Here is a 57,016-nt window from a genome sequence, read left to right as displayed (position 1 = left end):
CGAGCATCTGGTCACCGTCATTTCCCCCAGGTTGAAGGGCGCGCCCGTGCCGCCTGCGCGGCCCCGCACCATCACCGCCCCGGTTTCCGGCGCGCGCGCCAGGCTGTGGGGCGGCAGTTCCCCCAGCAGATGCGCAAGCATCCCGGGGTCCGAGCGGGCAACCAGCCCCATCCATTCGCGGCGATCAGTCATGGTCATCTGGACATCTTTCGAAGTTGTCGAAATATCTATACAACTAGACAAGTCATAACCGGTTTGACCCGGTTGTCGCAAGCGCGATGGTGTGAATTTTTGGTGACGGTCCGGGGCGCATCCGCAGCATTTGCCAGGGTTCCATCGGCGGATTTCCGATCAAGTCATCCCCATGCAAGCAAAACGAGCAAAATGTGGTTGCCCAATCTCCCGATGGGTGAGAAACTTATCGAACATTAACTGATTCAGATTGGATCTGATATGGTCGCCGTACTGATCGGCGTCCTGGGTGTTATAGCGTTTGTTGTTGATTGGTATTTACCCGGCGACGCCTCCGCCGCATTCTTGTGGGCGTGTTTAGTTGTCGCAACCATCGCGGTCTATATTACTGCGGTGCTATGGTGGGGAAGATTCCCTGCCGAACACAATGATATCTCGCGCAAATCCACTTTGCCGCCAGATTATACGCCCAATACGGGCCTGCCACTTTGGCAAAACACAGCCAGCACGCGGACCGTCTCGTTCCGGTAATCGCGCGCATCGCCTTGCACTTGGCCGCCGTCAGGCGGCTGGAGAATCCCCGGCTTCATGCTAAGGGGTGGGGGTTCTTGCAGGGAAAGGTGGCGCGATGGCCAAGATGATCCATTCCATGATCCGCGTGATGGAGGAGGAACGCTCGCTGGCGTTCTACAAGGCCGCCTTCGGGCTTGAGCCCGTCGAGCGGCTGGATTTCGAAACCTTCACGCTGATCTATCTGGCCAATGGCGAAAGCACGTTCGAGCTGGAGCTGACGGTCAACAAGGACCGTACCGAGCCCTATGATCTGGGGAATGGCTACGGCCATCTGGCCGTCTCGGTCGAGGATGTGGCGGCCGAACATGCCCGTCTGACCGCGCTTGGGCTTCAGCCCCGCAAGCTGGTGGATTTCGCGCCGGGGGGCGAGGTGATCGCCACGTTCTTCTTCATCAAGGACCCCGACGGCTATGAGATCGAGGTGCTTCAGCGCGCCGGTCGCTATCTGTAAGCGAAAGGGGCCCGCCACTGGCAGGCCCCGGCACCATCATTTCTGAAACAGCGCGCCATACTGGTCGCGCAGCAGGTTTTTCTGCACCTTGCCCATGGTGTTGCGAGGCAGTTCCTCGACAAAGATCACGCGCTTGGGCTGCTTGAAGCGGGCCAGCCGCTCGGCCAGCGGCGCAAGGATGTCTGCCTCGGTTAGCGCGACCTTGCCAGTCGGCACGACGACCGCTGCCACCGCCTCGCCGAAGTCGCTGTGCGGCAGGCCGATCACGGCGGATTCGTTGACGCCGGTGATGGCGTCGATCTCGGTCTCGACCTCTTTGGGATAGATGTTGTAGCCGCCCGAGATGATCAGGTCCTTGCCGCGTCCGACGATATGGACATAGCCCTTGTCGTCGACCATCCCCAGATCGCCGGTGATGAAATAGCCGTTCTCGCGCAGTTCCGCGGCGGTCTTTTCGGGCATCTGCCAATAGCCGCAGAAGACGTTGGGGCCACGCACCTCGATCATGCCGATCTCGCCATCGGGCAGCGGCGCGCCGGTTTCAGGGTCGGTGACGATCACCTCGACCCCCGGCAGGGGCTGGCCGACGGTGCCCGCGATCCGTTCCCCCTCATAGGGGTTCGAGGTGCTCATATTGGTCTCGGTCATGCCATAGCGTTCCAGGATCGCATGCCCGGTGCGCGCCTGCCATTCGCGATGCGTTTCCGCCAGAAGCGGCGCCGAGCCCGAGATGAAGAGCCGCATATGCGAGGTCACCTGTGGGTCAAGCCGGGGCGATTCCAGCAGCCGCACATAGAAGGTCGGCACGCCCATCAGCACGGTCGCGCGCGGCATCACGTCCAGAATGCGGTCGGCGTCGAACTTCGGCAGGAAGATCATCGAGGCGCCCGCAAGGAAGGTCAGGTTGGTCGCGACGAAAAGGCCATGCGTGTGGAAGATCGGCAGCGCATGGATCAGCACGTCGCTGGCCGAATAGCGCCAGGCATCCTGCAGCGCGACGGCGTTCGAATAGAGGTTCTCATGCGACAGCATCGCGCCCTTGGAACGCCCCGTCGTCCCCGAGGTGTAAAGCAGCGCGGCCAGATCCGCGCCCGCCCGCTCGACGGTCTCGAACCCTTCCGGCGCAGCTTCGGCGGCGGTCATCAGGCTGCCCTGACCATCGGCGTCCAGCGTCAGGATCTTGGCATTGCTGGCCCGCGCCGCAACCTCCAGTGACGCCTGCCGGGCCGGGTCGCAGACAAAGACCGCGGGTCGGGCGTCGCCCAGAAAATACTCGATCTCGGCCGGGGTATAGCCGGTGTTGAGCGGCAGGAAGACCGCCCCCGCGCGCACCGTTGCCAGATAAAGAATGATCGCCTCGACCGATTTCTCGATCTGCACGGCCACCCGGTCGCCCGGCGCGACGCCCTGCGCCACCAGCGCATTCGCCATCTGGCCCGAGCGGGCGATCAGGTCGCTATAGGTGATCTGCGCGCCGGATGCGGTCTCAATGGCCGTGCGGGACGGATCGGGCGTCTGCTGGATGAGGCGGGAAAAGAGGTTCGAGTTCATGTCGGGCACCGTGGCTTGAAGGTCATCAGGATTTGGGGGCGGCGGGCGGCAGGGATTTGCGCACCTCGGGCGAGGCGGCAACATGCCCACGTTCGGCCAGCGCCTCATGGTTCTTTTCGATCTCTTTGAGATCATACAGGTAGTTCACCATCAGGCCATGCGATTGCCGCAGCCCGTTGGCGGATTGATCGCCCAGGAAATCCAGCCGCTCCAGCCGCGCGCCATTGCCCAAATGGAAGCGGGCGACGGGGTCGACGGGGCGACCGCGCTTGTCCTTGGCCTGCAGGAAATAGGCGGCGGCCAGCGGCAGCAGCACCTCGCGCAGGGCTTCGACCTGTGCCTCGTCCTTGTGCCAGCCGGGGGTGTCCAGATGCGCCAGCACCTCGCGCGTCTCGGGCGTGATCAGGGTCGTCTCGGCATTCTCGCGCTCGGCCTTCAGCCATGCGGCGAAGCCCGGCACCGGCGACAGGGTCACGAAGGTCTTGATGTTGGGCAGTTCGGCCTTCAGATCCTCGACCACCTGCTTGATCAGGAAGTTGCCGAAGGACACCCCCGCCAAGCCGCGCTGCGTGTTCGAGATCGAATAGAAAACCGCCGTCGTTGCCTCGGATGCCGGAATCGGTTGGCGGTCCAGATCCAGAAGCGGGCCGACCTTGTCGGGAATCTCGCGGGTCAGCGCCACCTCGACGAAGATCAGCGGCTCATCGGCCAGCTGCGGGTGGAAGAAGCCGTAACAGCGCCGGTCCGTCGGCTCCAGCCGGTTGCGCAGATCGTCCCAGTTCTGGATCGCGTGCACGGCCTCATAGCGGATGATTTTCTCCAGAATGCTGGCCGAGGTGTTCCAGTCAATATGGCGCAGCACCAGAAAACCCCGGTTGAACCATGAGGAAAACAGATGCGCGAAATCGGCATCCACCCGGCGCAGGTCGGGGTTGCCCTTCAGATGGCGCAACAGTTCCTCGCGCATGTCGACCAGCGTGGCAGTGCCGCCCTGCGCCTGATTGAGGCGGCGCAGCAGCTCTTGCCGGCGCGGTTCGGCCAGCTGGTGCAGCGACTCGATGGCCTCTTCGCTGGGCTCATCGCTGCCCATCGCGCGGATGGCCTTGATGACCGCCTCGCGATCGGCGCCGAAACGGGTGGCGAGTGTCCGAAGGAATTCAAGCCGCGCCTCGGGCGGGGCGGCGTCGAAGGCCAGCACAAGCGCCTGCGCCAGCGCCACCCCCGAGGCCTCGCCCCGCCGCGACAGCAGCCGCTCGGCCAGTTCGGCCAGATCGGGCGTGGCCTCCTTCGGGTCGGGACGGCGGCGCAGAAGCGAGCGTCCCCGCTCGGTCAAGGTGTCCAGCAGATCGCCCAGAAAGGCGGTGCGGCTGGTCGGCTCGGTTCGCAATGTCTTGGTCACGTCACGCTCCTGCAAAAGGTCGGTTTCAGGTGGGCGCTGCCGGGATCAACCCGGCAGAACCACGAAGATAAGCCACAGGACGGGCGGCGCGATCAGCGTCACCAGCGCGCCATAGCCCAGCAGCCTGCGGAAGAAGGCCTGCCGGTCGACGCCCTGCGCATTGGCCAGCACCAAGGCCCCGTTGGTCGAGAAGGGGCTGACATCGACGATGGTCGAGGCGACCGCCATGCCCGCGATGAAGCCGATGGCGCTGACCCCGGTGCCCGCCTGAAGGAAGGGCACGGCCAGCGGGATCAGCGAGCCCAGCACCGCCACCGAAGAGGCGAAGGCCGAGACGACCGCACCGATATAGAACAGCAGCAATGCCGCCAGCAGCGGCGAGGCCAGGCCCGCCACGCTGTCGCCGACGAAATCGATGGTGCCCATATGCTCCATCACCGAAACATAGGTGCTGACACCGGTGATCAACATGATCTCGGGCCAGGCGACCTGCGCCATCGCGCGTTTTTGCAGCGTGGGCGACCAGAGCGACAGCACCAGACCGATGGTCAGTGAGATGAAGCCGATGTCCTGCTTGAAGGCCAGCACCAGCACCGCCAGCGCCGCCAGACCCGCCAGCGTGGCGATCTGATAGGGCGTGCCGTCCTGCGGCTCGGGCGCGGTCGGGTCGGCCAGAAGGCTGTTCGGCTCGCCACTCGCCTCATCGGCGATGCGGCGGGTCAGGGCCTCGGCCTCGCTGTCGCCGAAGATCTGCGGGCCGGTGGCGGGGCGCGCAATCTCAAGATGCGGGACATTGACCGGGGTGATCTCGGCGCTGCCCGCGCGCAGCAGCCTGCGCCCGCCCAGCACCATGAACAGGATCAGCGCCACCGCGAAGTTCACGAAGAAGCTGGCGGCGAAAGTCGTCATCGGGCTGAGCGGCAGCCCGGCCTGGCTGACCACGCCATTGGTGATGCCGCCATAGATGCTGATGGGCGAAAAGCCCCCGGCTTGCGCGCCATGCACCACCATCAGACCCATCAGCATGGGTGAGATGTGATAGCGGAAAGCAAAGCCCAGGGCGATGGGCGCGATGATCGCGACCGCGCCGGGGCTGACCGCGCCGACCGAGGTCAGCAGGGCCGAGATGCCGAACATGATCCACGGGATCGCCGCGATCCGGCCCTTCACCGCGCGCACGGCCAGCCGCACCAGCCAGTCGATGGTGCCGTTGTTCTGCGCCAGCGCAAACAGCCAGGTGATGCCCGCCAGCGTCAGGAACAGCCCGCCGGGAAAGAAGTCGATGATCTCGGACGCCTTCATGCCGACCAGCAGCGTGCCGATCAGGAATGCGCCCACGAAGGCCAGAACGCCCATATTGATGGGCCAGACGGTCGCGATGACGAACAGCCCGGCCAGCAGATAGATGGATATCAGATGATGTGACACGAATTTCCTCCCTCCATGATCGGGCCGATGGCCGCAACTCATGTTCTCCCTGTGATGATTGTGCGGGGAAAGCATGATATATACAACAGAAATTACGTTGGATATTTCAGTGCCTTGCTGATAACCTGAAGGGCAGGGGTTTCTGAGACAGGTGCGATATCATCATGGCGCTCTCGAATACCGAGCGAATCAGGACGGCGCTGGAAAACGCCATCGTCGACGGCCAGTTCCGGCCGGGCGCGCGGCTGGACCCCGAGGCGCTGGCGGCCCAGTTCCAATGCTCGCGCACCCCCATCCGCGAGGCGTTGCAGCAGCTTGAGACCTCGGGTCTGGTGCGCGTGCAGCCCAAGCGCGGCACTTTCGTGTCGGAATGGTCGGTCGATGAGCTGGCCGAGCGCTTCGAGGTCATGGCCGAGGTCGAGGCGAGCTGCGCCCGCTTGGCCGCGCGCCGCATATCCGAGCCCGAGATCGCGCAGCTGCAGGCCGCGCACCGCGATTGCCGCCGCCATGCCGAAGCGGGCGAGATCGACCTCTATTACGCCAGCAATTCCGAATTTCATCACTGCATCTACCGCGCCACGCATAACGCCTTTCTGGCGCAGGAGGCGTCACGGCTGCATGCGATGCTGCAGCCCTATCGGCGGATGCAGTTGCAGGTGCGCAACCGTCTGGGCCGCTCCTTCGCCGAACATGACGAGATTGTCGCCGCCATCGAGGCGGGCGACGGCGAACGCGCGGCCAGGGCGGTGCGCGATCATGTCGTCATTCAGGGCGACCGTTTCCACGATCTGGTCGCCGCCCTGCGCAGCGCACCCGATGCGGGCGGGCAGGGGGACGGTTAGCGCCCCGCCTCAGCGCAGTTGCGGCTTATAGGGCGAGTTCAGCTTGAACAGCTTTTCCGTCGACATCCGCCATTGATGCAGATGGCTCATGCACTTTTCGACATCGCTGCGCTTGCCGGTCACGCGAATCGTGCCGGGAATGACTTCCTCGGCGGGAAGCGGCTTCAACTGGTCCAGAGCTTCGGCCGTTTCCTCACGACTGGGGTCACGGTCGTCGGAATAGACGAGGACGAAGTTTTCGTTGCGTTTTCTTTGGGCAGTCATCAGTCGCACCCCTATTCGATCAACCCAGCCCCTTCATATTCCTTGCCGAATCCGATCGGCCGGGCATGTTCATTTGCCATTCGTATAATGTCATCCGACCGCTGCTGGTTGCGTTCGGCCGACAAAATCTCGGGGTTTTGCGACAGCAGCCGGGCAAACAGCCCCAGAACGGCGGGGCAGGCCATCGATGTGCCGTCCATTACCCCAAGGGAACGGGCGTTCACCCAAGATATAATGCCGACGCCCGGTCCAATAAAGTCTAGTTCCGGGCCAATATTGCTGAAACCCGCAAAGAAGCGGTCTCCGACGGGGGCGGGACGGGCCGCGACATTGCGCGCGGTGATCGCGCCCTCGGGCCAGCTGTCCAGAATACCCCCCGCCGACACCGCCACCACGACCGAGGACCGCGCGGGGTACGAGACCGGCGACATATAGTCATTCCCCGAGGCCGCAATGCAGACGACGCCCATGGCGCGCGCGCGCCGCGTCTCGCGCGAGATCGAGATCGGCTCGGAAGTCTGGCCAAGGCTCATGTTGATGATGTCGCAGCCGTCGTCGACCGCCTGACGGATGGCGCGGGCAATCGAGAACTCGCTGGCCCCGCCGTCGCCCTTTTCAAAGACCCGGTAGACATAGAATTCGACCGCAGGGGCGATGCGGGCGACGATGCCCGCGACATGGGTGCCGTGGCCGCTGCCATTGTCATACCATTCATCGGCAGGCTCGGTCCCGGTGGTGTTCAGCCCCTTCACCAGATTGAGCCCCTTCGCGGGGTCGGTGCCGGTGTCGATGATGGCGACCTTGACGCCCTTGCCGTCGCTGGCCTTCGCGGGCGCCAGCATCCGGTCAAGCCCGTCCTTGAAGCCCTCCTCGATGGGCGTGACCTTCAGGGTCACGGTGGTCTCGCCCGAGGGGACGACCTCGACATCCTCCTGAGCGCCCGGCCAGTACCCGGCCAGCGGCGCGCACAGGATCATGTCGATGCTGGTCTGGGCGGCGGGCAGGGGGGTGCGGAACCAGCCATCGGCATCGGTGCGCACCTCGGAAATGCCGAAGCCCTTCTTGCGGTTCAGCACGATCACCACATGCGCATCGGCGACCGGCTGGCCGCTGGCCCCGTCGATGCAGCGCAGCGCCAGCACCTTGTCCGAGCGGAAGGCCGCAGGCTTGGCCTGAAGCCGTACGATATTCGCCTGACCGAAGCGCAGGGGGTAAAGGCGCAACTCGGGCCGTACCCGCAGGCCGGGATAGGCGCGTTGCAGCACGAAGGCCTGATCGGGCGTCATGCTGACCAGCGACACCTCATTCGTGCCGATCGAGTCGATCAGGCGGATCTTTCCGGCATCGGTTTCCAGAATGCGCTGCGGCGGGCGGGTCGGGGGCTTGTCGCCGTCATCCGAGCCGGTGCTGAACCCGGTCGCCATGGCCTGCGCGCGCGATTTGCGAAACAGCCTGTCATGCATCGAGCGGAACAGGCGGAAGCTGCTGGTGTCCATGCTGTCGTTGAAGACATTGTCCTCGGGGACGATCACATATTTCCGCGGCTTCTTCGACATCGCAAAATCCCTTGAACAATCACCAGTGACGAAAGGCGCTGGCCTTGTGGGCCAGCGCCTTCAGGTGACGACGCAAGTCAGGATTGTGCAAGGCCGAATGGCGGGCGCTATTCCGCGGCGGCGGCAATCTGCGCGGGCAGGCCCGCGATGGCGCGCCCTTCAGCGGTCAGGTAGGGGAAGTCGCGCTGGACCAGCGTTTCCAGCTGCGCGGGCTCGATCAGGCGCATGCCGCGACGGCGGATCGTGTGGAAGTCGATCTCTTGCGTATCATTGTTGCCCGTATGCGTGGCCAGCGACAGCCGCCCCGGCACGGTCAGCGAGGTCATGCGGTGCTGCAGGCCGAAATGGCCAAAGCCGAAGATGGTGGCACGCGGATGGCGCATCGCCGCCCCGGCCGAGAAGAAGGCCACCGGCCAGTGATACGAGCCCGCGAACTCTCCGCCCACGACCGAGAACAGCACGCCCGAGAAGCTGAGCGAGAAGGCATCCGTCACCTGCGACAGGTTGTTCGAGAAATGCCGCAGCCGCTGAATATAGTTGACGAACAGCCCGTCATCATCGTCCAGCCGGAATTGCACGGTGTCGGCCAGATTGATGTTCATCTTCTCCAGCATCAGCATGGTCGCGTCGCCAGCCGTGGTCATCGGGAAATAGCGCAGGATCACCTGCGGCACGCGGGCGCACATGGCGTCCAGACGCGCGCGATACTGCTCGGGCATGAATTCCGAGGCGAGGACCAGGAAGTGGAAGCGCTTGTCGGTCTGCGCGGCAATCGAGGCCAGCGTGATATGTTCGAACGAGGCCAGGCGGGCCTCCATCCGTTCGGGCGCATAGAGGATCTCGGCCTGCTCAAGGGCGATGTCCTCGATCTCTTCATCGGCCTTGCCGCGATAGGCTTGCCAATCGCCACGACCCAGAAGCGAGAAGCGGCAGATACCAACGATATGCATGATGTAACCTCGGAAATCGGTAAAAACAGAAAAAATGTCAGGTCAGCGCCAGATGGCGTTCCAGATCAAGAACCATGTTCGGGCGGTCTTGCGTGCGCAACAGGCGCAGCATCCGGTGCTTCGAGGCCAGCGTACCGTTCTCGATCACGTGTTGCAGGAAGGCGGCCTCATAGACGCGCAGCTTGCGCGACACACGGTACAGCTCGTGAAAGCGGGTGCTTGTCATCGTGCCCGCCACCACCTCGCGGGTGAAGCTGCTTAGGATGCCTGCATGGCGCATGAACCAGGCGGTCTTGTGGCCTGCATAGCGGGTGCGCAGATGCGTCACATTGGGGCCATCGAGGCGTTTGGCATGGCGCAGATCCTCGGGGACGCCCGGGTCATAAAGCAGCCACAGACGCCGGGCCGCGCCGATCTCGGTCGCGGCATCGGCATAGGGGCCGGACCAGTCCGCTTGAGAGCCCGAGCGATAACGCTCATCCCAAGGCGCGATCTCGGGCGAGAGGGTCGATTGCGGCGAATAGGCGATGACCTGACAGCCGGGCGCCAATGAGGCGAAGGCGCAGGCCGCATAGCCCCCCATCGAGGTTCCGGCAAAGACCACGCGGCGATAGCGCTTGAAGAGGTCGTCGCGGGCCAGTCGCTGCAGCTGCTCGAACAGGTGATCGTTGCGAAACCAGTTCGGGCGGAACGAGAGGACGCCCAGATGTGACCATTCCGATTTCGCCGCGAAGCCATAGCCCCAAGGGTCGCGCACGCGCAGCGGATCGCGGGCGTTCGACAGGTTGTCGAAGGTCACGAACAGCACGTCCGCCTTGCGATGCGTGTGCTGGATCGCGAACTCTTTGTCCGAGATGAAAAAGCCGCTGCGATACTTGGCCGACGACAGGTCGACCAGCCAATCGGGCGCAGCAGAGGGGGCACTGGTTATGGAACTATCGATACGCGACATAAGGATTTTATGGGGTTTTGCTGGTGATCCTGCAACTTCCCGCTTGTCCGGCGGCAATAAACTGCGCGGATTCATGTCATGGTTGTCGGACGCGCCGCGCGGGCGCAATCCTAGATAGAGGCTCGGCGGTCCCTCGCCCGGTAGGGCCTGACGCCGCCTTCATGGTCTGGTCGCGTGATTCGAACTGGTCTGGGCAAGTTGGAAAAACTGGCTCTATCATTTTCGGCCCACAAGGCGCACGGTCGGGAAAACAGCCTGCGCAGGAGCTATGGCATGACCCTCGATCTTTCCGTCAACGATCTTACGCATGTGGTCGAAGCCGACCGGGCGCATGTCTGGCATCACCTGAGCCAGCACAAGGGCTATGAAACCGCCGATCCCCGCGTTTTCGTGGAAGGCAAGGGGATGCGCCTGTGGGATGCGACCGGGAAGGAATATCTCGACGGCGTCTCGGGCGGGGTCTGGACCGTCAACGTGGGCTATGGCCGCGAAAGCATCGCCAATGCCGTGCGCGACCAGCTGATCAAGCTGAACTATTATGCGGGTGCCGCTGGCACCGTGCCGGGCGCGCTGTTTGCGCAACGCCTGATCGAAAAGATGCCGGGCCTGACCCGCGTCTATTATTCGAACTCGGGTTCCGAGGCGAATGAGAAGGTCTACAAGATGGTGCGCCAGATCTCGCACCACAAACACGGCGGCAAGAAGTGGAAGATCCTCTACCGCGACCGCGATTACCACGGCACCACCATCGGGACGCTGGCGACCTCGGGTCAGCCGCAGCGGGCGGCGCAATACGGGCCCTATCCGGACGGGTTCGTCGCGGTCCCGCATTGCCTTGAGTACCGCGCGCAATGGGATGTCGAGAATTACGGCCAGCGCGCCGCCGATGCCATTGAAGAGGTGATCCTGCGCGAAGGCCCCGACACCGTGGGCGCCATCGTGCTGGAGCCTGTGACCGCAGGCGGCGGTGTCATCGTGCCCCCCGAGGGCTATTGGCAGCGCGTGCAGGAAATCTGCCGCAAATACGACATCCTGCTGCACATCGACGAGGTCGTCTGCGGCCTTGGCCGCACCGGCACCTGGTTCGGCTATCAGCAATACGGGATCGAGCCCGATTTCGTCACCATGGCGAAGGGCGTGGCCTCGGGCTATGCGGCGATCTCCTGCACCGTCACCTCGGAGCGCGTCTTCGAGATGTTCAAGGACAGCCCCGAAGACACGATGAGCTATTTCCGCGACATCTCGACCTTCGGCGGCTGCACCGCAGGCCCGGTCGCGGCGCTGGAAAACATGCGCATCATCGAGGAAGAGAACCTCTTGGAAAACACCATCGCCATGGGCGACCGGCTGATGGACAACCTGACCACGCTGATGGACAAGCATGCGGTGATCGGCGACGTGCGCGGCAAGGGCCTGTTCTGCGGGGCAGAGCTTGTGCAGGACCGCGCCACGAAAGAGCCGATGGACGAAAAGCGCGTGCAGGCCGTCGTCGCCGATTGCATGGCGCAGGGCGTCATTATCGGGGCGACCAACCGCTCGCTGGCGGGGCTGAACAACACGCTGTGCCTGTCGCCCGCGCTGATCGCCAGCGCCGATGACATCGACAATATCACCAATGCCATCGACCGCGCGCTGACGAAGGTCTTTGCCTGATCTCCCTGCCGGGCGGTTCCTCCCACCGCCGCCCGATGACTGATCGGAAGGGCGCGACGGGTTGAACCGCCGCGCCCTTCAGGGCTTGATCGGCGCGTGAGTTCTGAAAGCCCGCCATGACGATTCCCGCCGAAGCCTTCCTGCTTGACCGCAGTCTTGAGCAGACCCTGCAGCACCAGCTGCGCCGCCAGATCGTCGAGGGCGTGCTGGAGGGACGGTTCCGCGCGGGCGAGAAACTGCCCTCAAGTCGCAGTCTGGCGCGGCATCTGGGCGTGGCGCGGGTCACCGTGACGCAGGTCTTTGCCGAGCTGGTGGCGACCGATTACCTGACCTCGCGCGACCGTGCGGGCCTGTTCATCTCGGGCCGGATCGAGACCGCGCAGGCGACCGCAGGCACGCGCCCCGCACCCGTGCCCTTCGACTGGAGCCTGCATGTCGAGGACCGCTATGCCCGCGCGCAGCGCCGCGACCGGGTCTCGGACTGGCGGCGGTATCGTTTTCCCTTCGTCTATGGTCAGGCCGACCCGCAGCTCGTGGACCTTTCGGCCTGGCGCGACTGCGCCGTGCGCTCGCTGGGGCGGCGCGAATTCGCGCCCATGACCGGCGATCTTTACGGCGAGGATGATCCCGAACTGGTCGACTATATCGCCCGCCACATCCTGCCGCGCCGGGGCATCCGGGCGCGGGCCGAGGATATCCTGCTGACGCTGGGCGCGCAGAACGCGCTGTGGCTGGTGGTTGAGATTCTGCTGGCGCGGGGCGGAGCCTGTGCGATCGAGGATCCCTGCTATCCCGGCCTGCGCGAGATCCTGTCGCACACCGGCGCCCGCATCCACCCGGTTCCTGTCGACGCCCATGGCCTGCCGCCCGATGCGATCCCTGCCGGGCTGAAGGCGGTCTTCACCACCGCCAGCCATCACAGCCCCACCGGCGCAACCATGCCGGTCGAGCGTCGCCGCGCACTCTTGCGCCACGCGCTGGCGCAGGGCTGCGCCATTGTCGAGGATGATTACGAATTCGAGATGTCCTATTCCGGCTCGTCCCTGCCTGCCTTGAAGGCGATGGATGAGGCGGGGGCGGTCATCCACATCGGCTCATTCTCGAAATCGGTTTTTCCGGGGCTGCGGCTGGGCTACATCGTCGCTGCACCGCCCGTCATTTCCGAGGCCCGCGCGCTGCGCTCCCTGATGCTGCGCCATCCTCCGGGGCTGTTGCAGCGGACCTTGGCGAATTTCCTCTCGCTGGGCCATTACGACGCCCAGATGAATCGGATGCGCCGCGCCTATGCCGCACGGCGCGAAGTGATGGACACAGCCATCCGGGACAGCGGGTTGCAGCTAGCGCCGGGGGGCGGGCAGGGCGGCTCAAGCTTCTGGCTGACGCTGCCCGCAGGCATCGACGCGGCGCGGCTGGGCCATATCCTGCGTGAGCGTGACGTACTGATCGAGCCCGGCCATCCCTTCTTCGCCGAGCCCGCGATGGGCGGCACCTTCTATCGGCTGGCCTATTCCTCGATCCCGGTCGAGCGGATCCCCGAGGGGGTTGCCCGGATTGCGCAGGCGATCCGAGAGCTGCTTTAGGGTGATCGCCTGCCGAACCTCTCAGGCTACTGGCATGGGGCTGATCGCGAACCGCGCCGGGTTGAGGTGGTAGAACTCGACCGTCAGCCCTTTTCCGCCTCCGTAATAGTTCTGCCATTTGGCGATGGTGTGGGATTGGGTCCAGTTTCCCAGATCGGTCGAGTTCGAATAGATCAGATCGCCTTCCCCAAGAATGCCGACATGCCCGATCCGGTTGCCGGTCGTCGGTGAAATGATAATCGCGCCGGGCTGTGCTGACGTACGCGAAACGGGAAAGTCGCGGGCGCGAAGCACCTTTACCATCTCGGCTGTGGCCAGACCGCCGCCAGCGGGACGTCCCAAGGCGAAAGCGACAATGCGATTGACCGCCCAGGCGCAGGCACGACGCCCTCGGTTCGTCACGGCTGGCGCAAGCAGGCGCGAGTTCATCTCGACCTGCCCGTCGGCTGTCGTGCCCCAGATTGCAAGGTTGTGAACCGCGGTCAGTAGGTCGCGCTGGCTCAGGTGACCGCCCCTCGGTACCGCCAGAATTTGGTCAAGCCCCGGCAAAGGCATAATCGGATCCGGCAGATCAGGGAGATCGATGTCCTGCGAGATCTGGCCAAGCAGTTCTTCACCTTGGAAAAATCCCTGAATGATCGCGGGGTCAATGGAGCCCGCCTCGGGATCGCTCAGCAGGTCTGCAGTGAGACGTCTGGCCTGACCGTCCTCCACGGCGACCAGCGTCAGACCGGCCTCGATCTCGCCCCATTGCTCGATCAGGGCATAGGTCGTGCCGTTCATAGTTTGGGTTTCGACCAATTCGTGCTGAAGTTCGGGGTCCAGCAGGTCCTTGGACAGTTCCAGAATGTTGCTCGTCATCATCACACCCTACTCATGAATAGAAAAATGCAGTGAAAATGCAGCCTTGGGCTGTCCGATCATGAAAGCAGGAACGGCCGTGGCGGAACAGGTGGAGCCTTCGCATCAACACCTGTCCAAAACGACAAAGACCCCCGAGGGGAGGTTCATTCGTTGTCCGAAACTGTCCGAAAGTTTTTTTGGAGCGGGCGATGAGATTCGAACTCACGACCCTAACCTTGGCAAGGTTATGCTCTACCCCTGAGCTACGCCCGCACTCCATCCCGTTGACTTCCGCGAACCGTCTGGTTCCGTCCGTCGCCGGTGAGGGGTGATTTAGGGGGTTGCGCCGGGGGGTGCAAGCGCAAAATGCAGCTTTCGCGAAAAAACGCATCAACTCGGTGTACCGGGCTGAAAAAGAACAGGAAAAACGCCAGCCCCGCTGACGCCCGGCGGGGCCGAGCAGGATTTCGGGACGTCGCGGAACGGAATCAGGCCGATTGACGGGCCCGGCACATGCGGGAAATGCTGCCCCCGAGTGGTGAACTGCAGGAGTAGGCAATGCGCCCCGCCGAACGATTGACCGAATTCGTCCGAGAGGCCCTCTCAAAGGGGCAATCACGCGACCAGATCGCCGATGCGCTTGGCGAAGCAGGCTGGGGACACCCGATGATCCGCGATGCTCTGGCCAGCTGGCAGCAAAGCCCCGGCCTGCCGCCGGTTCCACGCGCTGCGCGCTATGTCTCGGCGCGCGAGGCGCTGGTGCACGGGCTCTTGTTCCTGTCGCTGGGCACGGTGATCTGCAACCTTGTCAGCCTGGGGATGACGCTGATCGACAACCTGATCGCCGACCCGCTGGATGTCTATGGCTACGGCTATTACGGCATGACCTGGCCGATCGCCTCGCTGATCGTTTTCCTGCCCGCCTTCTTGTTCATGAACCGCTATATCAACCGCACGGCCGGGCCGGATGGCGGGCGGTCTCTGGTCCGGCGCTGGTTCGCGGCGATCACCCTGCTGCTGGCGCTGATGACGCTGCTGGGGGATGCCGTCTATACGATCTACGCGCTCTTGAACGGCGATCTGACGCTGCGCTTCGTGGTGAAGGCGCTGTGGGTCGGGCTGCTGGCCGTGCTGGTGCTGGGCTATTATCGGGATGAGGTCAATGACTAGAACCCTATCGATCTGGGCCATTCTGGCGCTCACAGTACTGGCGGTGCTTCTGGGCCTCTACCAGTCGGGCGGCCCGCTTGAGGCGCGCAAGGCCAAACGGGATTCGGTGCGCGAATCCGATCTGCGGTCGCTGACCACGCTGGTCGAATGTCAGGCGCGCGAGGGCGGCAAGCGCCTGCCCGAGGCGCTGGAGACGACCTCGAACTGCGATGTGCGGCTGCGTCTTGAAGACCCGTTCACGAATGAGCCTTACGTCTATACCCGGCAGGGCGACGGGCTTTATCGGCTGTGTGCCAAGTTCGAGACCAAGGCCGACCATTGGGACGGCACCGTGCCCTTCGGCATGCGTGATCCGGAAACGGGCTGCCTGACCTACGAATACACGCCAGACTAGGGGCGGGAAATGCAAGCGGCGCCGGGGGATGCCCGGCGCCGCTTTTGAATTGGCCTGGAGGTTACTCCAGCTCGACCAGCAGGTCCTTGGCGTCGATCTGATCGCCTGCGCGCACATGCAGCGCCTTGACCGTGCCTTCGCGGTCGGCATGCAGGCCCGTCTCCATCTTCATCGCCTCGATGGTCAGCAGCAGGTCGCCCGTGTGCACCTTTTGCCCCGCCTGCACCATGACCGAGGCCACGACGCCCGGCATCGGCGCGCCGATGTGGTTCGGGTTCGCACCTTCGGCCTTGGGCCGGGCGGCGGTCTGGGCCTTGATCATCCGGTTCGGCACACGGATCACGCGCGGCTGGCCGTTCAGGTCGAAGAACACCTTCACATCGCCCGCCTCATCGGTTTCGCCGATGGCCTGCAGCCGGATCTCCAGCGTCTTGCCGGGGTCGATCTCGACCGCGATCTCTTCGCCCGGCTCCATGCCATAGAAGAAGACCGGGGTCGGCAGGGTGCGGACCGGGCCATACATGCGGTGGCGGCCCATATAGTCGAGGAAGACCTTCGGATACATCAGATAGCCGTTCAGATCCTCATCATCGACCGATTTGCCTTCCAGCAGGTCGATGACCTCGGCGCGGGTGGCCTCCAGATCGACCGGGGGCATCGAGGCACCGGGGCGCGTCGTCAGTGCAGGCTCGCCCTTCAGCACCTTCTTTTGCAGCGCATGGGGCCAGCCGCCTGGAGGCTGGCCGAGGTTGCCCTTCATCATGTCGACGACGCTGTCGGGGAACGAGACCTCGACCGAAGGATCCTCGACCTGCGTGCGGGTCAGCCCTTGCGCCACCATCATCAGGGCCATGTCGCCCACGACCTTCGAGGAGGGCGTGACCTTCACGATATCGCCGAACATCTGGTTCGCGTCGGCATAGGCCTGCGCGACCTCGTGCCAGCGCTCTTCCAGCCCCATCGAACGCGCCTGCGCCTTGAGGTTGGTGAATTGGCCCCCCGGCATCTCATGCAGCCAGACTTCGGAAGCCGGGGCCTGAAGGCCGGATTCGAAGGCGGTGTATTGCTCGCGCACGGCCTCCCAATAGTTCGACATGCGGCGGATCTCGGCCATGTCGAGGCCGGTGTCGCGTTCGGTGTTGCGCAGCGCCTCGACGATCGAGCCAAGCGCGGGCTGCGACGTGCCGCCCGCGAAAGCGTCCATCGCCGCATCGACCGCGTCGACGCCCGCATCGGCCGCCGCAAGGATGGTCGCGCCACCGATGCCCGAGGTGTCATGCGTGTGGAAATGGACCGGCAGGCCGATTTCCTCTTTCAGCGCGCGCACAAGGATGCGCGCACCGGCGGGCTTCAAGAGCCCCGCCATGTCCTTCAGGCCCAGCACATGCGCGCCCGCGTCGCGCAATTCGCGGCCCAGACCCAGATAATAGTCCAGATCGTATTTCGACCGCGCCGGGTCCAGCAGATCGCCGGTATAGCAGATCGTGCCTTCGCAGATCTTGCCGGATTCGATGACCGCATCCATGGCGACGCGCATGTTCTCGACCCAGTTGAGGCTGTCGAAGACGCGGAAGACGTCGATGCCAGTCGTTGCAGCCTGACGCACGAACTCCTGCACGACATTGTCGGGGTAGTTGGTGTAGCCCACCCCGTTCGAGGCGCGCAGCAGCATCTGCGTCATCAGGTTCGGCATGCGCGCGCGCAGGTCGCGCAGCCGCTGCCAGGGACATTCCTGCAGGAAGCGATAGGCCACGTCGAAGGTCGCGCCGCCCCAGCACTCGACCGAGAAGAGGTCGGGCAGGTTCGCCGCATAGCTGGGCGCGGCCTTGATCATGTCGAAGGAGCGCATCCGCGTCGCCAGCAGCGACTGGTGACCGTCGCGCATGGTGGTGTCGGTGATCAGCAGGCGTTTCTGCGCCAGCATCCAGTCGGCCACGGCCTTCGGGCCTTGCGATTCCAGCAATTGCCGGGTGCCGGGCGCAGGTTCGGCGCGCGGCGGCGGCGGCACCGGGCGGCGCGCATCGGCAGGGGGCTTCGGACGGCCTGCCGTCTCGGGGTGGCCGTTGACGGTGATGTCGGCGATATAGATCAGCAGCTTCGTCGCCCGGTCCCGACGCTTGCGGAAGTGGAACAGGTTCTCGGTCGTGTCGATGAACTTGGTCGTATAGGTGTCGTCAAGGAAGGTCGGGTGCTTCAGAAGGTTGATGACGAAATCGATGTTCGTCGCCACGCCCCGCACGCGGAATTCGCGCAGCGCCCGGTCCATCCGCGCAATCGCCTTTTCAGGCGTCTGGGCATGGGCCGTGACCTTCACCAGCAGCGAGTCATAATAGCGGGTGATGATCCCGCCCGCATAGGCCGTGCCGCCGTCCAGACGGATGCCGTTGCCGGTGGCGCTGCGGAAGGCGGTGATGCGGCCATAATCGGGGATGAAGTTGTTCAGCGGATCTTCGGTCGTCACGCGGCACTGCAGCGCGTGGCCGTTCAGATGCACATCGGCCTGAGTGGGAATGCCGGTCGCCTCGGCCAGCGTCGCGCCCTCGGCGATCTGGATCTGCGATTGCACGATGTCGATGCCGGTGACCTCTTCGGTCACGGTGTGTTCGACCTGAACGCGCGGGTTCACTTCGATGAAGTAGAACTTCTGGCTGTCCATATCCATCAGGAATTCGACGGTGCCGGCGTTCTGATAGCCGACGGCGCGGCCGATCTTCAGCGCCAGTTCGCAGACCTCGGCGCGCTGTTCCTCGGTCAGGTAGGGGGCGGGGGCGCGCTCGACGACCTTCTGGTTGCGGCGCTGCACGGTGCAGTCGCGTTCATAGAGGTGATAGAGACCGCCATGCGTGTCGCCCAGAAGCTGGACCTCGACGTGGCGGGCGCGCAGGATCATCTTTTCCAGATAGCCCTCGCCATTGCCGAAGGCGGCTTCGGCCTCGCGGCGGCCCTCGCGCACTTTCTCGACCAGCTCGTCGGGGCCGTTGATCGGACGCATGCCGCGCCCGCCGCCGCCCCAGCTGGCCTTGAGCATCAGCGGATAGCCGATCTCGGCGGCTTCTTTCTTGATGGCGTCGAAGTCATCGCCCAGCACCTCGGTGGCGGGAATGACCGGAACGCCTGCCGCAATCGCGACCTTGCGGGCGCTGGCCTTGTCGCCAAGCGCGCGCATCGTATCGGCGCGCGGACCGATGAAGGTGATCCCGGCGGCGGCGCAGGCGTCGACGAAATCGGGGTTCTCGGACAGAAGGCCATAGCCCGGGTGGATGGCGTCGGCGCCGGATTCCCTGGCGACGCGAATGATCTCGGGGATCGACAGATAGGCGGCGACCGGACCCAGCCCCTCGCCGATGCGGTAAGCCTCATCCGCCTTGAAGCGATGCAGGCCAAGCTTGTCTTCCTCGGCATAGACCGCGACGGTTTTCTTGCCCAGCTCGTTGGCCGCCCGCATCACGCGGATCGCAATTTCGCCGCGGTTCGCCACAAGGATCTTGTTGAACATTCGCCTTCCCCTCCCACCAGGATGTGGCATCCTTGCTGATGCTGCGATGCAGCGCAAGTCAGACGAAATGTTTTTTTGTCATCTTCTTAACAGTGCGGATTAGCGCCGCTGAACAAAAAACTCCGTCAGCAAATCACTGGAAACGCTGGCAGAAATTCCATTGTATACAATAGGCTTATGATGGCATTGGGGGTGGTTGAAGACCCGCGCCCCATGCAGGACACCCCCCATCCGTGCGTCATCCGCACCGTAGTATAGCGTCGCGATGCGCGCGGCCGAAATCGCGGCGGCGCACATCGGGCAGGGCTCCAGCGTGACCCAAAGCTGTGCGCCGGGCAGCCGTTCCGAGCCGGTGATTCTGCAGGCCTGCCGGATCACCAGGATCTCGGCATGGGCGGTCGGGTCGGAAAGCTCGCGCGTGCGGTTGCCGTCGCGGGCCAGCACGGTGCCATCCGCGCCCACCAGCACCGCGCCGACCGGCACCTCGCCGCGCCGGGCGGCGGCGCGGGCTTCATCCAGGGCGGCAAGCATGTAAGACTGGAACTCCATCCCTGCTTTTCACCCTTGATTGAAGGCTTCGCAAGAACCCTTTCCATTCTGGCGCGTTGCGCCTACAGAACCCGCTTTGCCACCGCAGAGATGCGCAGGAGATCGCCATGAACGACACGCCCGAAAACACCCCCGAATCCAATCCGGAAGCCACCCCCGAGACCAGCCGGGACGACGCCCCGCAGGCCAGCGCGCCCGAGGCCGCGAAAACCGAGGCCGCCAAAGAAGCCGGTGACCGCATCGCCAAGGTGATCGCGCGCGCAGGGCTCGCCAGCCGCCGGGACGCCGAGCGCATGATCCTTGAAGGCCGCGTGTCGGTGAACGGCAAGGCGATCAACAGCCCGGCGCTGGACGTGACGCCCTCGGACCGCATCCGCGTCGACGGCAAGCCTCTTGAAGCGCCGCAGGAAACGCGGCTTTGGCTCTATTACAAGCCGGTCGGGCTGGTGACCTCGGCATCCGACGAGAAAGGCCGCCAGACGGTCTTTGACGCGCTGCCGCGCGATCTGCCCCGGGTGCTGACCGTGGGGCGGCTTGACCTGAACTCGGAAGGTCTCTTGCTGCTGACCAATGATGGCGAGCTGAAGCGCCGGCTGGAGCTGCCGACGACCGGCTGGCTGCGCCGCTACCGCGTGCGGGTCAACGGCCAGCCCAATGACCTGACCTTCGCGCCCCTGCGCCGTGGCGTGACCATCGACGGCGAGGAATTCGCCCCCATGGAGATCAAGCTCGACAGCCAGCAGGGCGCCAACGCCTGGCTGACCGTCGGCATCCGCGAGGGCCGCAACCGCGAGATCCGCCGCGCCATGGCCCATGTCGGGCTGATCGTGAACCGTCTGATCCGCGTGGGCTACGGCCCCTTCAAGCTGACCGGCATGGAGGTGAACGAGGTCCGCGAGATCAAGCGCCGCGTCCTGCGCGACCAGCTGGGCGGTCTGCTGACCGGCGAGCCCGACGAGAAGCCCCGCGACTTCCGCGAACGTGGTGCGGGTGACGGCGACCGCCGCGGCTTCGGCAGGCGCGAGGATGGCGACCGTAAACCTTATTCCAAGCGTGAAGACGGAGACCGTCGTAGCTTCGGCAATCGCGAGGACGGAGATCGGAAGCCTTACGCTCGTCGTGAGGATGGTGACCGTAAGCCTTATGGCAAACGCGACGACGGAGAGCGCCGCAGCTTCGGCAATCGTGAGGACGGAGATCGGAAGCCCTACGCGCGCCGCGAGGATGGCGACCGTAAGCCCTATGCCAAGCGCGACGACGGCGACCGCAAACCTTATGGCAAGCGCGAAGACGGAGATCGTAAACCCTACGCCCGCCGCGAAGATGGCGACCGCAAGCCTTATGCCAAACGCGAAGACGGCGACCGCCGCAGCTTCGGCAAACGCGAAGACGGTGATCGCAAACCCTACGCACGCCGCGAGGATGGCGACCGTAAACCTTATGCCAAGCGTGAAGATGGCGACCGCAAGCCCTATGCCAAACGCCAAGACGGTGACCGTAAACCCTACGCGCGCCGCGAGGATGGCGACCGTAAGCCTTACGCCAAGCGTGAAGACGGAGATCGCAAACCTTACACCCGTCGCGAGGATGGGGATCGCAAGCCCTATGCCAAACGCGAAGACGGCGAGCGCCGCAGCTTCACGAAACGCGAGGATGGCGACCGCAAACCCTACGCCAAGCGTGAGGACGGTGACCGGAAATCCTTCGGCCCGCGTGATGGAAAGCCCGGTGGCAAACCTTTCGGCAAGCCCGGCGGGCGTGGCACGGGCAAGCCCGGCGGTTGGGCGGGTGGTGACAAACCGAACCGCGCCCCCGGGAAAGGGGCGCGGCCAGAGGGAACTTCGCCAAGAACGCCTCGCAGCGGCCCCCGTCGTTAGGGCGGGGCGCGCGCCTCGCGGCTTACTTCGTCAGGATCAGCTTGCCTGCGCGGGTGATGCGCAGGTTATAGACCTGATCGCCCAGCACGATCAGCGCCTGGTTGCCGCCAGCGGTCAGGGTCTCGGCATCATATTCGGGGAGGCGCTGCAGGGCGGTCGCGCCGGTGCGCGTGAATTCGGCAGGGCGGGTCGCGGTCATGTCCAGATCCTCATGCGATAGGGTGTGAGGGCAATCTGACAAAATTGCTCGGGTATGTCAAAGGGATTTAGTCGGGTATTCGGATTTGGTTCCGAATACCCGCGACGCGCCGGAATTTCCTAGGGCTTGCCAAGGCATTCGGCGAAAGTCTTGCCAAGCCCGCGCAGCATCTGGGGATACATGGCGGCATCCAGCGGTAATTCACTGCCCAGCGGGTCCAGCGGCTCTCCCAGACGGGCGTCGGTGCCCTCGATGGCGCGGTCGACCAGCCTTGCGTCGTGATTCGCCTCGGGGAAGGCGCAGCGGACCTGCTTGTCGCGGATCTGCGCCCGGATCTCGGTCAGGCGCGCGGCCGAGGGCGTCGAGGCATCGCCCAGGCTGATCGCCACAGCCGGTTGCAGGCCGAATCGCTCGGAGAAATAACCATAGGCATCGTGAAAGACCGCATATTGCGCCGAAGCGAGCGGCGCGAGTTCTGCCGTCAGCTCGGAGGTCACTTCATCAATTCCGGCGCTGGCCGCCTTGGCATTCGCTGCATAGGTCGCGGCATTCTCGGGATCGGCCTCGGACAAAGCGTGGGCGATGGCCTCCAGCCAGAGCTTGCCGTTCTCCGGGTCGATCCAGGCATGGGAATCGGTGCCGGAATGTGCGTGATCCTCGGCCTCATGGTCGTGATCATGGTCGTCACCGTGCTCATGCGCATGCTCGTCATCATGCCCCGCGCCGTAATCGCGCCGATGCGTCTCGGGCAGCGCCAAAAGCGGCAGGGATTGCAGATTTGCCCCCAGATTCTCGCTGGTCCGCGCCAGCCAGGGGGTCAGTTCCGGCCCCACCCAGATCAGCAGGCCCGCATCCTGCAGCGCGCGCGCCTGACTGGGGCGCAGCTGGTATTGATGCGGATTGCTGCCGGCGGGCAGCAGCACCTCGGGCGTGCCAAGATCGCCCATCACCGCCTGCACCAGAGAGCCGACGGGGGCGATATCGGTGATGACGGCGGGCGGCTGGGCCGAGGCGGGCAGGGCGGCGAAAAAGGCCAGCGTGCCCAGGGGAATCAGTCTTTTGATCATCTGAAATACTCACTTGCGGATGAGCCGCGACTATTTATGTTATACCGTAACAGGTCAAGTTAATTGTGATGATATAACATTATGCCAACGCCCCCCGATCCGGACCCTTTCCACGATCACGACCATGACGCCTGCTCGGGCGCCGTGCTGGAGCATGCGCTGACGCGCCTTGAGGCCGAGGGCGCGCGCCTGACGCCCGTGCGCCGCCGCACGCTGGAAATCCTGCTGGAATCGCATCGGGCCATGGGGGCCTATGATGTGTTGCAGCGCCTCTCGGCCGAGGGTTTCGGCAGCCAGCCTCCGGTTGCCTATCGGGCGCTGGAATTCCTTGTGAATCATGGGCTTGTGCATCGGGTGCAGCGGCTGAATGCCTATGCCGCCTGCCTCTCGCCGCAGAAGGATCATTCGCCGGTTTTCCTGATCTGCCGCGGCTGCGACAAGGTGGCCGAGACCGGGTCGTCCGACCTGCGCGCCGCCATCGGCGGGCTGGCGACCAGCAATCGCTTCACGGTCGAGCGCACGACTGTCGAGATCCTCGGCCTTTGCTCGCAATGCGTGGCAGCCGGGGCGGAGGCGCGCGCATGACCGATGCCACCCCTTTGATCCATGCCACTGACCTGACCGTGCGCCCGTCCGGCGCCGAAGTGCCGGTGTTGGCCCATGTGGATTTCGCCATTCGCCCGGCCGAGATCGTCACCGTGGTAGGGCCCAATGGCTCGGGCAAGTCGACATTGGTGCGCGCGCTTCTGGGCCATGTGCCGCTGGCCGCCGGGCGGGTCGAGCGCAAGCCGGGCCTGCGTATCGGCTATGTCCCGCAGCGGGTGCATATCGAGCAGGCGCTGCCGATGACCGTGCGCCGCTTTCTGTCGCTGCCGGTCCGCGTCAGCGATGAGCGCGCGGCGGCCGAACTGGCGCGGACAGGCGTGCCGGGGCTAGAATCGCGCCAGATCTCGGCGCTGTCGGGCGGGCAGTTCCAACGGGTGCTGCTGGCCCGCGCGCTGCTGAATGATCCGCAACTGCTGGTGCTGGATGAGCCGACTCAAGGGCTGGACCAGCCGGGCATGGTGGGCTTCTACAAGCTGATCGAAGAGGTCCGCAGCCAGACCGGCGCCGCTGTTCTGATGGTCAGCCACGATCTTCTGGTGGTGATGCGCGCCTCGGATCGGGTCATCTGCCTGAACGGCCATATCTGTTGCGAGGGCACGCCGCAGGCGGTCAGCGCCGCCCCGGCCTATCGCGCGATGTTCGGGGCCGATTCGCAAGGCATGCTGGCGCTTTACGAGCATCACCATGACCACGACCACGATCATGTCGGCACAGGTGCCGGGCATGATCACCACCATCATCACCACCATTGACGGGCCGCACAGATGCTTGATGATTTCATGGTTCGCGCCGCGCTGGCCGGTCTGGGGCTGGTCATGGCGACGGGCGCGCTTGGCTCTTTCGTGGTCTGGCGGCGCATGGCCTATTTCGGCGATTCGACCTCGCATGCGGCGATTCTGGGCGTCGCGCTTAGCTTTGCCTTCGCCTTTCCGCTGTATCTGGGCACGCTGGCGGTGGCGGTCGGGATGGCGCTGCTGGTCGCCTGGCTGACCGGGCGCGGGCAGTCGATGGACACGGTGCTGGGGGTGCTGGCGCATTCCGCGCTGGCGGTGGGTCTGGTCGCGGTCAGCTTCGTGCCGGGGCTGCGAGTCGATCTGGACGCCTTCCTGTTTGGCGACATTCTGGCGGTCGGAAAGGACGATCTGGTCTGGATCTGGGGCGGTGCGGCGCTGGTTCTGGCGCTGCTGATCTGGCGCTGGCAGCGGCTGATCGCAGCGACGGTGAACGAGGAACTGGCCATGGCCTCGGGAATCGATCCGAAATTCGAAAGACTTATCCTGTCCTTGGCGCTTGCGGTTGTGGTCGCGATTGCGATTCGCATCGTGGGCGCGCTGCTGATTTCGGCCATGCTGATTGTTCCAGCCGCCGCCGCGCGAGGATTCTCGAGAACGCCCGAGCAGATGGTTGGTTTCGCCACGCTGGCAGGTATTATCTCGGTTCTGGGGGGGCTGTGGGGCAGTCTGCGTCTGGACACCCCCGCAGGGCCCTCGATCGTGGTGGTTGCCGCGATGATTTATGCTTTGTCTCTCGTGACTTACCGGCGCTGAGGCAGACACGGGCCGGTGATCTGCCCGATAGCAGGCAGATCCGGCGAAGTGGCAGAAATTTGCCTCTGCTCAGGGTGTTGGCTATTATGCAACAGTTGCAGCCATCGCGGGCAAGGGCGCAATCAAGACCGCTTTCCAAGCCCTTGGGATTATGCGAATGTCGCTGCGATGTTGCCCGAAATGGCAGCCTTCAAAGTACTGAACGGAGCATGATCATGACCAAATTTGCTACTTTCGCCCTGGCCCTGGGCCTGACGGCATCGTCGGCTCTCGCTGGTGGCTACGTTGCCCCCGTCGTCGAAGTTGAGCCGGTCGTCGTTGACGAGAAGCCCGCTTCGTCGAACGCTGGCCTCGTTGTTCCCGCCCTGCTGCTGCTGGGCGTGATCGCTGCCGTCGCTTCGGACGACGACGACGATGACGACACCACCAACTAATTTTCCGCAAGGAATTTTGGTATAAGGGCTGATCTTCGGATCAGCCCTTTTTCTTTGTCCAATCGACTTCTTTCTGGCCCGCGTCACGCTGGAAACAGACCATGAAAAAGGCCCGCACGAAGGCGGGCCTTTCATCTATCGGAAGGGGCGTTCCCGTCAGGGACGCAGCTCCTGAATGGTGACATAGCCAAGCGCCGGGCCGATCCACTGGCGCGAGACAGTCACGCGGCCACCCTGAACCAGATAGTTGTTCTGGAACTTGGCACCATAGCCTTCGCAGCTTTCCAGCATCACGCCCGCATTCGGGCCTGGCGAGACGGTGCAGTTCATCGGCAGCGGCCGCTCAAGCCCGTCGCCCGAGTAATAGCGCATCGTCCGCTGCGACTGGCCGCTGCGGCTGGCGCGGATCAGCGCCGCCGAAGAGGACGCCTCGGCGACCGACAGATCATTGCCCAGACCGCGGGTGCCGACCAGCATGCCATTGCGCAGGATCAGCGCCTGCTCATTCTTGGTCATATAGGTGCGCATGCCGTTGTTTTCGCCGGTCATGGCCATCACCTGGGTCGAGCCCATGCTCTCCAGCCCGACAAGGATCAGCGGGCCGGGGTTCACGCGCAGCGCCTCGGCGGCCATCGCACTCGGGTCGGCAGGGGCGGCGGGTTTCGCGGCCTCTTTCGACTTGCCTAGGCTGCCCGCGCTTTGGCGCGCGGCGTCAAACAGCGTGCCATAGATGCCGCGATCGTTGCCCTGATTGCCACAGGCCGACAGCGCCACAACCATTCCCAGAGCCAGAGCAGCCCGCGATTTCAAACCGATCATCGCCAGAACCTCCCCCAGCCTTGGTACATCTGGCCCGACTGACTGTCGCGGACCTTTTCGTAAAGACGCCCGTTGACGCGCAGCTTGCTGCCGCCATCGCGCGAGAGCGAGCGGACGTCGCCGCCGACCATGCGCATGGACGGCTGGCCCGTGGCCCAGCCCAGCGGGATCGAGACGGAAATGCCCTTGTCGAACGAGCCTTCGCCGAAGTCCTCGGCGCTCATATCGGTCTTGGTGACCCAGGCCCCGACGCGCCAGCCATTGGCGAATTCGCGGCTCAGCGTCACGGTCGCGCCCTTGTCGCCTGCCAGATACTGGCCGACATCCAGCTGCGCGGTGATGCCGTTCGAGAATTCATAATAGGCCGACACATGGCCCGTGGTGACTTCGTAATCGCGGAAGCCGAAGACATCGCGGAAGTCCCGCTTGCGGACGCGGTCCAGCTCTGCGCCAAGTGCCAGCGACGAGTTTGACGGCCACCACAGCACCTCGGTCGAGACGCCGCCAAAGGTGCGCTCCAGCAGACCAACGGTGACGCGCGTATAGACGTCGGGGGTGGGCTTGGCGTACCAGGCCAGCGTCAGCTGCGGGATCGTCGGGCTCTTGTTGCCCGCATACATCCGGCCGTCCGAGCGCACGCGCGGCACATTGCCATCGTAATCGCTGTCGAGCGCTTCATATTCCTCGACCGACATGCCGCCAGGGGCTTCCTGCTTGGTCGAGCCCAGCACGCGCTGACGGATCGTGCCCGACAGGATCAGGCCCGGCGTCATCTCGTATTCGCCGGTCAGTTCGGCGCCCAGCTCATAGCGGAAGGGCTCATCCGGGTCGAACATCGAGGTCGAGACATAGGGCTTCAGGCCCCAGCGGAAGCGCGGGAACAGTTCGGGCGTCAGCACCAGATTGCCCGGGCGCGGATCGGCGCTGGTCATGACCGAGGCCTGGGCGATCTGCCCGGCCTCAGAGTTCTCCAGCCGCTCGACATCCGAGCGGCGCAGCGTGACCGAGCTGGTCGGCACGCCGCCCGCCGAGGAGGTGATCACCAGCGTCTCGACCGAGGGTGGCAGGGCGCGGGTCATCAGACGCGCGGTGCGTCCGACGGCTTCGGCCTGCTGGATATAGCGGTTGTTGCGGATCCGAACCTCGGCCCGGTTGGCGTCGAGCGCCATGGATTCCAGCACCTGACCCTCTTTCGCGAGAGCGTCGCCCAGTGCCTTCTGGATCGCCGGTTGCGCGGTCGGATCGGCCGACCATGCACCCGACCAGCCATCCGGATCGGCGCTTTGCGCGACGCGCGGACGCACCGGGGCGGGGGCTTTCTCCAGCCCCGAAGGATAGGCCGCCTGACGCGGGTTCATCGCGACCGACAGGTTCAGGCCGAACTGCTTGCCGCCCAGCACATAGCCGCCGATGCTGTAGTTCTGGCCGATGGCATAGTTGAAGCCCAGGTTGATGCGGTTCTTCAGCTCATCCGAGTCGCTGACCCATGCCTCGCGCGAGCAATTGTCGCGGTCGCCGGTTTCGCAGGCGTAATTGTCGCCCGAATACTCGGCCATCAGCGACAGCTTGTCGGTGGCCATCCAGGTGGCGTTGATGAAGGGTGCGACATCGCCGCGGAACCACTGGTCGACGTTGGGCTTGCCGCCCTCGTTCTCATCGGGGCCGGGCCGGTCACCAAGATTGCCAATGCTGCCGACGCTGGCCAGACGGCCCCAGCCCAGACCGGCGCTAACGCGCAGGCGCGGGTTGATGGTCTTGGTGGCGACGACATATTCGGCGCCATAGATGCCCGTGCCCATGAAGTCCTGCAGGCCGATGGCAACGGCGGGACGCCAGCCTTCGGTGTCTTCGTCCAGGAACTGATAGCGCAGGTCGAAGCTGCGGTCCCAGATGTGGCCGCGGTTCTGCTGCAGACTGTCGATGCGGGCATAGCGCAGCGCCACGGTCAGGCGCGGCAGGGCCTGAAAGACCAGCGTGTTGCGCCGCGACATGTCGGAATAGTTGATCGTCGCGCCCAGCGTGGCGTCGGGCAGCATCTCGGCCGTGGGCGTGTCGATGGCCCCGGGCAGGCCGTAGCTGTTCATCACCTTGCCGATCAGCGGATCGGTATGGCCAGCCGCAGGCGGCAGCAGCAACAGCAGCGCCGCAGGCAGGGTCGAGGCCATCAGGCGGCGGGTCAGACGTGAATGGGCGCGCATGGGCGGGTCCTCTCAGAAACTTGGTCCGCCTTTGGAGCGGGGGTGGTCCCGGCCGATGGGCGGCAGGGACCGGGTGTCAAAGGCGTCACTCGGCCGGGGCGTCCGCCTTGTCCGCATCCGACGAGGGTGCGGGCAGGACGACGGGCGGCTTGGCCGGAGTGGTCGTTTCGGGGGCCGTGGTCGATGCCTCGGGCGTGGTGGCCGGGGGCGTCATAGTGGTGGTGGCCGGTGGGATCGTCGTGCTTGCCTCCGGCGTGGTCGTGCTGGTCCCGGTTGCCGAAGGCGTCGAGGCCGCACCGGTCGACGGCGTGGTCGTCGACGGCGTCGCGGCAGGCGCGGTGGTCGAGGGCGTCGTCACTGCCGGGGTCGTGGTGGCAGGCGTCGTCGTCGACGGGGTGGTGGTCGTCGGCGTCGTTTCGGTCGCGGCCGGGGTTGTCTCGGCGGGCTTCGTCTCGGCCGGTTTCGGCGCTGCGGGCTTCGGCGTGCTGCGCGGCTTCGGCGTCGAGGACGAGGCGCGGACCTGCGGCGTGGGAACCTCGGTCGCGGCTTCGGCACAGCCGGTCATGCGCTGGCTGCCTGCACGCACGCGGGCCGAGAAGGGCTGCTTCTTGCCATCGGCGGCCTGACATTCATTGGCCTGCACGTTCAGCGTGAACGGCGCGCCGTTCATCACGCCCGCGAATTCGACGCCATTGCCATAGGTGATGCGGCGGACAGTGACACCGACCGAGCGCTGGCCTGCGCGCTCGAAGACGGCCAGCTTGTCGCCTGCCGTGACCGCCCAGCCTGCGCCCGAGGCGCGGAAAATGGCGGTGCCCATGGTGCGGGCTTCGGCGGTGGCGACGGCCACGGTCTCGGCGCTGGTCTCGATCGGCTGATCGATGGGCGAGACCGAGGGCGGGCCGGAATGCGCGGGCACAGCCGGTTCGTCGGATTTCTGGAACGGAAGCTCACCACAGGCGGCGAGGGCCACTGTCACGGACAATGCGGCAAAAGCCGTGCGGAATTTCATTCTGTCTGTCCCGGTTCACTGGTTTTGTTTTGTAAATCGCTACAGGAACAGCCCTGTTTCGGCAAGCGGCGATGGGGCGTGCCCGCGATCATCTGCGGGTCCACGCCGATTTTCTGCAACATCTTGTGTTCAAGAGGCCGTGAGGCGACGGGTCAGCAGTTCGGGACGTTGACCGCCAGCCCCCCCAGAGAGGTCTCTTTATACTTCTCGCTCATGTCGCGGCCGGTCTGGCGCATGGTCTCGATGGCCGCATCCAGCGGCACGAAATGCTTGCCATCGCCGCGCAGCGCCAGCGAGGCCGCGCTGACCGCCTTGATCGCGCCCAGACCGTTGCGTTCGATGCAGGGCACCTGCACAAGGCCTGCGACCGGGTCGCAGGTCATGCCCAGATGATGCTCCAGCGCGATCTCGGCGGCGTTTTCAACCTGCTCGGGTGTGCCGCCCAGAACGGCGCAAAGCCCCGCAGCCGCCATGGCGCTGGCCGAGCCGACCTCGGCCTGACAGCCCGCCTCGGCCCCCGAGATCGAGGCGTTGTGCTTGACCAGCCCTCCGATTGCGGCGGCGGTCAGCAGGAATTCGGGGATCTGGCGCGGGGTCGCGCCCGGCACATGGTCCAGCCAATAGCGGATCACCGCAGGCACGACGCCCGCCGCGCCATTGGTGGGGGCGGTCACGACCTGACCTCCGGCGGCGTTTTCCTCGTTCACGGCCATGGCATAGGTCGACATCCAGTCGTTGATGACATGGGGAGCGGTCTGGTTCAGCCCGGCTTCGGCCTTCAGCGCCTCATGGATGGCGGCGGCGCGGCGGCGGATCGACAGCCCGCCCGGCAGCGTGCCCTTGGTGTCCAGCCCCCGATCCATGCAGTCGCGCATGACCTGCCAGATGCGCATGATGCCATCGTCAAGCTTGCCCTCATCGCGGAAGACACGCTCGTTCTCGCGCTTCATGGTGGCGATGGATTTGCTGGATTTCGCCGCATATTCCAGCATTTCGGCGGCCGAGCTGAAGGGGAAGGGGACCTGCGGGACATCCTCGGTCCGGGTCTCGCCGCCCTTCTGGGCCAGTTCGGCCTCAGTCAGCACGAAGCCGCCGCCGACCGAGTAATAGACCTCGCGGTGAATGACGTCGCCCTGCGCATCGGTCGCCATCAGCACCATGCCATTGGCATGGCCCGGCAGCGCCTTGTCATAGTCGAAGATCAGGTCGCGCTCGGGGTCGAAGACCAGATCGCCCAGCCCCTCGGGCGACAGCACCCGCGTTTCGCGGTTCAGGGCCAGCGTGGCCTCGGCCTTTTCCTGATCCATCGTCTCGGGCAGGAAGCCCGCAAGACCAAGGATGGTGGCGCGGTCGGTGGCATGGCCCTTGCCGGTGAAGGCCAGGCTGCCATGCAGGCTGGCGCGCAGGCCATGCACCTTGAAGGGCAGCCCCCTCAGGGCATTCAGGAAGCGGCCTCCGGCGACCATCGGCCCCATCGTGTGCGAGGACGAGGGGCCCACCCCGATCTTGAAGATGTCGAATACCGACAGAAACACTGCGCGTCTCCTGTTTTTCTGAAACCAGATTAGCCTTTCGCCCGGCCCGAAAGCCAGAGCCCTTGCGACGCGCGCCTGTCAAAGCTGCGACAGTTGCACGATCCGGGTTTGAGTAATATTTAGGCAGCACGCGCAAAAATTCAGCAGTTGTCATCGCGGGCCGGTTTCATGGCCGCAAACGCCGGTGCCGCTTCTTCGCAACGACAGGCCAAGCGCCTACAGGTCAGAACATGCAGATGCCCGAACCGATCATTCTTGGCGACACCCGGCTGGGGCCTCCGGTCTTTCTGGCCCCGATGGCCGGGATCACCGATCTGCCGTTCCGCCGTGCGGTCACCCGCCATGGCGGTGCGGGGCTGATGGTCAGCGAGATGGTCGCCTCGACCGAGATGGTGACGCCGCGCCCCTCGACCCGCGCGGCGGTGCGCGCGAAGGCCCTGACCGAGGGCGTGCTGCCGGTCTCGGTCCAGATTGCCGGGCGTGAGGCGGGGGCCATGGCCGAAACCGCGCGCATCGTGGCGGGCATGGGCGCGCGAATCGTCGATATCAACATGGGTTGCCCGGCCAAGAAGGTGACGGGGGGCCTGTCGGGTGCGGCCCTGATGCGCGACCTTGATCATGCGCTTGGCCTGATCGACGCGGTCGTGGCGGCGGTGCCGGATCTGCCGGTCACGCTGAAGATGCGGCTGGGCTGGGACGACGATTGCCTGAACGCGGCGGAACTGGCGCGGCGCGCCTCGGACGCGGGGGTGCGCATGCTGACGGTGCATGGCCGCACGCGGGCGCAATTCTACAAGGGCACGGCCGATTGGGCGGCGATTTCCGGGGTCGCGAACCTGCCGGGGCGTCCGCCGCTGGTCGCCAATGGCGATGTGGTCGACGCGGACTCGGCGCGGGCCGCGCTGGCGCGCTCGGGTGCGGATGCGGTCATGGTGGGGCGCGGCGCGCAGGGCGCGCCCTGGCGGCTGGCGCAGATCGCCCATGCGCTGTGGGACACGCCCGCGCCCACGGTCCCGCAGGGGGCCGCGCTGGCCGAGGCGGTGGCCGAGCATTACGAAGACATCCTGTCGCTTTACGGCCGCGATCTGGGCCTGCGCGTCGCCCGCAAGCATCTGGGCTGGTACGCCGAGGCGAATGGCGCGCCGAACCGGGCCGAGCTTCTTTCTGCCGTCACGCCCGAGGCCACCGTGGCCGCCATCCGGGCAGGCTTTTCCGGCGCAGGCGAGGCCCGACAATGAGCCGACGCACCGCCTCTGGCCCGCCGCTTGCAGGGCCGCAGCAGGGGGCGGGTTTCGTTCCGGCGCAGGTCGGACCCAACTGGGCGGCGTTGCCGTTGCCCGCGTTGATTCTGGACAGTGAGGGGCGCATCGCCGCGCTCAATGATCTGGCCGAGGTTTTCCTGAACATCTCGAACCGCTCGGCCCTTGGGCAGGAGCTGGAGGGCCCCGAGATGCAGGGCCGCCTGCGCATCGTGCCGCCGCTGGCCTCGGTCATCGCGCCGATCCGCGCCGGGCATGAGGCGCTGAGCCACAGCGGCGTCCGCTTCGAGATCGGCGACCGTGCCGGGGGGCACGCGCCCCGCCTTGCCACGCTGCACGCAGGGCCGGTGCCCGACCCCGAGGGCGGTGTCATGGTGCTGATCGCGGCCAGCGACGGCGCGGGGCGGCTGGGGCAGGGCGTCGCCGCCCGCTCGGCCGCGCGCAGCGCCATCGGCATGGCCGAAATGCTGGCGCATGAGATCAAGAACCCGCTGGCGGGCATCCGGGGGGCGGCGCAGCTGATCGCCATGAACCTCGCCCCCGAAGACCGCGATCTGGCCGAGCTGATCGTCGCCGAATCGCGCCGCATCGTCGAACTGCTGGAGCGGGTCGAGAAATTCGGCGACACCTCGGGGCCGCGCCTGCAGCCGGTGAACATCCATGACGTGCTGGAACGCGTGCGGCGTCTGGCGGTGGTGGGCTTCGGCAAGGGGCTGCGGATCACCACCGAATACGACCCCTCGCTGCCGCCCGCGCTGGTCGACAATGACCAGCTGGTGCAGGTCTGCCTCAATCTGGTCAAGAACGCCGCCGAGGCGCTGCAACGCGCGGGGCGCGGCCATTCCGGCGCGATCCGCCTGCGCAGCTTCTATGACGGCACCCTGCGCCTTGCCCCCACCAAGGCCGAGCCGCAGGGCCGCAGCCTGCCCTTGCAGATCGAGATTGAAGACGACGGCCCCGGCATCCCCGAGGCCATCGCCGACGAGGTGTTTGAGCCCTTCGTCTCGGGCCGCGAAAACGGCTCGGGGCTGGGGCTGGCGCTGGTCTCGAAGATCATCGCCGACCACGGCGCCTGGATCGCGCTGGATTCGCGGCCGGGCCGCACCGTATTCCGCATTTCATTGCCCAAAGCCTGAGGAACGACATGGACGGAACCGTTCTGATTGCCGATGACGACCGCACCATCCGCACCGTGCTGACGCAGGCGCTGACGCGGGCAGGATGTCGGGTCCATGCCACCGGCTCGCTGGGGCAGCTGATGCGTTGGGTCGAGCAGGGCACCGGCGATCTGGTCATCACCGATGTGATGATGCCCGATGGCAATGGCATCGACACCATCCCGCATATCCGCAAGCTGCGCCCCGACCTGCCGGTCATCGTGATCTCGGCTCAGAACACCATCGTGACCGCGATCCGCGCGACCGAGGTGGCGGCCTTCGACTATCTGCCGAAGCCCTTCGACCTGCCCGATCTGATGCTGCGGGCGGCGCAGGCGCTGGCGCGGCGGGTGCGCAAATCCGACCTGCAACCCCAGCCCGAGGGCGTCACCACGACTGAGGAAAGCGATCCCTCGCTGCCGCTGATCGGCCATGCGCCCGCGATGCAGAACCTGTTCAGGCTGGTGGCGCGCGTCCTGAACGCCGAACTGCCGGTGATGATCACGGGTGAGGCCGGGGTGGGCAAATCGGTGATCGCGCGTTCCTTCCACGAGCTTTCGGAACGTAGCGGCGCGGGGCTGGCGGTGCTGACCTCGGCCGATACTTCCGAAGAGGCGATCCAGCAGGCCATGCAGCGCGCCTCTGGCGGCACGCTGATCATCGAGGACCCGGCGGGCTTCGATCAGGCCGCGCAGGCGCGGCTGATCGGCACCGTCGAAAGCTGGGAAGCCGGGCCCAGCCGTGCGCAGATGCCGCGACTGGTGACCACCGCCGGACCGCAGCCGCAGGCCGAGGTCGCGGCAGGGCGGCTGCGGGCGGATCTGTATTTCCGGCTGGCGGGCGTCTCGATCGAGGTTCCGCCGCTGCGCGCGCGCGTCGATGACATCCCGCCCCTGGCGCGGCATCTGCTGGCGCGGGCGGCCTCGCAGGGCCTGCCGCAGCGCAGCCTGTCACCGGGGGCCACGGCCTTGGTGCGCGCCTATCCCTTCCCGGGCAATGTGCGCGAGCTGGAAAACCTGATGCGCCGTCTGGCGCTGATCGCCGCCGCCTCCGAGATCTCCGAGGCCGAGGTGCGGGCGAACCTGCCCGAGGTCTCTCAGGTCATCGCGATGCAGCCGGTGCCGCGCGCGGCACCCGCAAGCGCCGCCTTCGCGCCAGGGCAGGGAGGCGGTGTCGCCGCGCTGCCGCTGGGGGAGGAGACCGGGGGGCAACTCTCGCAATCGGTCGAGACGCATTTGCAGCGCTACTTCGATCTGCACGGCGACCAGTTGCCGCCGCCCGGGCTTTACGACCGCATTCTGCGTGAAATCGAGAAGCCGCTGATCGAGATCGCTTTGGATGCGACCGGCGGGAATCAGCTGCGTTGCGCGGACCTTCTCGGCATAAATCGGAACACGCTGCGCAAGAAACTGACAGAACTGAATATCGAGGTGACACGGCGGCGCAAGCTGATGTAAAACGGCCACAGATGGCTGCGCAGGAGTCGCGCATAGGCCACATGTAAGCCGCGGCAAAGCGGCGTGGGCGTGAGGACGGGACAGATGGCGGCAACGCTGTCCAGTGGGACTTGGGAACGTGTGGCGCGGCTGCGCAAGCAGCGGCGTTGGCGAAATGCGTCGACACTGGCTTTGGCCCTGCTGGGGCCGGCGCTGGCAGCGCTGACCTTTGCTGTCATGGGGCCATTTGCCGACAATGGCTGGGGCAACACCTGGCTGCGGCTGATCCTGCTGATCGACCTTGTCTATCTGATCGTGCTGATCGGTCTGGTCGTGGCGCGGATGACGGGCATCGTCACCGCCCGCAGGCGCGCCGCTGCCGGGTCGCGGCTGCATCTGCGGCTGGTGGGCATTTTTGCCACCATTGCGCTGGTCCCCACCGTGCTGGTGGCGCTGTTTGCCGGTGTCACGCTGAACATCGGGCTTGAGGGCTGGTTTTCGAACCGGGTGCAGCAGGTGGTCACCAGTTCACTGGCCGCTGCCGAGGCCTATCAGGACGAACACCGCCGCGACCTGACGAATGATGCCCAGCTTCTGGCAGGCGCGCTGACGCAGGCCGCGCGCGTGAACCCGATGCTGGATGACGGAGAGCTGCGCAGCCTTCTGGGGCAGGGGCAGGCGCTGATCCAGCGCGGCCTGCGCGAGGCCTATGTGGTCGACGGGCGCGGCGCGATCCGCGCGCGGGGCGAGCGCAGCTATCAGTTCTGGTATGAAGAGCCGACCGCCGCCCAGTTCGACGAGTCGCGCGCCAAGGGGCTGGTGCTGATCGAGGATTGGCAGAACAACGAATTCCGCGCGCTGGTGCCGCTGCGGCCGCTGGCCGACCGCTATCTGTACGTGACCCGCGACGTTGATGGCAGCCTGCTGGGCCTGCTGGACGACACACGCCAGACCGTCGGCGAATACCAGCGGCTGGAGAAAGAGCGCGGGCGGGTGCTGCTGGAATTCTCGCTGCTCTATCTGGGATTTGCGATGCTGCTGGTGATGGCGGCGATGTGGCTGGGCCTGTGGTTCGCCGATCGCCTCTCGCGTCCTATTGGACGGCTAGCCGAGGCCTCGGAAAAGGTCGGGCAGGGCGATCTGGACCTGCAGCTTCCGCGCCTCGACACCGGCGACGAAATCGAGACGCTGGGCGAAAGCTTCAACCACATGACCCGGCAGCTGAAGACGCAACGCGAGCAGCTGGTCGAAAGCTATCGCGCGGCGGATGACCAGCGGCGGCTGTTCGATTCCGTGCTGTCCTCGGTGACGGCGGGCGTGATCGGGCTGGACGCGGCCGGAGAGATCGACTTCCTCAACCGCTCGGCCACGCGGCTGGTGGGGCTGGACCCCGCGCGCGATCACGACCGGCTGCTGTCCGAGGCGGTGCCGGAATTCGCGCCGCTTTTCGAGAAGCTGTCGCATTCCGTCGCCGAAAGCGTGCAGGACGAAATTCGCCTGCCCCGCGACGGGCGCGTCGAAAGCCTCTTGGTGCGCATGGCCATCCGGCGTGGTGCGGCGGGGGGGCTTGAGGGCTATGTGGTGGCGCTGGACGATGTGACCGATCTGGTCTCGGCCCAGCGGATGGCGGCCTGGGGCGATGTCGCCCGCCGCGTCGCGCATGAGATCAAGAACCCGCTGACCCCGATCCAGCTGTCAGCCGAACGCGTGCGGCGCAAGTTCGGCCCGATGGCGGGCGAGGACCGCGAGGCGCTGGAGCAATATACCGACGTCATCATCCGCCAGACCAATGACCTGCGCCGGATCGTCGATGAATTTTCCCGCTTTGCCCGCATGCCCGAACCGGACCGCAAGGAAACCGATATCGCGAAGCTGCTTCTTGATGCCGAACTCATGCAGCGCGACGCGCTGAAGGGGGCGCTGGTGTCGCAGATCCCCGATGAGCCGGTGATCGTCGATGCGGATGCGGGCATGATGCATCAGGTCTTCACCAATCTTCTTAAGAATGCCGGTGAAGCGGTTGATGAGCTGGCGAAAAATCCGCCCGAAGGCTGGCAGCCTCAGGTCCTTGTAGAGCTTGAGGCCGAACATAACACGGTGACCATCCGCATCACCGACAACGGCCCCGGTCTGCCCGAGGATCGCACGCGCCTGTTTGAGCCCTATGTGACCATGAAGCCGGGCGGCACCGGGCTGGGGCTGCCCATCGTCAAGAAGATCGTTGAGGAGCATGGCGGCAGCCTGATCCTGACGGACGCTCCGGATCACCGCGGCGCCATGGCCGAGATCCGCCTTCCCCGAGAACGACAGCCGGTGCGCCTGTCTGCGCGCCGCCAGAAAAACGAGCAGGAAAATTGAGATGAGTGATATTCTGATTGTCGACGACGAAAAGGACATCCGGGAACTGATTTCGGACATCCTGCGCGACGAAGGTTACCAAACACGAATGGCGGCGAATTCGGATCAGGCGGTGGCCGAGCTGAACTCGCAGGAGCCTGCGCTGATGGTTCTGGATATCTGGCTGAAGGACAGCAAGATGGACGGGATCGACATCTTGAAGCAGGTCAAGCGCAACAATCCCGATGTGCCGGTGGTCATCATCTCGGGTCACGGCAATATCGAAATCGCGGTCGCCGCGATCAAGCAGGGCGCTTACGACTTCATCGAAAAGCCCTTCAACATCGACCAGCTTCTGGTCGTCATCCGCCGCGCGATGGAGACGAGCCGCCTGCGCCGCGAAAACGCCGATCTGAAGAAGGGCGACAGCCGCCCGGGCGAGATGCTGGGGAACTCGGCTTCCTTCAAGCGGCTGCGCGACCAGCTGGACAAGGTGGCGAAGTCGAACGGCCGCGTCATGCTGACGGGTGAGCCGGGCGTTGGAAAGGAACTGGCCGCGCGCTATGTCCATGCGCAAAGCCCGCGCGTGCGTGCGCCCTTCATCACCGTGCCCTGCGCCACGATCGAGCCCGACCATATGGAAGAGGTGCTCTTCGGCCGCGAAACCCCGGATCGCGGGATCGAGCCCGGGCTGCTGGAGCTTGCGCATGGCGGCGTCGTCTATTTCGACGAGGTGGCTGACATGCCGCTGGGCACGCAGCCCAAGATCCTGCGTGTGCTGACCGAACAGCAGTTCACCCGCTCGGGCGGGACCGACAAGGTAAGGGTGGACCTGCGGGTCATTTCCTCGACCAACCGCGATCTGGCGGTCGAGATCGCCTCGGGCCGCTTCCGGCAAGAGCTTTACGACCGGCTGAACGTGGTACCGGTCGCCGTGCCCTCACTGTCCGAGCGGCGCGAGGACATCCCCATGCTGGCCGAGCATTTCATCGAGCAGTTCCACGTCGCTCAGGCGCTGCCGCTGCGCGAACTGCCCGAAGAAACCGCCGCCGCGCTGCAAACGATGACCTGGCCCGGCAACATCCGCCAGCTGCGCAACATCATCGAGCGGGTGCTGATCCTTGGCGAGGACACCGGCCCGATCCAGCCGTCCGAGCTTGAAACGCAGGGCGGGGGCGGCAGCAATGGCGAGGTGCTGGCCCTTGGTCCGCAGATCACCAGCCTGGCGCTGCGCGAGGCGCGCGAGTTGTTCGAGCGGGAATATCTGCTGACCCAGATCAACCGCTTTGGCGGCAACATCAGCCGCACGGCGCAATTCGTCGGCATGGAACGCTCGGCCCTGCATCGCAAACTGAAGTCGCTGGGCGTCGTCGGCGGCGTCCGGGTCGAGGATGAGATGACCGGCAAGTGACGGGCGGGGCCGGTGCCCCGAGCAGCGGTTCAACTTGCCTGCCATTTCATGTAATCCAGCCGGAGGTGCCGGTCCCCGGGTCTTTGTTCGCTTGTCTTTGTTTGCTTGTTTTTCGGACCGAATAGGCGAATCTGAAGGAAACGTGGCCACCTCTGCCGAGGTGGCGGCCCCAGACGGAATGGATCAGGCATGAAGATCATCATTTGCGGCGCGGGACAGGTCGGCTGGCATATTGCCCGGTATCTTTCCAGCGAACGCAACGACGTGACCCTGATCGACACCAATGCCGATCTGGTGCGCCGCGCCACCGATGCGCTGGACGTGCAGGGCGTGACGGGCTTTGCCAGCCACCCCGATGTGCTGGACCGCGCGGGGGCCAATGACGCCGATCTGATTATCGCCGCGACCCATTCCGATGAGGTGAACATGGTCACCTGTCAGGTCGCGCATTCGGTCTTTCAGGTGCCGCGCAAGATCGCGCGGCTGCGCAGCTCGGCCTATCTGGACGCGATCTATTCGGACCTTTACCGAACCGACCATCTGGCCATCGACGTCGTTATCAGCCCGGAACGCGAGGTCGCGCGCTCGGCCATGCAGCGGCTCTCGGCCCCCTCAACCTTCGATGCCGAGACCTTTCTGGACGGCAAGCTGCACCTGCTGGGGATCGCGCTTGACGAGGATTGCCCGGTCCTGAACACGCCGCTGCGGCAGCTCAATGAGATGTTCACCAGCCTGACCGTCATGGTCGTGGGCGTGCGGCGCGGCACGCGGCTGTTTGCGCCCGAACCCAATGACCAGCTGTTCGCGGGCGATCAGGTCTATGTCTTCACCCGCGCCGAGGACGTGTCCCGCACGCTGGAGATCTTTGGCAAACAGGCCGAAAAGCAGGACCGCGTGGTCATCATCGGGGCGGGCAACGTCGGCCTTGCCGTGGCGCAGGCGCTGGAGGCGAAGCCCAATCGCGTCCACGTCAAGCTGATCGAGCGCAACCGGGGCCGGGCCGAGGATGCCGCCGACAGCCTGAACCGCACCATCGTGCTGAACGGCGACGGGCTTTCGGCGGAACTGCTGGAAGAGGCGGGCGTGCCCCGCGCCGATGCCGTGCTGGCCCTGACCGAGGATGACAAGACCAACATTCTGGCCGCCGTGCGGGCCAAGCAGGCGGGGGCGAAGCTGGCGATCTCGCTGGTCAATGACCCGACGCTGATGCCGCTGATGGATGTGCTCGACATCGACGCCTTCATCAACCCGCGCGCCAGCACCGTGTCGACCATCCTGCGGCATGTGCGTCATGGCCGTGTGCGCGATATCTATTCGATCGGCGATGCCGAGGCCGAGGTGATCGAGGCGCAGGTGCTGTCGACCTCGCCCTTCGCGGGCCGCACGATCCGCGAAATCGATGTGCCCGAAGGGGCGCTGATCGGCGCGGTCCAGAAGAATGGCCGTCTGGTCAAGCCCAGCGGCGATCTGCGGATCGAGGAAGGCGATATCGTCGTGATCTTCTCACTTGCCGCAGATGTGCCCGAGGTCGAGCGCCTGCTGCAGGTCTCGATCGACTTCTTCTGACGTGATGCGTGTTCTTGTCCGCCTGCCGCTGATCGTGATCCTTGCAGGGGTGGGGGCGCTGGCGATGCTGTTGCCCGGCGCCTATGCGAGCGCCTTGGGGGACCAGCGCATCGCCATGGCCTTCTTCCTGTGTGCGGGGCTGTTTTCGCTGCTGATCGGTCTGATCGGCCTTGCCACCATCGACTGGGCCGAGGGGCCACGCACGCGCACCGTCCTGCTGACCATGATCGGCACGATGACGCTTCTGCCCGCGATGATGGCCGTGCCCTTTCTGGCCGCGCTGCCCGATACCGGCTTTCTGAACGCCTGGTGGGAGATGGTGTCTTCGCTGACCACCACCGGGGCCACGCTTTATTCGGGCGAGCTGCTGCCCGACCCGCTGCATCTGTGGCGGGGCATCGTCGGCTGGCTGGGCGGGCTTTTCATGCTGGTCTCGGCCGTCGCGCTGCTGGCACCGCTGCATGTCGGCGGGTTCGAGATCATGACCAGCCCCTATGGCCGCAACGAGCGGTTCGAGCGGCTGCCGAACGGGGCCGAGCCGGTCTATCAGCAGCGCCACCTGTCAGACCCTTCGTATCAGACCGCGCTGGCAAGCCCGACCTACCGCATGCTGCGCTCGGCCCGGCTGGTGGCGCCGATCTATGCGGGGCTGACGCTTCTGGTCTGGGTGCTGCTGCTGACCCTGGGGGATGAGGGGCTGGTGGCACTTTGCCGCGCCATGGGCACGCTGTCGACCAGCGGCATCAGCCCGACCAGCGGGCAGGCCGGGCAGGGCAGCGGGCGTGCGGGTGAATTCGTCGTGCTTCTGTTCCTGATCCCCGCGCTGTCGCGCCGGTTCTGGCCGGGCGGGGGAGAGCTGGTCGCCAGTGAAAGCTGGGTCACCGACCCGGAACTGCGGCTGGCGGCGGGGGTGGTTCTTCTGGTCACGGTGCTGCTTCTGCTGCGCCATTTCATCGGCGCCATCGACGTGGCCCTGCCGGGCGCGCGCAGCTTTGCCGAGAACTTCGAAAGCGCGCTCTCCTCGGCCTGGGGGGCGCTTTTCAACGCGATGAGCTATCTGACAACGACCGGCTGGAACTCGGTCGATTGGGAGATTGCGCGGAACTGGTCGGGCTTCAGCTCTCCGGGGCTGCTGCTGGCGGGGCTGGCGATGATGGGCGGTGGGGTGGCGACGGCTGCGGGCGGGGTGAAACTGCTGCGCGTCTATGCGCTGGCCCGGCATGCCGAGCGTGAGATGGAAAAGATCATCTATCCGCAATCGGTCGCAGGCGGCGGGCTGATCGCGCGGCGTCTGCGGCGCGAGGGCGCCTATCTGGCCTTCATCTTCTTCATGCTGTTCGCGCTTTCGATTGCCGTGGTCATGGCGCTGGTGTCATTCCAGGAAATCGAGTTCGACAGCGCGATGATCCTGTCGATCTCGGCCCTGACGAATACCGGACCGCTGGCCGGAACGATTCCGCTGACCCCGACGTTTCAGGGCAGCGCCGGCGTGGCTGGCGCCCCCTGGCAGGGCTGGGCGGGACTTCCCGCGATGACCAAGGCGGTTCTGGCGGGCGCAATGATCGTCGGACGGCTGGAGACGCTGGTCATTCTGACGCTGCTGACGCCGGAATTCTGGCGGCGCTAGTGCCTTCCTGCAACAGGGGTGCGAAAAGCCGCCGGGCGCGCGCATCGCTCTTGCTTGCAAGGCCGTTGGCGCTGACCTAAATGTTAGGTAAGTCCAGAAAAATGAACCCAATAAGAACAAGGTGTAAAAAATGGCCGGCGATAAACAAAACCTTCAGGACGCGTTTCTCAACCATGTTCGCAAAGCCAAGGTCCCGGTCACGATCTTTCTGATCAACGGTGTGAAACTTCAGGGCGTCATCACCTGGTTCGACAATTTCTGCGTCCTTCTGCGCCGCGACGGGCAGTCGCAACTGGTCTACAAGCATGCGATCTCGACGATCATGCCCGGCCAGCCGATCAGCCTTTATGAAGGCGAGGACTGATTGGGCGAACTGAACGAGACGCAGTCCCGTCAGACCCGCGCCTATGTGATCCACCCCGATCTGGGCAACTCCCGCACGCGCCGCTCGCCCGAGCTGGCGCTGGAAGAGGCCGTGGCGCTCGCGCATGCGCTGCCCGCCATCGAGGTGACCGGGGCCGAGGTCGCGCGCCTGCGCAAGCCCGATGCGGGCATGCTGTTTTCCAAGGGCAAGCGGCAGGAAATCGGTGAGCGGCTGAAGGCCGTGGCCGATGGCGAAGGGGCCGAGCTGGTGCTGATCGACGGGCCGGTCACGCCGGTCCAGCAGCGCAACCTGGAAAAGGAATGGGACGTCAAGATCCTGGACCGGACCGGGCTGATTCTGGAAATCTTTGCCGACCGCGCCCATACCCGCGAAGGCGTGCTGCAGGTCGAACTGGCCGCACTGGCCTATCAGCGCACGCGGCTGGTGCGCGCCTGGACCCACCTTGAGCGCCAGCGCGGCGGCTTCGGCTTCGTCGGCGGCCCGGGCGAGACCCAGATCGAGGCCGACCGGCGCGCCATCGACGACCAGATGGTACGCCTGCGCCGCCAGCTGGAGCGCGTGGTCAAGACGCGTGAGCTGCACCGCAAGGCCCGCGCCAAGGTGCCTTATCCCATCGTCTCGCTGGTGGGCTATACCAACGCCGGAAAGTCGACGCTGTTTAACCGGCTGACCGGGGCTGAGGTCATGGCCAAGGACCAGCTGTTTGCCACGCTGGACCCGACCATGCGGCAGATGGTGCTGCCTGGCGGGCGGCGGGTGATCCTGTCCGATACCGTGGGTTTCATCAGCGATCTGCCGCATGAGCTGGTCGCCGCCTTCCGCGCCACGCTGGAAGAGGTGCTGGCCGCCGATCTCATCCTGCATGTGCGCGACATCAGCCATCCCGAGACCGAGGAACAGGCCGGAGACGTGGGCGAGATCCTCGAAAGCCTTGGGGTCGAGGATGACGTCGCGCTGATCGAGGTCTGGAACAAGATCGACGCGCTTTCGGCCGAAACGCGGGCGGCGCTGCGCCGCACCGATGCGCGGCGCGAGGATGTGCAGGCGGTCAGCGCGCTCTCTGGCGAGGGGCTGGAGGATCTGCTGAGGAACGTCGAGGCCTCGCTGGCCGAGACGCTGGACGAGCCGCGCCATGAGGCCGAGCTGGTGCTGGGCCATTCCGATGGCCGTCGCCGTGCCTGGCTGCATCGGCAGGGGATCGTCACCTCGGAAGCGCATCAGGACGACGGCACGCATGTGCGCGTCAGCTGGACCGAGCGTCAGAAAGCGGCCTACGAAGCGCTTTAGCCCTGATGGGCGGCCACCTCATGCGCCCAGGGCGGGTTCGCCCCGTGGCGCGAGACGGTGACGGCCGCCGCTGCCACGGCCAGCGACAGGGCCTCGCCCAGCATCTTTTCGTCGAGACGGGAAAGCCCGTCCTTCAGGGCGTCCATGCGGCTCAGATGCGCCAGAATGCCCGCGTTGAAGGTGTCGCCCGCGCCGATCGTATCCTCGACCGTGACCGGTTTCGCGGGTCGCGCCACCGCGCCGCCCTGCCAATGCGCCTCGGCCCCCCGCTCGCCGTCGGTATAGAAGACGACCTTCGGCCCCATGGCGAGGATCTCGGCGATCAGTTGCTGGACCGAGCCATCATGCCCGGTCAGCCAGGTGATCTCGTCAAGCGACAGTTTCACCATGTCGACCTGCGCCAGCAGCCGCGACAGGCGGGCGCGATAGGCCACCTCATCGGTGATGAAGAAGGGGCGGATATTCGGGTCCATCATCACCGGAATGCCGCGCGCGCGGGCGCGGGCGACCAGTTCCTCGATGGTCGCGCCGCAGGGGTCCGGGACCAGGCTGATGCCGCCGATGAAAAGCGCCGAGACGGTCTTTGGCAGCGCGGGCAACTCATCGATGCTGAACATCCGGCCCGCCGAGCCTTCGTCATAGAAGCGATAGGTGGCCTGCCGCTCATTCAGCTCGACAAAGGCCAGCGTCGTCTGGCGTTCGGTGCGCGGGCAGAGCGAGATGTCCACATTCGCCTCGGCCAGCGGGGGCAGCAGCACGGCCTCGGCCAGCGCATCGCGCGACATCGGCCACAGATAGCCCGTCGGCACCCCCAGCCGGCCAAGTGCCACGGCGGTGTTATAGACCGAGCCTCCGGCCAGCGGGCGAAAGGCCAGCCGGTCGAGGTTTTGCAGGTCCTGCACCATGTCGATCAGGGATTCGCCCGCGCAAAGAATCATGGCCTGCCTCGCTAATATCCGCGGATGACATATCCGCCGCCGTCGCTGTCGTAGCTCTGGCCGTTGCGAATGGAAATATCGGGCGCCAGATAGCCGCCGCCATCGCCGATGTTGATATAGCCGCTGCGCTCGGACAGATAGAGGGCCGCGCCCAGCAGGATCAGGCCCAGAAGCACCGCCAGCGCGATCTTCCAGACCGACCATGGCCGTTCGCCCTGCACGCGGCCCGACTGGCCGTTCACCACGAAGCGATAGCTTTTGCCGTTGTAGCGATAGGCGGCGGTCCAGACCGGCAGCAGGATATGCTTGAAGGTCTCGTCGCTGTAGCGGGTCTGGATGCCGGTGATGCGCTGCTCATCCCCGCCGATGTCGCGGCGCACATCCATCGAGATGACCGAGGCCATTTCCTGCCGCGCGATGCCGTGCCCGTCCGACAGCGGCACGGTATAGCCCTCGGCCAGAAAGCCCGCCAGATATTCGGGGCGGTAGCTGGTCAGATGCGACAGGTCCCAGGGCGTCAGCGCATCGGTGATCCGGCGCGGCAGCGAGGTCGCGGCCAGGACCAGCACATCGTCGAAGCTGCGCCCGACCTGACCTTGCACATTGTGCCAGCGGGTGCGGCGGACCTGTTCGGCGACCTGCTGGCTGCGGCCGTTCACCTCACGCGTGACCCAGACGGTTTCATAGTAGTAATCGCCCCGCGCGCCGGTATAGCTCGAATCGGTGTCGGCATCGAAGGTCCAGAAGGGCGAATAGACCCCGTCCATCTTGCGGCCCCGCCGGGCATAGGCCGTGAGGCCCGAGGGCGCGAACCAGAGTCCGCGCATCCATTGCTCAAGTGCCGCCTGCGCCTGATCCTGCGAGACGACGAAGGGCAGCACGCCCTGCGGTTTCAGCACGCGGCTGGTGCCGGTGTCCATGACGATCGGCGTGGCGCAGAAAGGGCAGGTCGAGGCGTGGCTTTCGCCCGCCAACTCGATCTTCGCGCCGCAATTCGGGCAGGACATGGTGCGGACCGCCTCGGTCAGGTCGCTGCCCTGATCCTGCCGCAGCCCCTCGGCCAGCGGCAATTCGGTCAGGCCCGCATATTTGTGCTTGGCGTCCCATTGCAGCGCCGGGCCGCCCGAGGCGCCGACTTTCGGCACGCCCGACTGCGGCTCGGCGGGCGCGTCCTCGATCTCTTGGACATGGCCGCAATAGGGGCAGACCAGCGTCTGCTGCCCGGGCGAGAACTCAAGGCTCGCGCCGCAATTCTCGCAAGGATAGCGGTACTGCGTCGACATCAGGGCGGCCGGTCAGCCGTTCTGCGACCCGCCCGGCAGCGGCGGAGGCGAGGAGGGCGCGGCAAAGAGCGAGGCGAGTTCGCGCACCTCGGCCGCAGGCGTCCAGTTTTCCATATCCGGCGACCAGACCAGCGTGTCGCGGGCAAGCTTGCCCTGCTGGACCAGCCCGGTCAGATCCTTGACCGCGAAGGGGCCTGCCGATTGCCCGTCCATCGCGACATGCCAGATGGCCTGACCGCCGGGCAGCGGAGGCGGCGTCTGGCTACCCGCCGCAGGTGCGGCAGGCGGCGTCGCGCCCCAGGGTCCGCGCTGCTGGCCCATGGCCATCCCCATGCCCATTGCGGCCCCCATGCCCGCGCCAAGCCCCGCCCCCATGCCACCGCCCGGCTGGTTCGAGGCGTTCAGCATCGCCTCGGAGGCGGCATATTGGCCGAACCGGTCCAGATCGCCGACGATGCCCATGGAGGTGCGCTTGTCGAGCATCTTCTCGACCTCATCGGGCAGGCTGATGTTTTCAATGTAGAATTCGGGGATGGTCAGGCCGTATTCGGCGATCACCGGGCCGATGGCCTTGGCGATCATCTGGCCCAGCTGTTCGGTGTTCGCCGCCATGTCGAGGACCGGAATGGCCGAGCCTGCGATCATGCGCGAGACCTCTTGCACGATCACGTTGCGCAGTTGGAAGCTGATCTCATCGCTGGTGAATTCGCCGTCGGTGCCGACGATTTCCCGAATGAACTTGCCGGGGTCGGTTACTCGCATCGAATAGGTGCCAAAGGCCCGGATGCGGACCGCGCCGAATTCCGGATCGCGCGCGATCACCGGGTTCTTGGTGCCCCATTTCTGGTCGTTGAAGCGGGTGGTGTTGACGAAATAGATCTCGGATTTGAAGGGGCTGCGGAAGCCGTGGTCCCAGTGCTGCAACCGCGTCAGGATCGGCAGGTTGTTGGTTTCCAGCATGTAAAGGCCGGGGGTGAAGACATCGGCAAGCTGGCCTTCATGGATGAAGACCGCCGCCTGACCCTCGCGCACGGTCAGCTTGGCGCCGTATTTGATCGCCTTGCCGACGGTGGGATAGCGATAGACCATGGTGGTCCGGCTGTCGTCGGTCCATTCGATGACATCGATGAATTCGCCGCCAAGAATGTCGAAGATGCTCATGGGTCCTGCCTTTGCGTAAGCTGGCGCGCCCGGCACGCCGAGGGTGATTGTGCGACATCGGATGCGCCCGTCAAGACACGGACAGGTGGGTGGCCTAGACGTCGGCCCCCAGAAGCTCTCGCGAGATCTGCAGCACGATGGGCTCGGCCTCGGTGACGGTCATGCCGGGGCGCAGGCGCGGATCATAGAGAATGCGCAGCAAAAGCTCATCCTGATGCGTCAGATAGGCGAATTCCTCGTCATCGTTGAAGATTGTCGGGCGGGCTTTGTTGCTGTCATTGGCCAGCCCCATGCCCTGCGCGATTTCTTCGTTGATGCAGGAACGGCGCAGCCGGGCCGGGGTTTCGGCGCGGATCAGCGCCACCGCCTGTGCATAGGTCTGCTGCGCGCCACGCGAATAGGCGAAGACCGTGCAATAGTTCTGCGGCGACAGGTCCTGAAGTGCTGCGACATCCGAGGGTGGAATGCCCGGCACCAGCGAGGTCAGGCGCGGGCCGATGGCGCGACGCTCATCCTCGCTGAGAAACAGCACGACGAAATTGCCGCGCGCGCCGGTGACGCCGACCGGATGCTGCGAGGCCGCCGCCAACCGCCCGGCCAGTGCCGAGACATCGGCACGGTCGCGGCTGCGCTGGCCCTGTTCCACCGAATCGCCAAAGACGATCTGGATCTGCACCGGCTCTTGCCAGCGGCGCAGGGGGGCAGGGGTCTGCTGCTGGATCAGCCGCCCGTCCTTGCGCAGATATTCGTCATGCAGCGCGATCTGGATGAAGTTGCGGGTCAGCATCTCGGGCGTCAGCGGGATGTCGCGGCCATCGTCGGTGCGCAGAAGGCCACGCCGGATCAGCGTGTCCTCGATATTGACCAGATAGTCGCGCATGTTCCGGCTGGCGGGCGTGTTCGCCGCCGTCGTGGCCGCCGCAGAATCGGCGCGCGCCTTTTCCGCCCGCTCGCGGCGCAGCGCAGCCTGATCCACCGTGGGGAAGGGCGGTTTGGGACGCGGGGCCACCGCATGGATCGGCGTCGTGGACGGCGCCGAAGGCGCGGTCGAACAGGCGGCCAGCGCCAGCATGAGGGCCAGAAGCCCCGTCCGTTTCAGGGGCTGGGCGAGCGGCGCAAACTGGCGCGAGGGCGAAGCGGAATAGGTCACGGAAAAAGCTATCTGGTTGCGGCAGGTGAAGAGCTGGCTTTCGAGGATGACAGGGCCTTGCGCAGGTCGTTTTCCATGGTCTGGAGGTCCTGTTCGGCGGCGGCGCGGCGGGCCTTGCCCTCATCCGCGATGCGCAGGCTGTCCTCGATGGTGGCGATCAGTTCGGCATTGGCGGTGCGGACCGACTGGATGTCGAAAACGCCGCGTTCGGTCTCGGCCCGGATCGAGGCATTGGCCTGACGCAGGTTCTTGGCATTCGCGGTCAGCAGTTCGTTCGTCAGATCGCTGGCTTCCTTGACCGCGCGGGCGGCTGCCGCGCCGCGCTGGATGGTGACGGCCTGCGCGAGCTGGGTTTCCCAAAGCGGGATGGTGTTCACCAGCGTCGAGTTGATCTTGGTGATCAGCGATTTGTCGTTTTCCTGCACCAGCCGGATCGAGGGCAGCGACTGCATGGTGACCTGACGGGTCAGCTTGAGGTCATGGACCCGACGCTCAAGATCGTCGCGGGCGGCGCGCAGATCGCGCAGCGCTTGCGCGGCCATGACCTTGTCATCCTCGGGCGTGGCGGCGATGGCGGCCTCACCGGCGGGAATCTGCGTGCTGTCGATCTCTTTCAGCTTTTCTTCGCCGGCGACGATATAGAGCGCCAGCTCATCATAGAAATCCAGCGTGCGGTCATAAAGCACGTCAAGCGACTTGATGTCCTTCAGAAGGCGCGACTGATGCGTGTCCAGCTCGCCGCTGATGCGGTCGATCTGGGACTGGATCTGTTCGTAATTCGCCATGAACTTGGCGAAGGGCGCGGCGCGGCCCAGCAGGCGTTCCCACCAGCTGCGCTCGCGGCGCACGTCCAGTTCACTGATCGAGAAGCCGCGGATCGTGGTCACGATGTCGCGCAGGGATTCCCCCGCCGGACCCACGTCCTTGTTGCGCACATCGGCCAGCATGGACTGGCTGATTTCCTGTAATTCATTCTGCGCACCCGCGCCGAAATGGACGATCGAGCCGGTGTCCTTCAGATCGATCTCATCCATCCGCTTGCGCACTTCGGCGGCGACGGGGGCCTCGATCTGATCCAGCGAGGGCAGCTCGCCCGTTGCAGGCTCTGGCAGGACCGTTGCGGCCACGTTCTGGATTTCGTCCAGGGCTGCCTGTGCGCTGGCTTGGGTCTGGGTGGTCATCAAAAGTCCTTTCGGCGCTGTACGGGACCGGTCGCAAAAATAGGCCGATTCCAAGTCTGTTCAACGACATCCTAAAACTAAAGTTCATCTGTGGCATCCCTGCCCGCCATGCCGTTGCGTGAGAAGCAGCAGCCGTGTAGAACCCACCGGATTGAATGTTGCAAGGAGCCGCCTATGCGCAGAGTTGTCGTCACCGGGCTTGGGATGGTCACGCCACTGGCCTCAGGGGTCGAAGAAACCTGGAAAAGGCTGCTGGCCGGGGAATCCGGGGCTGGTCCGATCACGCGCTTCGACGCGAAGGACGTTGTCACCAAATACGCCTGCGAGATCCCGTTTGGCGATGGCACCGATGGCACCTTCAACCCCGATGAGTGGATGGAGCCGAAAGACCGCCGCAAGGTCGATGACTTCATCCTGTACGGTATGGCAGCGGCGACGCAGGCGGTGAAGGATTCCGGTTGGGAGCCCACCTCGGAAGAGGACAAGGAGCGCACCGGCGTCATGATCGGCTCGGGGATCGGCGGTCTGCGCTCGATCTCGGAAACGGCCGTGCTGATCAAGGAACGTGGGCCGAAGCGGGTTTCGCCCTTCTTTATTCCGGGCGCGCTGATCAACCTCGTCTCGGGGCAGGTCTCGATCCGGTTCGGCTTCAAGGGCCCGAACCATGCGGTCGTCACGGCCTGTTCGACCGGGGCGCATGCCATCGGCGACGCGGCGCGGCTGATCATGCTGGGTGATGCGGATGTCATGGTCGCGGGCGGGACGGAATCGCCCATCTGTGAAATCGGCATCGCGGGCTTCAACGCCTGCAAGGCGCTGTCGACGGATCGCGAGGCCGATCCCAAGAAGGCCAGCCGTCCCTGGGACAAGGACCGCGACGGTTTCGTCATGGGAGAGGGCGCGGGCGTCGTCGTGCTGGAGGAATACGAGCATGCGAAGGCGCGCGGCGCCAAGATCTATGCCGAGATCCTGGGCTATGGCCTGACGGGCGATGCCTATCACATCACCGCCCCTTCGGAAGACGGGGATGGCGGTTTCCGCTCGATGACGGCGGCGCTGAAGCGGGCCGGGATCGAACCTGGGCAGCTTGACTATATCAACGCGCATGGCACCTCGACCATGGCCGACACGATCGAGCTTGGCGCGGTCGAGCGCATGCTGGGCGATGATGCGAAGAATGTCGTGATGTCCTCGACCAAATCCTCGATTGGCCACCTGCTGGGCGCAGCAGGCGCGGTCGAGGCGATCTTCTGCATCCTCGCGCTTCGCGACCAGATTTGCCCGCCGACGATCAACCTTGACAATCCGGCGCGTGAATCGGCGGTCGATCTGGCCGCCAATGCGGCCGTGCGGCGCAAGGTCGATTACGTGCTGTCGAACAGCTTCGGCTTTGGCGGCACCAACGCGAGCCTTGTGATGGGCAGGGTCGAGGGATGATCTGGCGCAACATCGCCTCGAACTTCCTGACGCTGCTGATCATCATCCTGATCGCAGCGGCAGGAGCGGTGGCCTGGGCGAAGCGCCAATATTCCCAGCCCGGACCCAGTGCGGTGGCCGCCTGCGTGCAGGTGGCCCCGGGGGCAAGCCTGAACGCGGTCAGCCAGCAGCTGTCCGATCAGGGCGTGGTCAGCAACGGCTACATCTTCCGGGCGGGCGCGGATTATGCGGGGAAATCGCGCGATCTGAAGTTCGGCTCTTATCTGATGGCGCCGCATGCCAGTATGGAAGACATCGTCCGCACGATCACGGCGGGCGGGCCCAGCACCTGCGGGACCGAGATCACCGTTCGCATCGGCGTGCGTGAAAACGCGGTCGTGCTGCGCGACATGAACCCCGACACCGGCCAATATGCCGAGATGCTGAAATACGACCCGGCGACGCAGGCGGCACCCGAGGCGCTGATCCAGGCGACCGAAAAGCCGGACGCGCGTCTGCGCGTGGCCGTGGCCGAGGGCGTGACCAGCTGGCAGATCGTCGAAGGGCTGAAGGCCGCAAGCTTCATGTCGGGCGAGATCGCCAAGGTCCCCGCCGAAGGCAGCCTTGCGCCTGACACCTATGACGTGAAGCGCGGCGAGGATCGCGCGGCGCTGGTCAAGCTGATGGAGAGCAAGCAGGCGGCCATTCTGCAGGCGGCCTGGGACGGGCGCGAGATGGGGCTGCCCTATCAGACGCCGGAACAGGCGCTGATCATGGCCTCGATCGTCGAGAAAGAGACGGGCGTCGCGGATGAGCGCAGCCGGGTGGCCAGCGTCTTCGTGAACCGGCTCAATCAAGGCATGCGGCTGCAGACCGACCCGACGGTGATCTATGGCATCACCGAGGGCAGGTCGGTGCTGGATCGCGGACTGCGGCGGTCGGAACTGACCCGGCGCACGGCCTATAACACCTATCAGATCGACGGCCTGCCGCCGACCCCGATTGCCAACCCCGGACGGGCGGCGATCGAGGCGACGATGAAGCCCGAAACCTCGGACTATCTGTTCTTCGTGGCGGATGGCAGCGGCGGTCACGCTTTCGCCCGGACCTTGGCCGAGCATGAGGAAAACGTGGCGCGCTGGCGCGAGATCGAGCGGGCGCGGGGCGAGGCGACAACCTCTCCGGTCCAAGGGGAATAGGCTTGCCGCCGACAGGTTGAAACATGCCCGCGCCATCTGCGCGGGCATGTTCATTTCTGGGCGGAAGCTGGCCGATCCTCGCGGGAGGCCTGCGGCATTTTCTTGACGCTGGCGCGGTCGCGGCCGAGCATGCGGGCAAGTGTGTCACGAGTTTTCAGGTAGCGTTTCCCCATGTTGATGGCCGATATCACCACCCGCCAAAACACGCCGGTTGTCCCGACCGTGCCCCCCACCACGCCTGCGCCTGCGCCGAGGACGGCGGGGCCGCAGATCGCGCCGGGCGATCAGCCGCCGAACCCGTTCCCGCAGCAGCAGGAAGGTCTGCGGCTGTTTGGCGCGCCTGCGCGAGAGTTGCTGTTTGCGGGCCTGTTCGGCGACCGGGGTGAGCCTGCGAAGCCGGTCGGACCCGCTCCGGGTGCGCCGAATGCCAGCGTTCAGAACGGCACGCCCTATGAGATCGGCCCGGATCGGCGGCCGAACATCCATCACGACAACGGCTTCCTGCAGAACCCGAACGATCCCAGCGACCCCAACCCGATACCCACACGCGAGCCGACCGAGGCCGAGCGCAAATATTACGACGATCAGGTCAATCAGGCCGAATGGGCGAACCGGCTGCGGCATGTGCCCTTTGCTGACAAGGTGGATGGGCGGTTGGGCCTCGACAACGCGCTGCCCGCCTATGAACATTTCCTGAAAGGGAAGGGCGCGGACCGCGAGTTCGACTATGGCGAATATCTGAACAATGACCCGGCTGGCATCGCGACGCGTGACCGGGTGGTCGGCGAGACCCGGGCCGCTGCAGATGCGCTGCTGGGTGATCTGGACCAGAAGGTCGGGCCGAACCCGGGCGACAGCGTCACCTTCCAGATCCGCAGCGACGCCATGGCCACGGAAAAGAACGGTTTTGGCTATCCGGAAACCGAGGATTGGCAGAAGACCATCGGCGGGCACAGCTTCTGGAGCAGCGCCGAGGTGACCGTGACGCGCAATCAGGACGGCACCCTGAGCGCGCGGGCCGAGGTCACCATGCAGGCCGAGGACCGCTATAACTTCAATCCCAATCAGCAAGACATCAAGACGCAGGTTCCCGACAGCGAACGTGGCGTGCTTGAGGAAACCGGCCTTGCGCATCAATATACCCAGCGTGGCAAGGCGACCTATGTGACGGAATGGACCGTGGGTCAGGCCGGAACGCCTCAGGTTGGAGCAGAGCAGGTGACGCCGCGATGAAAACACTGCTATTGGCGGGAGGCCTGATGCTGATGGCATCGGGTGCGGCAATCGGAGACAGCATGGCCTACCAATCCCTTGACGATCTGCGCAAGCTGGTCCCGGTCGCAGGCAGCCCGGTCACGGTGCTGTGGCAGACCGAGGAGATCCCGCAGATCAACAAGGACAACTTCCCGCCCGGCCCGACGGATCAGATCCTTTGGGCGGTGGTCGATTATGGCTCGGCCGAGGCGGTTGCGGCCGTGCTGGGGGACGGGCTGACAGACAAGGCCAGCATCACCGCGCCGGGCTGGTTCCCCGCCGATCTGAGCCCCGGAGCCGAGCTGGAGGTCACGCGGCATTACCGGGTCGAGGGATTCCTGGACGCCTCGGTGATGACCGTTGCGGCGCATCCGGGGCTGGTGATTCTGGAAAAACCGCTGTTCTGAGAGGGCGGTGTTGCGCAGCAAAGCGCCAGCGCGCGGCGGGGTGTTGCGCGAGGCATAGCGTTGAATTTGTTTGATTAAATTTTGCGATTGCGCAACCTTGGGTTTAATCGTTGACTCAGAGAGCGCTCAAAGATAGAAATTACCCATGCTGGGAGAAGTGGGCAAGCGGCCGGGTCAGGTGACCTGAGGCCGCTTTTTCATTTCTCGCTCGTGCGGACAGCACACGAGGGCAGGGCAACACCAGAATGACAATAAGTTTCGATCCGGGGCGTGAGCCTCCGGAAGGACCCTTTGTGGCTGGCGCGGAACGCGCGCCGGACACCGACGTGATCTTGATCGCCGACGGGCTGTTCCAGTCCTATGCAGCCGATCTGCATCGCCTGAGATTGAAAATCCAGGCGGGTGAAACCGAAGAGTTGAAGGAATCCGCCAAGTTGGTGCGCGATCTTCGCGCAGCGGCCCATCTTGTGCTGGAGGAAAGGAGCAAGGTTGACAAGCTTCGCAAGGATGCTGCCGGAGACGTCGGGCGCGGCGCGCTTGACCTTGACGCGGCACGAGATGAGATCGGGCGGCGCCTGGCTTGCCTGCGCCGAGCCGGGGGAGGTTGACGCCTTCCTGAACGGGTTGAGCGACAACGCGCTGGCGAGCCTTCCCTGGCTTTTCGAATTCTGGGCGCTGCCACATCAGCTGCCGCCCGAGGGGGATTGGAAAAGCTGGGTGGTGATGGGCGGGCGGGGCGCGGGCAAGACCCGCGCGGGCTCGGAATGGGTGCGGGCGCAGGTCGAGGGGCCGACGCCCGACGCGCCGGGGCGGGCCTCGCGGCTGGCGCTGGTGGCCGAGACCTTCGATCAGGGCCGAGACGTCATGGTCTTTGGCGATTCCGGCATCCTCGCCTGTTCGCCCCCCGACCGGCGCCCGGTCTGGGAGGCCACGAAGCGTCGCCTCGTCTGGGCGAATGGCGCGACCGCGCAGGTGTTTTCGGCGCATGAGCCCGAGGCACTGCGGGGGCCGCAATTCGACGCGGCCTGGGCTGACGAGTTGGCGAAGTGGAAGAAGGCCGAGGACACCTGGGACATGCTGCAATTCGCGCTGCGACTGGGCCGCCATCCGCAGCAGGTCGTCACCACCACGCCGCGCAATGTGGGCGTGCTGAAGGCGCTGATGAAGAATGGCTCGACCGTGGTGACCCATGCGCCGACCGAGGCGAACCGCGCCTATCTGGCCGAGAGCTTTCTGGCCGAGGTCGAGGCGCGCTATGCCGGGACGCGGCTGGGGCGGCAGGAGCTGGAGGGGCTGCTGCTGGATGATGTCGAAGGCGCGCTTTGGGGGACGGCGATGCTGGAGGCGGCGCGCATCGAAACCGCTCCGGCGCTGGACCGCATCGTGGTGGCGGTCGATCCGGCCGTGACCGGCGGCAAGGCCAGCGACGAATGTGGCATCATCGTGGCGGGTGTGGTCGCCAAGGGGCCGCCGCAGGACTGGCGGGCCTATGTGCTGGAGGATGCCTCGATCCGGGGCGGGCCGCTGGACTGGGCGCGGGCGGCGATCACCGCCATGCAGCGCCACGGGGCCGAGCGGCTGGTGGCCGAGGTCAACCAGGGCGGTGATCTGGTCGAGAGCGTGATCCGGCAGGTCGATCCTCTGGTTCCGTTCCGCGCCCTGAGGGCCGGGCGCGGCAAGGGGCTGCGCGCCGAGCCGGTCGCCGCGCTTTATGAGCAGGGGCGGGTCCGGCATCTGCGCGGGTTGGGGGCGCTGGAGGACCAGATGTGCCGCATGACCGTGCAGGGTTATGAGGGGCGCGGCTCGCCTGACCGGGCGGATGCGCTGGTCTGGGCGATCCATGAGTTGATGATCGAGCCGGCGGGCCATTTCCTGCGGCCGCAGGTTCGGAGGCTTTGAGCCGCCCGGGGGCTGCGCGCCCCCGGACCCCGCGGGGTATTTCGACAACAGAGAAGGGCCATCGTGCCCGGCGGTCGCTTTGGCGGCCTTTTTCAGCATGAGGAGGGACGCATGGCGTTTCGATTGTTCGGGCGGGCGGCAGGTCCGGAGCCCGAGAGGGAGCAGAAGGCGAGTGCGGCCGGGCGGGTGATCGCGCTGGCGGCGGGCTCGGGCCGGGTGGTCTGGTCGCCGCGCGATACGGCGAGCCTTGTGCGCTCGGGCTTTGTCAACAATCCGGTCGCATTTCGGGCGGTGCGGCTGATCGCCGAAGCAGCGGCGGCGGTGCCGCTGATCTGTCAGGACCGCCAGTCGCGTTATGACACCCATCCGGTGATGGATCTGTTGCGGCGTCCCAATGGCGGGCAGGGCCGGGCGGAGCTGTTTGAGACGCTTTACGGGCAGATACTGCTGAGCGGGAACGGCTATCTGGAGGCGGTCGGGCAGGCGGGCAGTGGCCTGCCGTCGGAGTTGCACGTTCTGCGCGCGGACCGGATGGCGATCGTGCCGGGGGAGGATGGTTGGCCGGTGGCCTATGAATACAGCGTCGGCGGGCGGAAGTACCGTTTCGACATGCAGGGCAGCCCCGATCCGATCTGTCACATCCGCAGTTTTCATCCTCTGGATGACCATTACGGGCTGTCGCCGATGCAGGCGGCGGCCGTGGCGGTGGATGTGCACAACAGCGCCTCAAGCTGGTCGAAGGCGCTGCTGGACAATGCGGCGCGGCCTTCGGGGGCGATCATCTACAAGGGCGCGGATGGGCAGGGGGCGCTCTCGCCCGAGCAATATGACCGGCTGGTGAGCGAAATGGAGATGCATCACCAGGGCGCGCGCAATGCCGGGCGGCCGATGCTGCTGGAGGGGGGCCTCGATTGGCGGCCCATGGGCTTTTCACCCAGCGACATGGAGTTTCACGAGACGAAGAAGGCCGCTGCGCGCGAGATTGCGCAGGCCTTCGGCGTGCCGCCGATGCTGATGGGCATTCCCGGGGATGCGACCTATGCGAATTACGCTGAGGCGCATCGGGCCTTCTATCGGCTGACGGTGCTACCGCTGGTTGGACGGGTCTCGGCCGCGGTCGCCTGGTGGCTGAGCGAGCATCTGGATGTCGAGATCGACCTGCGCGCCGACCCCGATCAGGTGCCCGCGCTGGCCGAGGAGCGCGACCAGCAGTGGCGGCGCATCAGCGAGGCGGCCTTCCTGACCGACAGCGAAAAGCGCGCGGCGCTGGGTCTGCCGCCCGTGGCGGAGGCGTGAATGGAGGGCTCGCGGTTCCTGAAGGAGCCCTTCGGCTGGCAGGATCAGCGGTTCGAGTCGCAGGAGCGGATCATGGCGCTGCAATTCGCGCAGGTCGAGCGTCGGCTTGAGCGGATCGAGGCGCTGATCGAGGGGCTGGAGCGGCGGCTGTGGATGACGGTCTATGGCGTCGTGGCCGTCATCCTGACCCAGGCGGTGCAGTCGATCCTGTCCTATACCCCAAGCGGAGG

50 protein-coding genes and 1 tRNA gene (2 of these 51 running past the window's edge) are annotated in these 57,016 nt (G+C 65.4%); 28 read left to right on the top strand and 23 right to left on the bottom strand.

Features of this window, described 5'->3' with window-relative positions; translation table 11 throughout:
* Positions 1 to 198 carry the 5' portion of a phosphonate C-P lyase system protein PhnG gene (gene phnG / locus IQ24_RS04700; protein ID WP_145396638.1) on the bottom strand. The gene continues 234 nt to the left of window position 1, outside the view, so only the first 198 of its 432 coding nucleotides appear in the window; its start codon is at positions 196 to 198; its stop codon lies beyond the left edge, outside the window.
* A gap of 622 nt (positions 199 to 820) precedes the next feature.
* Here phnG and IQ24_RS04695 point away from each other — a divergent pair.
* Complete coding sequence (locus tag IQ24_RS04695; RefSeq protein ID WP_145396637.1) at positions 821 to 1,216, top strand: VOC family protein; 396 nt, start codon at positions 821 to 823, stop codon at positions 1,214 to 1,216.
* Positions 1,217 to 1,252: 36 nt separating this feature from the next.
* On the opposite strand, the gene IQ24_RS04690 is transcribed toward IQ24_RS04695, so the two are convergent.
* Genes IQ24_RS04690 through IQ24_RS04680 form a run of 3 tightly spaced genes read right to left on the bottom strand, consistent with a single transcriptional unit; the run spans position 1,253 to position 5,594 of the window.
* Positions 1,253 to 2,767 carry a malonate--CoA ligase gene (locus IQ24_RS04690; RefSeq protein WP_145396636.1) on the bottom strand — a complete coding sequence of 505 codons (1,515 nt, stop codon included), beginning with the start codon at positions 2,765 to 2,767 and terminating at the stop codon, positions 1,253 to 1,255.
* A 25-nt stretch (positions 2,768 to 2,792) separates the two neighbouring features.
* A complete protein-coding gene (locus tag IQ24_RS04685) occupies positions 2,793 to 4,166 on the bottom strand; it encodes a malonyl-CoA decarboxylase (RefSeq protein ID WP_145396635.1) in 1,374 nt (457 codons plus the stop codon).
* A gap of 45 nt (positions 4,167 to 4,211) precedes the next feature.
* Positions 4,212 to 5,594, bottom strand: a complete 1,383-nt coding sequence (locus IQ24_RS04680; RefSeq protein WP_145396634.1) for an SLC13 family permease — start codon at positions 5,592 to 5,594, stop codon at positions 4,212 to 4,214.
* A 164-nt stretch (positions 5,595 to 5,758) separates the two neighbouring features.
* Here IQ24_RS04680 and IQ24_RS04675 point away from each other — a divergent pair, with 164 nt between their 5' ends.
* Complete coding sequence (locus IQ24_RS04675) at positions 5,759 to 6,436, top strand: GntR family transcriptional regulator (protein WP_422386260.1); 678 nt, start codon at positions 5,759 to 5,761, stop codon at positions 6,434 to 6,436.
* 9 nt (positions 6,437 to 6,445) lie between these two features.
* Here IQ24_RS04675 and IQ24_RS04670 read toward each other — a convergent pair whose 3' ends face one another.
* From IQ24_RS04670 to IQ24_RS04655, 4 genes are all read right to left on the bottom strand, one after another.
* Positions 6,446 to 6,700, bottom strand: a complete 255-nt coding sequence (locus IQ24_RS04670; RefSeq protein WP_145396632.1) for a hypothetical protein — start codon at positions 6,698 to 6,700, stop codon at positions 6,446 to 6,448.
* 11 nt (positions 6,701 to 6,711) lie between these two features.
* A complete protein-coding gene (locus IQ24_RS04665; protein WP_145396631.1) occupies positions 6,712 to 8,256 on the bottom strand; it encodes a S8 family serine peptidase in 1,545 nt (514 codons plus the stop codon).
* A 107-nt stretch (positions 8,257 to 8,363) separates the two neighbouring features.
* Positions 8,364 to 9,206 (bottom strand): glycosyltransferase, encoded by an 843-nt coding sequence (locus IQ24_RS04660; RefSeq protein WP_145396630.1) that lies wholly within the window; start codon positions 9,204 to 9,206, stop codon positions 8,364 to 8,366.
* Positions 9,207 to 9,243: 37 nt separating this feature from the next.
* Positions 9,244 to 10,158 carry an alpha/beta hydrolase-fold protein gene (locus tag IQ24_RS04655; protein WP_158637476.1) on the bottom strand — a complete coding sequence of 305 codons (915 nt, stop codon included), beginning with the start codon at positions 10,156 to 10,158 and terminating at the stop codon, positions 9,244 to 9,246.
* Positions 10,159 to 10,431: 273 nt separating this feature from the next.
* On the opposite strand from IQ24_RS04655, the gene tpa reads away from it, so the two are divergent.
* Together tpa and pdxR are read left to right on the top strand one after the other, a co-directional pair.
* Positions 10,432 to 11,811: a hypotaurine--pyruvate aminotransferase Tpa gene (tpa, locus tag IQ24_RS04650; protein ID WP_145396628.1), complete on the top strand. Its 1,380-nt coding sequence runs from the start codon at positions 10,432 to 10,434 to the stop codon at positions 11,809 to 11,811.
* A 116-nt stretch (positions 11,812 to 11,927) separates the two neighbouring features.
* Positions 11,928 to 13,391, top strand: coding sequence for a MocR-like pyridoxine biosynthesis transcription factor PdxR (pdxR, locus tag IQ24_RS04645; protein WP_145396627.1), 1,464 nt, complete (start codon positions 11,928 to 11,930; stop codon positions 13,389 to 13,391).
* Positions 13,392 to 13,412: 21 nt separating this feature from the next.
* Here the strand turns inward: pdxR and IQ24_RS04640 are convergent, their stop codons facing one another.
* Both IQ24_RS04640 and IQ24_RS04635 read right to left on the bottom strand, forming a co-directional pair.
* A complete protein-coding gene (locus IQ24_RS04640; RefSeq protein WP_145396626.1) occupies positions 13,413 to 14,252 on the bottom strand; it encodes a CHAP domain-containing protein in 840 nt (279 codons plus the stop codon).
* Positions 14,253 to 14,432: 180 nt separating this feature from the next.
* Positions 14,433 to 14,507, bottom strand: a tRNA-Gly gene (locus IQ24_RS04635).
* A 285-nt stretch (positions 14,508 to 14,792) separates the two neighbouring features.
* On the opposite strand from IQ24_RS04635, the gene IQ24_RS04630 reads away from it, so the two are divergent.
* Positions 14,793 to 15,404: a DUF5671 domain-containing protein gene (locus IQ24_RS04630; RefSeq protein WP_145396625.1), complete on the top strand. Its 612-nt coding sequence runs from the start codon at positions 14,793 to 14,795 to the stop codon at positions 15,402 to 15,404.
* Entirely contained in the window at positions 15,397 to 15,798 is a 402-nt protein-coding gene (locus IQ24_RS04625; protein WP_145396624.1) for a hypothetical protein, read from the top strand. The genes IQ24_RS04630 and IQ24_RS04625 overlap by 8 nt, the downstream gene beginning before the upstream one ends.
* A gap of 61 nt (positions 15,799 to 15,859) precedes the next feature.
* Here IQ24_RS04625 and IQ24_RS04620 read toward each other — a convergent pair whose 3' ends face one another.
* Both IQ24_RS04620 and IQ24_RS04615 read right to left on the bottom strand, forming a co-directional pair.
* Positions 15,860 to 19,294 carry a pyruvate carboxylase gene (locus IQ24_RS04620; RefSeq protein WP_145396623.1) on the bottom strand — a complete coding sequence of 1,145 codons (3,435 nt, stop codon included), beginning with the start codon at positions 19,292 to 19,294 and terminating at the stop codon, positions 15,860 to 15,862.
* Positions 19,295 to 19,393: 99 nt separating this feature from the next.
* On the bottom strand, positions 19,394 to 19,843 hold the full coding sequence (locus tag IQ24_RS04615; RefSeq protein ID WP_145396622.1) for a nucleoside deaminase: 450 nt from the start codon (positions 19,841 to 19,843) through the stop codon (positions 19,394 to 19,396).
* Positions 19,844 to 19,950: 107 nt separating this feature from the next.
* Between IQ24_RS04615 and IQ24_RS04610 the strand changes: the two genes are divergently transcribed.
* Positions 19,951 to 21,720: a pseudouridine synthase gene (locus tag IQ24_RS04610; RefSeq protein ID WP_145396621.1), complete on the top strand. Its 1,770-nt coding sequence runs from the start codon at positions 19,951 to 19,953 to the stop codon at positions 21,718 to 21,720.
* Positions 21,721 to 21,742: 22 nt separating this feature from the next.
* Here the strand turns inward: IQ24_RS04610 and hemP are convergent, their stop codons facing one another.
* Positions 21,743 to 21,919 (bottom strand): hemin uptake protein HemP, encoded by a 177-nt coding sequence (gene hemP, locus IQ24_RS04605; RefSeq protein ID WP_145396620.1) that lies wholly within the window; start codon positions 21,917 to 21,919, stop codon positions 21,743 to 21,745.
* 119 nt (positions 21,920 to 22,038) lie between these two features.
* Positions 22,039 to 22,986 carry a zinc ABC transporter substrate-binding protein gene (locus tag IQ24_RS04600; RefSeq protein ID WP_145396619.1) on the bottom strand — a complete coding sequence of 316 codons (948 nt, stop codon included), beginning with the start codon at positions 22,984 to 22,986 and terminating at the stop codon, positions 22,039 to 22,041.
* Between the two features lie 81 nt (positions 22,987 to 23,067).
* Here IQ24_RS04600 and IQ24_RS04595 point away from each other — a divergent pair, with 81 nt between their 5' ends.
* The 4 genes from IQ24_RS04595 (at position 23,068) to IQ24_RS04580 (ending at position 25,573) form a co-directional block, all read left to right on the top strand.
* Complete coding sequence (locus IQ24_RS04595; RefSeq protein ID WP_145396618.1) at positions 23,068 to 23,571, top strand: Fur family transcriptional regulator; 504 nt, start codon at positions 23,068 to 23,070, stop codon at positions 23,569 to 23,571.
* Positions 23,568 to 24,344, top strand: coding sequence for a metal ABC transporter ATP-binding protein (locus IQ24_RS04590; RefSeq protein ID WP_145396617.1), 777 nt, complete (start codon positions 23,568 to 23,570; stop codon positions 24,342 to 24,344). Before IQ24_RS04595 ends, IQ24_RS04590 begins: the two co-directional genes overlap by 4 nt.
* Before the next feature lie 12 nt (positions 24,345 to 24,356).
* Positions 24,357 to 25,139: an iron chelate uptake ABC transporter family permease subunit gene (locus IQ24_RS04585; RefSeq protein WP_145396616.1), complete on the top strand. Its 783-nt coding sequence runs from the start codon at positions 24,357 to 24,359 to the stop codon at positions 25,137 to 25,139.
* Positions 25,140 to 25,354: 215 nt separating this feature from the next.
* Positions 25,355 to 25,573: a hypothetical protein gene (locus tag IQ24_RS04580; protein ID WP_422386259.1), complete on the top strand. Its 219-nt coding sequence runs from the start codon at positions 25,355 to 25,357 to the stop codon at positions 25,571 to 25,573.
* Between the two features lie 156 nt (positions 25,574 to 25,729).
* On the opposite strand, the gene IQ24_RS04575 is transcribed toward IQ24_RS04580, so the two are convergent.
* The 4 genes from IQ24_RS04575 to IQ24_RS04560 form a co-directional block, all read right to left on the bottom strand.
* On the bottom strand, positions 25,730 to 26,392 hold the full coding sequence (locus IQ24_RS04575) for a YjbF family lipoprotein (RefSeq protein ID WP_145396614.1): 663 nt from the start codon (positions 26,390 to 26,392) through the stop codon (positions 25,730 to 25,732).
* Entirely contained in the window at positions 26,389 to 28,590 is a 2,202-nt protein-coding gene (locus IQ24_RS04570; protein WP_145396613.1) for a YjbH domain-containing protein, read from the bottom strand. The genes IQ24_RS04575 and IQ24_RS04570 overlap by 4 nt, the downstream gene beginning before the upstream one ends.
* An 85-nt stretch (positions 28,591 to 28,675) precedes the next feature.
* Positions 28,676 to 29,602, bottom strand: a complete 927-nt coding sequence (locus IQ24_RS20055; protein WP_158637475.1) for a hypothetical protein — start codon at positions 29,600 to 29,602, stop codon at positions 28,676 to 28,678.
* 152 nt (positions 29,603 to 29,754) lie between these two features.
* Positions 29,755 to 31,137 (bottom strand): L-serine ammonia-lyase, encoded by a 1,383-nt coding sequence (locus tag IQ24_RS04560; RefSeq protein WP_145396612.1) that lies wholly within the window; start codon positions 31,135 to 31,137, stop codon positions 29,755 to 29,757.
* A 230-nt stretch (positions 31,138 to 31,367) separates the two neighbouring features.
* On the opposite strand from IQ24_RS04560, the gene dusB reads away from it, so the two are divergent.
* The 9 genes from dusB to hflX all read left to right on the top strand — a co-directional run bounded on the left by dusB (position 31,368) and on the right by hflX (position 43,602).
* Positions 31,368 to 32,375: a tRNA dihydrouridine synthase DusB gene (gene dusB / locus IQ24_RS04555; protein ID WP_145396611.1), complete on the top strand. Its 1,008-nt coding sequence runs from the start codon at positions 31,368 to 31,370 to the stop codon at positions 32,373 to 32,375.
* Entirely contained in the window at positions 32,372 to 33,532 is a 1,161-nt protein-coding gene (locus IQ24_RS04550; RefSeq protein ID WP_145396610.1) for a two-component system sensor histidine kinase NtrB, read from the top strand. The genes dusB and IQ24_RS04550 overlap by 4 nt, the downstream gene beginning before the upstream one ends.
* An 8-nt stretch (positions 33,533 to 33,540) precedes the next feature.
* Complete coding sequence (locus IQ24_RS04545; RefSeq protein WP_145396609.1) at positions 33,541 to 35,010, top strand: response regulator; 1,470 nt, start codon at positions 33,541 to 33,543, stop codon at positions 35,008 to 35,010.
* Between the two features lie 84 nt (positions 35,011 to 35,094).
* Positions 35,095 to 37,347 carry a sensor histidine kinase NtrY-like gene (locus IQ24_RS04540; RefSeq protein WP_145396608.1) on the top strand — a complete coding sequence of 751 codons (2,253 nt, stop codon included), beginning with the start codon at positions 35,095 to 35,097 and terminating at the stop codon, positions 37,345 to 37,347.
* A gap of 1 nt (position 37,348) precedes the next feature.
* The gene (ntrX, locus tag IQ24_RS04535; protein ID WP_145396607.1) at positions 37,349 to 38,737 is read left to right on the top strand and encodes a nitrogen assimilation response regulator NtrX; all 1,389 of its coding nucleotides are present in this window, start codon (positions 37,349 to 37,351) and stop codon (positions 38,735 to 38,737) included.
* Between the two features lie 189 nt (positions 38,738 to 38,926).
* Positions 38,927 to 40,303 (top strand): Trk system potassium transporter TrkA, encoded by a 1,377-nt coding sequence (gene trkA, locus IQ24_RS04530; RefSeq protein WP_145396606.1) that lies wholly within the window; start codon positions 38,927 to 38,929, stop codon positions 40,301 to 40,303.
* A gap of 4 nt (positions 40,304 to 40,307) precedes the next feature.
* Positions 40,308 to 41,930: a potassium transporter TrkG gene (locus IQ24_RS04525; protein WP_145396605.1), complete on the top strand. Its 1,623-nt coding sequence runs from the start codon at positions 40,308 to 40,310 to the stop codon at positions 41,928 to 41,930.
* Between the two features lie 130 nt (positions 41,931 to 42,060).
* Positions 42,061 to 42,294, top strand: a complete 234-nt coding sequence (gene hfq / locus IQ24_RS04520) for an RNA chaperone Hfq (protein WP_020949330.1) — start codon at positions 42,061 to 42,063, stop codon at positions 42,292 to 42,294.
* Positions 42,295 to 43,602 carry a GTPase HflX gene (gene hflX / locus IQ24_RS04515; RefSeq protein ID WP_145396604.1) on the top strand — a complete coding sequence of 436 codons (1,308 nt, stop codon included), beginning with the start codon at positions 42,295 to 42,297 and terminating at the stop codon, positions 43,600 to 43,602.
* Here hflX and IQ24_RS04510 read toward each other — a convergent pair.
* The 5 genes from IQ24_RS04510 to IQ24_RS04490 form a co-directional block, all read right to left on the bottom strand.
* Entirely contained in the window at positions 43,599 to 44,540 is a 942-nt protein-coding gene (locus IQ24_RS04510; RefSeq protein ID WP_145396603.1) for a carbohydrate kinase family protein, read from the bottom strand. The two genes, hflX and IQ24_RS04510, sit on opposite strands and share 4 nt — an antisense overlap.
* 11 nt (positions 44,541 to 44,551) lie before the next feature.
* Positions 44,552 to 45,823 carry a TFIIB-type zinc ribbon-containing protein gene (locus tag IQ24_RS04505; RefSeq protein WP_145396602.1) on the bottom strand — a complete coding sequence of 424 codons (1,272 nt, stop codon included), beginning with the start codon at positions 45,821 to 45,823 and terminating at the stop codon, positions 44,552 to 44,554.
* A 12-nt stretch (positions 45,824 to 45,835) separates the two neighbouring features.
* Positions 45,836 to 46,984 (bottom strand): SPFH domain-containing protein, encoded by a 1,149-nt coding sequence (locus IQ24_RS04500; protein ID WP_145396601.1) that lies wholly within the window; start codon positions 46,982 to 46,984, stop codon positions 45,836 to 45,838.
* A gap of 94 nt (positions 46,985 to 47,078) precedes the next feature.
* Complete coding sequence (locus IQ24_RS04495) at positions 47,079 to 48,134, bottom strand: DUF2927 domain-containing protein (RefSeq protein WP_242007910.1); 1,056 nt, start codon at positions 48,132 to 48,134, stop codon at positions 47,079 to 47,081.
* Between the two features lie 8 nt (positions 48,135 to 48,142).
* Entirely contained in the window at positions 48,143 to 49,315 is a 1,173-nt protein-coding gene (locus IQ24_RS04490; RefSeq protein ID WP_145396600.1) for a toxic anion resistance protein, read from the bottom strand.
* A gap of 174 nt (positions 49,316 to 49,489) precedes the next feature.
* On the opposite strand from IQ24_RS04490, the gene fabF reads away from it, so the two are divergent.
* The 8 genes from fabF to IQ24_RS04450 all read left to right on the top strand — a co-directional run.
* Positions 49,490 to 50,752 carry a beta-ketoacyl-ACP synthase II gene (gene fabF, locus IQ24_RS04485; RefSeq protein WP_145396599.1) on the top strand — a complete coding sequence of 421 codons (1,263 nt, stop codon included), beginning with the start codon at positions 49,490 to 49,492 and terminating at the stop codon, positions 50,750 to 50,752.
* Positions 50,749 to 51,930 carry an endolytic transglycosylase MltG gene (gene mltG, locus IQ24_RS04480; RefSeq protein WP_145396598.1) on the top strand — a complete coding sequence of 394 codons (1,182 nt, stop codon included), beginning with the start codon at positions 50,749 to 50,751 and terminating at the stop codon, positions 51,928 to 51,930. The genes fabF and mltG overlap by 4 nt, the downstream gene beginning before the upstream one ends.
* A 171-nt stretch (positions 51,931 to 52,101) precedes the next feature.
* A complete protein-coding gene (locus tag IQ24_RS04475; protein ID WP_145396597.1) occupies positions 52,102 to 53,163 on the top strand; it encodes a hypothetical protein in 1,062 nt (353 codons plus the stop codon).
* Positions 53,164 to 53,189: 26 nt separating this feature from the next.
* The gene (locus IQ24_RS04470; protein WP_145396596.1) at positions 53,190 to 53,591 is read left to right on the top strand and encodes a hypothetical protein; all 402 of its coding nucleotides are present in this window, start codon (positions 53,190 to 53,192) and stop codon (positions 53,589 to 53,591) included.
* A 293-nt stretch (positions 53,592 to 53,884) separates the two neighbouring features.
* Positions 53,885 to 54,199 (top strand): permease, encoded by a 315-nt coding sequence (locus IQ24_RS04465; RefSeq protein ID WP_242007908.1) that lies wholly within the window; start codon positions 53,885 to 53,887, stop codon positions 54,197 to 54,199.
* A complete protein-coding gene (locus tag IQ24_RS04460) occupies positions 54,150 to 55,490 on the top strand; it encodes a DNA-packaging protein (protein WP_145396594.1) in 1,341 nt (446 codons plus the stop codon). Before IQ24_RS04465 ends, IQ24_RS04460 begins: the two co-directional genes overlap by 50 nt.
* A gap of 111 nt (positions 55,491 to 55,601) precedes the next feature.
* On the top strand, positions 55,602 to 56,786 hold the full coding sequence (locus IQ24_RS04455) for a phage portal protein (RefSeq protein WP_145396593.1): 1,185 nt from the start codon (positions 55,602 to 55,604) through the stop codon (positions 56,784 to 56,786).
* Positions 56,787 to 57,016, top strand: partial view of a GTA head formation protein, RCAP_rcc01685 family gene (locus IQ24_RS04450; RefSeq protein ID WP_145396592.1) — the 5' portion only. 4 nt of this gene lie beyond the right edge of the window; 230 of the gene's 234 nt are visible here — the first part of the coding sequence; the start codon lies at positions 56,787 to 56,789; its stop codon lies beyond the right edge, outside the window.

Origin of the sequence: Paracoccus sulfuroxidans (assembly GCF_007830335.1) — a bacterium.
GTDB classification, from domain to species: Bacteria; Pseudomonadota; Alphaproteobacteria; order Rhodobacterales; family Rhodobacteraceae; genus Paracoccus; species Paracoccus sulfuroxidans.
The sequence above is the reverse complement of the archived record's forward strand: the minus strand, read 5'-3'. Positions and strand labels throughout refer to the sequence as shown.

Coding starts and splice junctions, on each gene's coding strand:
- IQ24_RS04695 (WP_145396637.1), top strand. CDS start 821: ATGGCCAAGATGATCCATTCCATGATCCGCGTGATGGAGGAGGAACGC.
- IQ24_RS04690 (WP_145396636.1), bottom strand. CDS start 2,767: ATGAACTCGAACCTCTTTTCCCGCCTCATCCAGCAGACGCCCGATCCG.
- IQ24_RS04675 (WP_422386260.1), top strand. CDS start 5,759: ATGGCGCTCTCGAATACCGAGCGAATCAGGACGGCGCTGGAAAACGCC.
- IQ24_RS04670 (WP_145396632.1), bottom strand. CDS start 6,700: ATGACTGCCCAAAGAAAACGCAACGAAAACTTCGTCCTCGTCTATTCC.
- IQ24_RS04665 (WP_145396631.1), bottom strand. CDS start 8,256: ATGTCGAAGAAGCCGCGGAAATATGTGATCGTCCCCGAGGACAATGTC.
- IQ24_RS04660 (WP_145396630.1), bottom strand. CDS start 9,206: ATGCATATCGTTGGTATCTGCCGCTTCTCGCTTCTGGGTCGTGGCGAT.
- IQ24_RS04655 (WP_158637476.1), bottom strand. CDS start 10,158: ATGTCGCGTATCGATAGTTCCATAACCAGTGCCCCCTCTGCTGCGCCC.
- tpa (WP_145396628.1), top strand. CDS start 10,432: ATGACCCTCGATCTTTCCGTCAACGATCTTACGCATGTGGTCGAAGCC.
- pdxR (WP_145396627.1), top strand. CDS start 11,928: ATGACGATTCCCGCCGAAGCCTTCCTGCTTGACCGCAGTCTTGAGCAG.
- IQ24_RS04640 (WP_145396626.1), bottom strand. CDS start 14,252: ATGACGAGCAACATTCTGGAACTGTCCAAGGACCTGCTGGACCCCGAA.
- IQ24_RS04630 (WP_145396625.1), top strand. CDS start 14,793: ATGCGCCCCGCCGAACGATTGACCGAATTCGTCCGAGAGGCCCTCTCA.
- IQ24_RS04625 (WP_145396624.1), top strand. CDS start 15,397: ATGACTAGAACCCTATCGATCTGGGCCATTCTGGCGCTCACAGTACTG.
- IQ24_RS04620 (WP_145396623.1), bottom strand. CDS start 19,294: ATGTTCAACAAGATCCTTGTGGCGAACCGCGGCGAAATTGCGATCCGC.
- IQ24_RS04615 (WP_145396622.1), bottom strand. CDS start 19,843: ATGGAGTTCCAGTCTTACATGCTTGCCGCCCTGGATGAAGCCCGCGCC.
- IQ24_RS04610 (WP_145396621.1), top strand. CDS start 19,951: ATGAACGACACGCCCGAAAACACCCCCGAATCCAATCCGGAAGCCACC.
- hemP (WP_145396620.1), bottom strand. CDS start 21,919: ATGACCGCGACCCGCCCTGCCGAATTCACGCGCACCGGCGCGACCGCC.
- IQ24_RS04600 (WP_145396619.1), bottom strand. CDS start 22,986: ATGATCAAAAGACTGATTCCCCTGGGCACGCTGGCCTTTTTCGCCGCC.
- IQ24_RS04595 (WP_145396618.1), top strand. CDS start 23,068: ATGCCAACGCCCCCCGATCCGGACCCTTTCCACGATCACGACCATGAC.
- IQ24_RS04590 (WP_145396617.1), top strand. CDS start 23,568: ATGACCGATGCCACCCCTTTGATCCATGCCACTGACCTGACCGTGCGC.
- IQ24_RS04585 (WP_145396616.1), top strand. CDS start 24,357: ATGCTTGATGATTTCATGGTTCGCGCCGCGCTGGCCGGTCTGGGGCTG.
- IQ24_RS04580 (WP_422386259.1), top strand. CDS start 25,355: ATGACCAAATTTGCTACTTTCGCCCTGGCCCTGGGCCTGACGGCATCG.
- IQ24_RS04575 (WP_145396614.1), bottom strand. CDS start 26,392: ATGATCGGTTTGAAATCGCGGGCTGCTCTGGCTCTGGGAATGGTTGTG.
- IQ24_RS04570 (WP_145396613.1), bottom strand. CDS start 28,590: ATGCGCGCCCATTCACGTCTGACCCGCCGCCTGATGGCCTCGACCCTG.
- IQ24_RS20055 (WP_158637475.1), bottom strand. CDS start 29,602: ATGAAATTCCGCACGGCTTTTGCCGCATTGTCCGTGACAGTGGCCCTC.
- dusB (WP_145396611.1), top strand. CDS start 31,368: ATGCAGATGCCCGAACCGATCATTCTTGGCGACACCCGGCTGGGGCCT.
- IQ24_RS04550 (WP_145396610.1), top strand. CDS start 32,372: ATGAGCCGACGCACCGCCTCTGGCCCGCCGCTTGCAGGGCCGCAGCAG.
- IQ24_RS04545 (WP_145396609.1), top strand. CDS start 33,541: ATGGACGGAACCGTTCTGATTGCCGATGACGACCGCACCATCCGCACC.
- IQ24_RS04540 (WP_145396608.1), top strand. CDS start 35,095: ATGGCGGCAACGCTGTCCAGTGGGACTTGGGAACGTGTGGCGCGGCTG.
- ntrX (WP_145396607.1), top strand. CDS start 37,349: ATGAGTGATATTCTGATTGTCGACGACGAAAAGGACATCCGGGAACTG.
- trkA (WP_145396606.1), top strand. CDS start 38,927: ATGAAGATCATCATTTGCGGCGCGGGACAGGTCGGCTGGCATATTGCC.
- IQ24_RS04525 (WP_145396605.1), top strand. CDS start 40,308: ATGCGTGTTCTTGTCCGCCTGCCGCTGATCGTGATCCTTGCAGGGGTG.
- hfq (WP_020949330.1), top strand. CDS start 42,061: ATGGCCGGCGATAAACAAAACCTTCAGGACGCGTTTCTCAACCATGTT.
- IQ24_RS04510 (WP_145396603.1), bottom strand. CDS start 44,540: ATGATTCTTTGCGCGGGCGAATCCCTGATCGACATGGTGCAGGACCTG.
- IQ24_RS04505 (WP_145396602.1), bottom strand. CDS start 45,823: ATGTCGACGCAGTACCGCTATCCTTGCGAGAATTGCGGCGCGAGCCTT.
- IQ24_RS04500 (WP_145396601.1), bottom strand. CDS start 46,984: ATGAGCATCTTCGACATTCTTGGCGGCGAATTCATCGATGTCATCGAA.
- IQ24_RS04490 (WP_145396600.1), bottom strand. CDS start 49,315: ATGACCACCCAGACCCAAGCCAGCGCACAGGCAGCCCTGGACGAAATC.
- fabF (WP_145396599.1), top strand. CDS start 49,490: ATGCGCAGAGTTGTCGTCACCGGGCTTGGGATGGTCACGCCACTGGCC.
- mltG (WP_145396598.1), top strand. CDS start 50,749: ATGATCTGGCGCAACATCGCCTCGAACTTCCTGACGCTGCTGATCATC.
- IQ24_RS04475 (WP_145396597.1), top strand. CDS start 52,102: ATGTTGATGGCCGATATCACCACCCGCCAAAACACGCCGGTTGTCCCG.
- IQ24_RS04470 (WP_145396596.1), top strand. CDS start 53,190: ATGCTGATGGCATCGGGTGCGGCAATCGGAGACAGCATGGCCTACCAA.
- IQ24_RS04460 (WP_145396594.1), top strand. CDS start 54,150: ATGAGATCGGGCGGCGCCTGGCTTGCCTGCGCCGAGCCGGGGGAGGTT.
- IQ24_RS04455 (WP_145396593.1), top strand. CDS start 55,602: ATGGCGTTTCGATTGTTCGGGCGGGCGGCAGGTCCGGAGCCCGAGAGG.